The 57671-nt window shown below is 63.3% G+C and carries 43 protein-coding genes and 3 pseudogenes (1 of these 46 running past the window's edge); 31 read left to right on the plus strand and 15 right to left on the minus strand.

What is annotated here, in order from left to right:
- Positions 1-162 precede the first annotated feature (162 nt).
- From GNZ13_RS22130 to GNZ13_RS22145, 4 genes are all read left to right on the plus strand, one after another.
- The gene (locus GNZ13_RS22130) at positions 163-717 is read left to right on the plus strand and encodes a carboxymuconolactone decarboxylase family protein (RefSeq protein ID WP_172168054.1); all 555 of its coding nucleotides are present in this window, start codon (positions 163-165) and stop codon (positions 715-717) included.
- A gap of 232 nt (positions 718-949) precedes the next feature.
- The gene (locus GNZ13_RS22135; protein WP_172168056.1) at positions 950-1375 is read left to right on the plus strand and encodes an OsmC family protein; all 426 of its coding nucleotides are present in this window, start codon (positions 950-952) and stop codon (positions 1373-1375) included.
- A 183-nt stretch (positions 1376-1558) separates the two neighbouring features.
- Positions 1559-2401 (plus strand): isocitrate lyase/PEP mutase family protein, encoded by an 843-nt coding sequence (locus tag GNZ13_RS22140; RefSeq protein ID WP_172168058.1) that lies wholly within the window; start codon positions 1559-1561, stop codon positions 2399-2401.
- Positions 2402-2606: 205 nt separating this feature from the next.
- On the plus strand, positions 2607-3092 hold the full coding sequence (locus GNZ13_RS22145; protein ID WP_172168165.1) for a hypothetical protein: 486 nt from the start codon (positions 2607-2609) through the stop codon (positions 3090-3092).
- A gap of 106 nt (positions 3093-3198) precedes the next feature.
- Here GNZ13_RS22145 and GNZ13_RS22150 read toward each other — a convergent pair whose 3' ends face one another.
- The 3 genes from GNZ13_RS22150 to GNZ13_RS22160 all read right to left on the minus strand — a co-directional run bounded on the left by GNZ13_RS22150 (position 3199) and on the right by GNZ13_RS22160 (position 6545).
- Entirely contained in the window at positions 3199-4113 is a 915-nt protein-coding gene (locus GNZ13_RS22150; RefSeq protein WP_172168060.1) for an aldose epimerase family protein, read from the minus strand.
- Positions 4114-4227: 114 nt separating this feature from the next.
- A complete protein-coding gene (locus GNZ13_RS22155) occupies positions 4228-5490 on the minus strand; it encodes a glucarate dehydratase family protein (RefSeq protein ID WP_172168062.1) in 1263 nt (420 codons plus the stop codon).
- Complete coding sequence (locus GNZ13_RS22160) at positions 5487-6545, minus strand: LacI family DNA-binding transcriptional regulator (protein ID WP_172168064.1); 1059 nt, start codon at positions 6543-6545, stop codon at positions 5487-5489. The genes GNZ13_RS22155 and GNZ13_RS22160 overlap by 4 nt, the downstream gene beginning before the upstream one ends.
- 371 nt (positions 6546-6916) lie before the next feature.
- Between GNZ13_RS22160 and GNZ13_RS22165 the strand changes: the two genes are divergently transcribed.
- The 7 genes from GNZ13_RS22165 to GNZ13_RS22195 all read left to right on the plus strand — a co-directional run bounded on the left by GNZ13_RS22165 (position 6917) and on the right by GNZ13_RS22195 (position 14747).
- Positions 6917-7672, plus strand: a complete 756-nt coding sequence (locus tag GNZ13_RS22165; protein ID WP_172168066.1) for an SDR family NAD(P)-dependent oxidoreductase — start codon at positions 6917-6919, stop codon at positions 7670-7672.
- Positions 7673-7894: 222 nt separating this feature from the next.
- Positions 7895-9133: a porin gene (locus GNZ13_RS22170; RefSeq protein ID WP_172168068.1), complete on the plus strand. Its 1239-nt coding sequence runs from the start codon at positions 7895-7897 to the stop codon at positions 9131-9133.
- A 24-nt stretch (positions 9134-9157) separates the two neighbouring features.
- Positions 9158-10288 carry an alginate lyase family protein gene (locus GNZ13_RS22175; protein WP_172168070.1) on the plus strand — a complete coding sequence of 377 codons (1131 nt, stop codon included), beginning with the start codon at positions 9158-9160 and terminating at the stop codon, positions 10286-10288.
- A 96-nt stretch (positions 10289-10384) separates the two neighbouring features.
- On the plus strand, positions 10385-11677 hold the full coding sequence (locus GNZ13_RS22180; protein ID WP_172168072.1) for an MFS transporter: 1293 nt from the start codon (positions 10385-10387) through the stop codon (positions 11675-11677).
- A gap of 69 nt (positions 11678-11746) precedes the next feature.
- Positions 11747-12385 (plus strand): TetR/AcrR family transcriptional regulator, encoded by a 639-nt coding sequence (locus GNZ13_RS22185; RefSeq protein WP_172168074.1) that lies wholly within the window; start codon positions 11747-11749, stop codon positions 12383-12385.
- A gap of 30 nt (positions 12386-12415) precedes the next feature.
- Entirely contained in the window at positions 12416-13984 is a 1569-nt protein-coding gene (locus GNZ13_RS22190) for an MFS transporter (RefSeq protein ID WP_172168076.1), read from the plus strand.
- A 490-nt stretch (positions 13985-14474) separates the two neighbouring features.
- The gene (locus tag GNZ13_RS22195; protein ID WP_172168078.1) at positions 14475-14747 is read left to right on the plus strand and encodes a YodC family protein; all 273 of its coding nucleotides are present in this window, start codon (positions 14475-14477) and stop codon (positions 14745-14747) included.
- A 13-nt stretch (positions 14748-14760) separates the two neighbouring features.
- On the opposite strand, the gene GNZ13_RS22200 is transcribed toward GNZ13_RS22195, so the two are convergent.
- Positions 14761-15072, minus strand: a complete 312-nt coding sequence (locus GNZ13_RS22200) for a superinfection immunity protein (protein WP_172168080.1) — start codon at positions 15070-15072, stop codon at positions 14761-14763.
- Between the two features lie 175 nt (positions 15073-15247).
- Here GNZ13_RS22200 and GNZ13_RS22205 point away from each other — a divergent pair, with 175 nt between their 5' ends.
- On the plus strand, positions 15248-16711 hold the full coding sequence (locus GNZ13_RS22205) for a M20 family metallopeptidase (RefSeq protein WP_172168082.1): 1464 nt from the start codon (positions 15248-15250) through the stop codon (positions 16709-16711).
- Positions 16712-17175: 464 nt separating this feature from the next.
- Entirely contained in the window at positions 17176-18063 is an 888-nt protein-coding gene (locus tag GNZ13_RS22210) for a crotonase/enoyl-CoA hydratase family protein (RefSeq protein WP_172168083.1), read from the plus strand.
- A 183-nt stretch (positions 18064-18246) separates the two neighbouring features.
- Here the strand turns inward: GNZ13_RS22210 and pdeR are convergent, their stop codons facing one another.
- Complete coding sequence (pdeR, locus tag GNZ13_RS22215; protein WP_172168085.1) at positions 18247-20250, minus strand: cyclic di-GMP phosphodiesterase; 2004 nt, start codon at positions 20248-20250, stop codon at positions 18247-18249.
- A gap of 279 nt (positions 20251-20529) precedes the next feature.
- Between pdeR and GNZ13_RS22220 the strand changes: the two genes are divergently transcribed.
- Positions 20530-21852 carry an IS4 family transposase gene (locus GNZ13_RS22220; protein ID WP_172159923.1) on the plus strand — a complete coding sequence of 441 codons (1323 nt, stop codon included), beginning with the start codon at positions 20530-20532 and terminating at the stop codon, positions 21850-21852.
- A gap of 97 nt (positions 21853-21949) precedes the next feature.
- Here the strand turns inward: GNZ13_RS22220 and GNZ13_RS22225 are convergent, their stop codons facing one another.
- Positions 21950-26503 carry a DEAD/DEAH box helicase gene (locus GNZ13_RS22225; protein ID WP_172168087.1) on the minus strand — a complete coding sequence of 1518 codons (4554 nt, stop codon included), beginning with the start codon at positions 26501-26503 and terminating at the stop codon, positions 21950-21952.
- 95 nt (positions 26504-26598) lie between these two features.
- Positions 26599-29955 (minus strand): autotransporter outer membrane beta-barrel domain-containing protein, encoded by a 3357-nt coding sequence (locus tag GNZ13_RS22230; protein WP_172168089.1) that lies wholly within the window; start codon positions 29953-29955, stop codon positions 26599-26601.
- Positions 29956-30296: 341 nt separating this feature from the next.
- Here GNZ13_RS22230 and GNZ13_RS22235 point away from each other — a divergent pair, with 341 nt between their 5' ends.
- A complete protein-coding gene (locus tag GNZ13_RS22235; protein WP_172168091.1) occupies positions 30297-31346 on the plus strand; it encodes an aldo/keto reductase in 1050 nt (349 codons plus the stop codon).
- Positions 31347-31371: 25 nt separating this feature from the next.
- Here GNZ13_RS22235 and GNZ13_RS22240 read toward each other — a convergent pair whose 3' ends face one another.
- Positions 31372-31728 (minus strand): carboxymuconolactone decarboxylase family protein, encoded by a 357-nt coding sequence (locus GNZ13_RS22240; RefSeq protein ID WP_172168093.1) that lies wholly within the window; start codon positions 31726-31728, stop codon positions 31372-31374.
- Positions 31729-31844: 116 nt separating this feature from the next.
- Here GNZ13_RS22240 and GNZ13_RS22245 point away from each other — a divergent pair, with 116 nt between their 5' ends.
- Positions 31845-32882: an AraC family transcriptional regulator gene (locus GNZ13_RS22245; protein WP_172168095.1), complete on the plus strand. Its 1038-nt coding sequence runs from the start codon at positions 31845-31847 to the stop codon at positions 32880-32882.
- Here GNZ13_RS22245 and GNZ13_RS22250 read toward each other — a convergent pair.
- Positions 32879-33448 carry an FUSC family protein gene (locus GNZ13_RS22250; RefSeq protein ID WP_172168167.1) on the minus strand — a complete coding sequence of 190 codons (570 nt, stop codon included), beginning with the start codon at positions 33446-33448 and terminating at the stop codon, positions 32879-32881. The genes GNZ13_RS22245 and GNZ13_RS22250 overlap by 4 nt on opposite strands.
- Before the next feature lie 57 nt (positions 33449-33505).
- On the opposite strand from GNZ13_RS22250, the pseudogene GNZ13_RS53880 reads away from it, so the two are divergent.
- A pseudogene (locus GNZ13_RS53880) lies at positions 33506-33598 on the plus strand (DUF1488 domain-containing protein); the annotation flags it as partial.
- A 183-nt stretch (positions 33599-33781) separates the two neighbouring features.
- Here the strand turns inward: GNZ13_RS53880 and tssE are convergent.
- A complete protein-coding gene (gene tssE, locus GNZ13_RS22255; RefSeq protein ID WP_172168097.1) occupies positions 33782-34204 on the minus strand; it encodes a type VI secretion system baseplate subunit TssE in 423 nt (140 codons plus the stop codon).
- A gap of 11 nt (positions 34205-34215) precedes the next feature.
- Positions 34216-34992 (minus strand): annotated as a pseudogene (locus tag GNZ13_RS22260) (AAA family ATPase); the annotation flags it as partial.
- Here GNZ13_RS22260 and GNZ13_RS22265 point away from each other — a divergent pair.
- The 10 genes and pseudogenes from GNZ13_RS22265 to GNZ13_RS22310 form a co-directional block, all read left to right on the plus strand.
- Positions 34985-35791, plus strand: a pseudogene (locus GNZ13_RS22265) (type VI secretion system baseplate subunit TssF); the annotation flags it as partial. The pseudogenes GNZ13_RS22260 and GNZ13_RS22265 sit on opposite strands and share 8 nt — an antisense overlap.
- Positions 35788-36894 carry a type VI secretion system baseplate subunit TssG gene (gene tssG / locus GNZ13_RS22270; protein ID WP_172168099.1) on the plus strand — a complete coding sequence of 369 codons (1107 nt, stop codon included), beginning with the start codon at positions 35788-35790 and terminating at the stop codon, positions 36892-36894. The pseudogene GNZ13_RS22265 and the gene tssG, both read left to right, overlap by 4 nt.
- Positions 36895-36909: 15 nt before the next feature.
- Positions 36910-37443 carry a type VI secretion system lipoprotein TssJ gene (tssJ, locus tag GNZ13_RS22275; RefSeq protein WP_172168101.1) on the plus strand — a complete coding sequence of 178 codons (534 nt, stop codon included), beginning with the start codon at positions 36910-36912 and terminating at the stop codon, positions 37441-37443.
- 319 nt (positions 37444-37762) lie between these two features.
- A complete protein-coding gene (locus GNZ13_RS22280) occupies positions 37763-39244 on the plus strand; it encodes an RNA polymerase factor sigma-54 (protein ID WP_172168103.1) in 1482 nt (493 codons plus the stop codon).
- A gap of 149 nt (positions 39245-39393) precedes the next feature.
- The gene (locus GNZ13_RS22285; RefSeq protein WP_172168105.1) at positions 39394-40581 is read left to right on the plus strand and encodes a pyridoxal phosphate-dependent aminotransferase; all 1188 of its coding nucleotides are present in this window, start codon (positions 39394-39396) and stop codon (positions 40579-40581) included.
- 121 nt (positions 40582-40702) lie between these two features.
- Complete coding sequence (locus tag GNZ13_RS22290; protein WP_172168107.1) at positions 40703-42499, plus strand: S10 family peptidase; 1797 nt, start codon at positions 40703-40705, stop codon at positions 42497-42499.
- Between the two features lie 146 nt (positions 42500-42645).
- Complete coding sequence (locus GNZ13_RS22295) at positions 42646-43392, plus strand: FadR/GntR family transcriptional regulator (protein WP_172168109.1); 747 nt, start codon at positions 42646-42648, stop codon at positions 43390-43392.
- A 336-nt stretch (positions 43393-43728) separates the two neighbouring features.
- Positions 43729-44472, plus strand: coding sequence for a (Fe-S)-binding protein (locus GNZ13_RS22300; RefSeq protein ID WP_172168111.1), 744 nt, complete (start codon positions 43729-43731; stop codon positions 44470-44472).
- Positions 44469-45860: a lactate utilization protein B gene (locus GNZ13_RS22305; RefSeq protein WP_172168113.1), complete on the plus strand. Its 1392-nt coding sequence runs from the start codon at positions 44469-44471 to the stop codon at positions 45858-45860. Before GNZ13_RS22300 ends, GNZ13_RS22305 begins: the two co-directional genes overlap by 4 nt.
- The gene (locus GNZ13_RS22310; RefSeq protein WP_172168115.1) at positions 45847-46443 is read left to right on the plus strand and encodes a LutC/YkgG family protein; all 597 of its coding nucleotides are present in this window, start codon (positions 45847-45849) and stop codon (positions 46441-46443) included. The genes GNZ13_RS22305 and GNZ13_RS22310 overlap by 14 nt, the downstream gene beginning before the upstream one ends.
- A gap of 71 nt (positions 46444-46514) precedes the next feature.
- Here the strand turns inward: GNZ13_RS22310 and GNZ13_RS22315 are convergent, their stop codons facing one another.
- Positions 46515-47411 (minus strand): LysR family transcriptional regulator, encoded by an 897-nt coding sequence (locus tag GNZ13_RS22315; RefSeq protein ID WP_172168117.1) that lies wholly within the window; start codon positions 47409-47411, stop codon positions 46515-46517.
- A 257-nt stretch (positions 47412-47668) separates the two neighbouring features.
- Here GNZ13_RS22315 and GNZ13_RS22320 point away from each other — a divergent pair, with 257 nt between their 5' ends.
- From GNZ13_RS22320 to GNZ13_RS22335, 4 genes are all read left to right on the plus strand, one after another.
- On the plus strand, positions 47669-48316 hold the full coding sequence (locus GNZ13_RS22320) for a glutathione S-transferase family protein (RefSeq protein ID WP_172168119.1): 648 nt from the start codon (positions 47669-47671) through the stop codon (positions 48314-48316).
- Positions 48317-48343: 27 nt separating this feature from the next.
- Complete coding sequence (locus tag GNZ13_RS22325) at positions 48344-49093, plus strand: SDR family NAD(P)-dependent oxidoreductase (RefSeq protein ID WP_172168121.1); 750 nt, start codon at positions 48344-48346, stop codon at positions 49091-49093.
- A gap of 120 nt (positions 49094-49213) precedes the next feature.
- Positions 49214-50980, plus strand: coding sequence for a VRR-NUC domain-containing protein (locus GNZ13_RS22330; protein ID WP_172168123.1), 1767 nt, complete (start codon positions 49214-49216; stop codon positions 50978-50980).
- The gene (locus tag GNZ13_RS22335) at positions 50977-53253 is read left to right on the plus strand and encodes an ATP-dependent DNA helicase (protein ID WP_172168125.1); all 2277 of its coding nucleotides are present in this window, start codon (positions 50977-50979) and stop codon (positions 53251-53253) included. The genes GNZ13_RS22330 and GNZ13_RS22335 overlap by 4 nt, the downstream gene beginning before the upstream one ends.
- Positions 53254-53275: 22 nt before the next feature.
- On the opposite strand, the gene GNZ13_RS22340 is transcribed toward GNZ13_RS22335, so the two are convergent.
- The 3 genes from GNZ13_RS22340 to GNZ13_RS22350 form a co-directional block, all read right to left on the minus strand.
- Complete coding sequence (locus GNZ13_RS22340; RefSeq protein WP_172168127.1) at positions 53276-55849, minus strand: mechanosensitive ion channel family protein; 2574 nt, start codon at positions 55847-55849, stop codon at positions 53276-53278.
- A 193-nt stretch (positions 55850-56042) separates the two neighbouring features.
- Positions 56043-56393 carry an NIPSNAP family protein gene (locus GNZ13_RS22345; protein WP_172168130.1) on the minus strand — a complete coding sequence of 117 codons (351 nt, stop codon included), beginning with the start codon at positions 56391-56393 and terminating at the stop codon, positions 56043-56045.
- Between the two features lie 115 nt (positions 56394-56508).
- Positions 56509-57671 carry the 3' portion of an MFS transporter gene (locus GNZ13_RS22350; RefSeq protein ID WP_172168132.1) on the minus strand. Its footprint extends 499 nt past the window's final position, so 1163 of the gene's 1662 nt are visible here — the last part of the coding sequence; its start codon lies off the right edge, out of view — the gene reads right to left on this strand; it ends in the stop codon at positions 56509-56511.

Here is a 57671-nt window from a genome sequence, read left to right on the forward strand (position 1 = left end):
CATCACGCATACCGGTGCCTGCTGCTCGAAACGCTTCATCACCTCGTCAAACATCCCTTCGTACCCGTCGTCCTTGAACAGGTCGCCAGGTTACCAGGTTTGTCGCGCAAAGACCTTGAAAGGGCTGCATCTGAGACCTTTTCCATTCCTGCGAGATTTGCGATGACCGAGCGTTTGCCTCACTTCGAACTGTCCGATGCAACGCCCGAACAGAAGGCCGTGCTCGACGAGATCCTGTCAGGACCGCGCGGCAATCTGAACGGGCCGTTTCTTGGCTGGATTCATAGTCCGGAACTGGCGCAACAGGCGCAGCGGCTCGGCGCGTTCTGCCGCTATCGCACCGGCTTGCCGCTGCGTTTGTCGGAGCTGGCGATTCTGGTGACCGCGGCGCGCTGGCAGGCGCAGGCCGAGTGGTACATCCACTATCCGATCGCCCTGGAAGCCGGTGTGGCCGAAGCGGATGCTGAGGCGATCCGCCAAGGGCATCGCCCGTCTTTCGCGGACGCCGATGACGCGTTGATCCATGACTTCGCGAGCGAACTGTACGACGTCAAGCGCGTCTCGGATGCCACTTATGCGAAGGCGGTTGGGCGCTTCGGACATCAGGTGGTGATCAATCTGGTGGGCCTGCTCGGCTACTACGCCCTGGTGGCGATGACGCTGAACGTGTTCGACATGCGCGCGGTGGGGCAGCAGAGCTTGCCGTTTGCCGAGTAGGGCTGCATCGCTGGGTCTCGCGACGCACGCATCAGCGAACCGGTTGTCGGCGTCGTCACGACACTGGCACACGGAAGCGCCTATCATGAAGTTCGGTCCATGCCCGCGCCTCTTGCGCCGTGCGGCACTCGCGACCGATGCCGACACCACGAAAATTCGGGCTGGACCGTTGCGGGCGGCATCACGTAGGGTTGAGGAGCGGCGCGAAGCAGGGCACAAACAGGAGAGAGCGATGAAGCGCAAGGCATCAGCAGTCTGGCAAGGCGGCCTGCAAGACGGCAAGGGCTCGATTTCCACCGACAGCGGCGTCCTCAAGGACACCCAATACTCGTTTGCCACGCGCTTCGCGGACGGCATCGGCACGAATCCGGAAGAGCTGATTGCGGCCGCGCATGCGGGTTGTTTCTCGATGGCGCTGTCGGCGGAACTGGGCAAGGCCGGCATTACGCCTGAACGTATCGGCACCACGGCAACCGTCACGCTCGACAAGGACGGCGGCGGCTTTACGATTACCGCGGTGCATCTCGATGTGGCCGTGAAAATCCCCGGCGGCGACAAAGCCGCATTCGAGAAGGCCACCGCGGACGCCAAGGCGGGCTGCCCGGTTTCCAAGGTACTGAACGCCACCATCACCATGGACGCGAAGCTCGAAACCTGAGTCGAAACCTGAGCGCGCGGTTTGTGCACTGCAGACCCATGCAGGGCCGGCGGGCAGGGGTAGCCAGGCCGCCGGCCGCCGCTTTCCGTTCATTTGCCACGCATTTTCCAATTAACGAACATGACGACGAACCGGGCGCGCGCGGGCGCGCAACGCCGGTCGCCGTCTTCGATGGGACCGTCGATGACAACGCAAACCGAAAAAGCACGGCAATTCCAGTCATATCACGCAGCGGGCGAGGCCTTCATCATCCCGAATCCGTGGGACATCGGGACTGCACGGCTGCTCGCGCTGGCCGGTTTCAAGGCGCTCGCCACCAGCAGCGCAGGCTATGCGTTTTCGCGTGGCCTGCCGGATAACTCCATCGGGCGCTCGCAGATGATGATGCACCTCGCCGAAATCGCGGGGGCGACCGATTTGCCGGTCAGCGCCGATCTGGAAAATGGTTTCGGCGATGCGCCGGAAGACTGCGCCGAAACGATCGTGCAGGCCGCGGCTGCGGGCGTGGTCGGCGGTTCGATCGAGGATGCGACCGGCCGCGCGGACGAACCGATTTACCCGTTCGAAGCCGCCGTGGAGCGCGTTCGCGCGGCGGTCGTTGCGGCGCGCACGCTGCCGTTTCCATTCACGCTGACGGCGCGTGCCGAGAACTATCTGGTGGGCCGGCCCGATCTCGACGATACGATCCGGCGTCTGCAGGCTTATCAGGAGGCCGGGGCGGATGTGCTGTACGCGCCCGGCCTGAAGACGCGCGAAGAGATCGCCGCCGTGGTCGGCGCGCTTGACCGGCCGGTCAATGTGCTGATGGGGCTGCAGGGCGTCTTGCTCAGTTTCGACGACCTGCGCTCGCTGGGCGTGCGACGTGTCAGCGTGGGCGGTTCGCTGGCGCGCGCGGCGTTGGGCGCGTTTCTTCGCGCGGCGCACGAAATGCGCGATCACGGCACTTTCAACTACACGAAAGAAGCCGCCAGCGGTAATGAGATCAATCAGCTCTTCACGGCCGCTGAGCAGAAGTGGGGCAAGTAGGCGGGCGAGTGACGAAAGATGGCGGCTGGCTGACGGCGCGATGACGTTTGTGCCATAGGCGCGCCGAGCGCGCCGAATCGGTGTCAAATAAGGGCCTCACTCCGAGAAAACGAGGTCAGTCATGGACACCTGTCATTCGATTGCTGCGTTGCGATTTCGGCGAGTCAAGCCGACGTCCGGCCGTGCGCCCGCGACGGTGCTGCGCATGGCCGGCGCAGGCGCGGTAGCGGCGCTGTTGCTGTCCGGCTGCGTGCAGAACCCGATGGCGTTCCAGCCGGGCGACGATGCGGCGACGCTGTCCGCGCGGCTGGGGCATCCGTCTGAGGTCTATCCGCTGCCCGATGGAGGCAAACGCCTGATGTGGCCGACGCAGCCGTTCGGCGAGACGACTGTCGCCGCCGACGTGTCGGCGAGTGGCGCGATCCAGAGCGTGCGCCAGGTGCTGCAGCCGAACGAGTTTTCGAAGGCGCAGGTCGGCGCGTGGACCAGGAACGACGTGCTGACGAACTTTGGCCGTCCGGAAGAATCGGTTTATTTCCCATCGGCCAGGCGGGAAGTGTGGAGCTACCGGTATCAGGAGGGCGGTACATGGAAGCTGCTTTATAACTTCTACTTCGACGAAGCCGGGGTGCTGCGCATGACCCAGAAGTCGCCGGATACGCTGAACCAGAACGGCGACGGGGTTTTCTGAGCGCTCTTGCGCTCTTGCGTTCGTGGGCCCCAGAGCCCTAGGGCTTCGGGGCTCACGCGTTCTCGCGTTTTCGCGGGAGCGTCATGACCGGCTGGGGACGGCGCGGCTACGCCGTATCGATGCGCATCGACAGCGTGACCGGCTGATCCGGTTGCGCGATGTCGATGGCGGGGTCCATCTGCCCCGCCAGGTGGCTGCTCGGCTCCAGGCAAATGTAGCGGCCTGCGGGCGGCGAGTGGACGACGACATATCGCGCATCGTGACTCGATACCCGGGTGCTGCGTCCCGCAGCCGGGTAGCTGAGTTGCGCTTCGCAACGCGATGTCTCGCAGAACCATGTCGGCGTCGCGCCGGGCAGGCCGCCGCTGCACAGATCCAGTCGGATCGGCTCGAGGGGTAGGTCGCGAACGGCTGGCAGACCGCTGCTGCTGCCGCTGGCTTGCCAGCGCGCGGTGGCGTCGACGCACGCCCTGACGCCGCCGTGCAGTGGAAAATGAGGATGAAAACCGAGGCCAGCCGGCATCGATTCCCGTGAGCGATTGATCAAACTGAGCGTGAAATCGGCGCCGTCCGAGTCGAGGTGGACGTCGAGCCGCGCCTCGTAGTCCCAGGGCCACGCCTCGCTCGCCTCGACTACCAGCGACAACACGCAATGCGCGGCAGCTGATTCCTCAACCCGCCACGCACGCCGCAATCCCCAACCGTGCAGAAAGCCGGCGTCGAGGTGATGCGCCACGCGAACCTGGCGTCCGCGCCACGCGAAGGCATTCCCGGAGAAGCGGTTGGTGAACGGCAGCATCGGAAAGCATCCGGCGCGCGGCCATAACGCGGAATCGAAGCGCGTCGTGTCGAGCGGCACGAGGTAGTCGAATGTCCTGCCGTCAGGCTGCCGCCTCATCAGACGGCCGACGCGCGCGCCGAGCTCGGGATGAAGCAGCAACTGGATGTCGCCCGAAACGAGTTTGAGAGGTGCGCGAGCCGCTTCTTCGGAGCGGCTCGCGTCCGGCAATACGAGTGTCATGCGAGCGTGCGATTCGGCATAGTGAGTTGTCCGTGGACCTTGTCCGCCTGCGCGTCAAATAGATAGGGGTCTGAGACGCGTGGGCCAGCAGCATACGAATCAGAAGCGCACGAATCAGAAGCGTGGCTTCACGCGCGTCCAGTCGGGGCGGAATTTGCGCATCTGCGAGACGTCGTCGCGATTCGTGATGCCGCAACGCAGATATTGCTCGTGCAGCGCACCGAGCGCATCGCGATCAAGCTCGACGCCGAGACCCGGCGCGTCGGTCACGCTCACGCAGCCGTTCTCGATGGCAATCTTGCCGCCCTTGATGACCTCGTCGTCCTGCCACGGATAGTGCGTGTCACACGCGTAGGTCAGATTCGGCACGGCGGCGGCGAGATGAGACATCGCCATCAGGCTGATACCGAGGTGCGAGTTCGAGTGCATCGACAGACCGAGCCCGAACGTGTCGCACATCGTTGCGAGCACCTGGGTGGCACGCAGCCCGCCCCAGTAATGATGGTCCGACAGAACGATCTGCACGCCGTTCAACGCCACATTGCGGCGGAATTCGTCCATGTCGGTGACGACCATGTTGGTGGCGAGTGGCAGGCCCGTGGCTTTGTGCAGCGCGGCCATGCCTTCGAGCCCGGGTGTGGGATCTTCGTAGTATTCGAGGTCGCCTTGCAGGCGTTGCGCCATCCGGATCGCCGTATCGAGCGACCAGTTCGCGTTCGGATCGATACGCAGCGGATGATCGGGGAAGGCGAGCTTGAGCGCCTTCAGGCATTCCACTTCGTGATCCGGATCGAGAGCGCCAGCTTTCAGCTTGATACTGCCGAAACCGTAGCGCTCGATCATCGTGCGTGCCTGCCCGACGAGTTGCTCGGCGTCGAGCACTTCGCCCCACGGATCACGCCGGTACGAAGGATCGATGTCGCTGGAATATTTGAAGAACAGGTAGGCGGAAAAAGGCACCTGTCTGCGCACGGCGCCGCCGAGCAGTTCGTGCACCGGCACGCCGAGCGAGCGCGCCTGCACGTCGAGCAGCGCGACTTCGAACCCGCTGAAAACCTTGTGATGCGCACTGCTGGCTTGCGAACCGGGCGCGACGTCCAGTTCGATGCCTTGCGTGCTGGATTGGCCGGCGGCCAGCACGCGCTGCCACAGACCGTTCAGATCGAACGGGCTTAGTCCGACCAGCGCGTCCTTCACGCGGATGAGTCCGTCGAGCACCGGCTTGTCGCCGTACGTTTCTCCCAGCCCAATGTACCCGTTGTCTGTCTCCACCTCGATGATGGAGCGCAGCGCATAGGGCTCGTGGACGCCGCTTGCATTGAGCAACGGCGGATCGCTGATGGCGATAGGGGTGACACGGACGGCGGCGATCTTCATCGAGTGGTTCCTTCTCTGGGTGGGGCGGCGCGCTCTTGGGGCGTGCCGTCGAAGTGGGGCGCGCCGGGGCGGCGCATGGTGGACTCCCGCACCACAAGGCGCGGTTCGAGTAGCGAGTATTCGGTGTCGTTCTTGCCCGCGAGCGCATCGATCAGCTTGAGCATGGCCAGTTCGCCCATCTTTTCGCTTTGAAGATCGACGGTGGTGAGGGCCGGCCAGGCGTACTCGCCATACGGCACGTTGTCGAAGCCGCCCACCGACACATCCTGCGGCAGCGTAAAGCCCAGCGCGCGCGCCTCCTTGATGAAGCCGAGCGCGATCAGGTCGTTGTAGCAGATCACCGCTTCGGGGCGGTTCGGTCCGAGCATGATGGCCGAGCACGCGCGCTCGCCGGCTTGCGGCGACGGCGCCGCCGCGTCGTACACGGTGGCGGTTAACCCCTGTTCCTCGAGACACGCCTGCACCCCGCGAATCCGCTCGCTATTCCAGCGCGACTGCTCGAAGCCGAGATAGGCGAAGCGCCGGTGACCCTGATTCAGCAGATGGCGCGTCAGCATGTAGGCAGCGAGATAGCTGTCGGTGCCCACGCTCGGGATCGGGAAATGCTGGTTGCGCCCGAACAGCACGACAGGTTTGTGCAATTCGAGCATCCATTGCACCGATTCCTCCGGCATCCGCGAGCTCACGATCATGCCGTCGACCCGTTGCGCCAGCGCTTCCAGCAGCGGCCGCTCGCGTTCCTGACTTTCCTCCGTATCGACGAGCAGCAGCGTGTAGTCGTGCTGCAGGGCGATGCGGTTCGCGCCCTTCACGATGTTGGTGAAGTGCGGATTGCGGATGTCGAGGATCGCGAGGCCGATGGTGCGCGTCTCGCCGGTAATCATCGAACGCGCCAGCGGATTGGAGCGGTAGCCCAATTGTTCGATGGCGGCTTTCAGCTTGGCCTCGACCGGCGCGGAAAACCGTTGGGTACCGTTCATGTACTTCGAGACGGTAGCGACGGAAACACCGGCAGCGGCTGCGACATCGCGGATCGTGGGGGAGGTTTTCTTCATCTGATTTAGGATAACGTTTTCCAATGCTAGTTGAAAATCGATCGACAGTAAATAGTTGATGCTTGTCAGCGCCCAGAACTGTGTTGGTCGATGCTCGCCGGTCACTGGCCGGCACCCATTAAGACGCGATTTTCATAACAAATACAACATCTTGGTGGCGAGACTAGGTTGCAATCGCTCGCCTTGGCTCGACGCCGGGCACGCCGCCCGCTATCGCGGCGAGAATCTGCCGCGCATGGCAATCGCTTCCGGGTTTTCACCGACGCGCTCGGATTGGGAAAACGATTGACTTGAGGAATTCCCATCATTATATTTGGAAAACGTTTTCCAAACCGATGCCTCCCCAGAGGCCGGGACCCATTCTTCAGGCTATGCAAACTCAATTCAATTTCAGCGACAAGGTAGTGGCGGTAACCGGGGCAACCGGCGCCATCGGCATGGCGATTGCCCGGCGTTTTCACGCGGCAGGCGCACACGTGGTGGCTGCGGGCCGCAATTCCGACGTGCTGGCCCGCTTGCGTGACGAGTTGAATGAGCGCTGCGACGTGCTCGCGGGCGATATTGCCGACGATACCCATCGGCGCGACATCGTCGCCAAAGCTGCTGAGCTCGGCGGCGTTGACGTGCTCGTCAACAACGCCGGCCTCACGAAGACGAAAAAGCCGACCGAGGAAACCGCTCTCGATGACTTCGACGAAATCATCGGCGTGAATCTGCGCGCAATGTATGCGCTGAGTCTCGACGTGATTCGCGGCTGGACCGCGCGCGAGCATCGGGGCGCGATCGTCAACGTGTCGTCGCCGGGTGCGCAGCGCGCGCATCGTAACAACGCCATTTACGACGTAAGCAAGGGCGGCGTCGATGCCCTGACGCGCTGCCTTGCGGTCGATTTCGGTTGCTACGGGATTCGCGTGAACGCGATCGCGCCGGCTCAGATTCCCCATTCGCACACGGTCTCGGTCGATCCGGCCGCAGCACGCGGGCTGCCGCTGCCGCGGCATGGCCGGGCGGACGAGGCGGCGCTGCCGGTGCTGTTTCTCGCCTCGGAAGCCGCGTCGTTCATTACCGGGCATGTGCTGCCGGTTGACGGCGGCTTGCTTGCACAGCTTCGCACGGCGGCTTCATGAGCCGACGGCGCGAGGTTAAAGCGTAGTTCACGAGCGCGGACGGCCTGCCTGCCGGTCGTACCGGGCTCGACATCAAAAGAAGATCAAGGAGACACGATGCACCGTATCGCATCGAATTTCGCCCCGCGTGATGCGCCGGGCGACGGGGAGCAAACACGCCCGCTGCCGGTTGAGGCTTCTTGAGAATTTTAAAAAAAATCGATACATGGTTTGGAGTTCTGAATGTTAAGTAAACTACAGATTAGCTGCCTTGCAGCAATGACCTACGCATGCACGAACGCGTACGCACAGAGTTCGGTGACGTTATACGGCGTTGTCGATTCGACCGTGGAAATGGTGCGCACCACCGGCGCCAACAAGGGTTCGGACGTGGGCACGACGGGGCGTGAGGTCAGCAACAGTTCGGCTTGGGGCATCAAAGGTCAGGAAGACCTCGGCGGCGGCTTGTCGGCAATCTTCCAGATCGAATACGGCTACAACGTCAATAGCGGCAGTGGTCCGAGCGCTCGTGACCAGTTCGTCGGGCTGCAAAGCGCTCAATACGGCACGCTGCAATTCGGTTATCTGACCTCGCCGATGCGGGGCCTTGGCGGCAAGCTCAACTTCATTCCCGGCAGCACGTCGATTGCGAACGACATCGGCGTGATGACGACGCTCAACGGTACGCAGACGAACCTCAACGCGCGTCTGGCGAATTCGATCATGTACACGACGCCGTCATTGGTTCAAGGCCTGACTGCGCAGGTCGTGTATTCGCCGGGCGGCGGCAATACGTCGCCTACCAATAGCAGCGTGTCGGGCACCGCGGGTACGCCGACGAATGGCATGTATGCGTTGGGCGCCGGCGCGCAATACGCCAAAGGTCCGTTTTACGCTGCCTACGCCTACGAAACGCGCCGTGACCAGGATCTGCTCGGCGCGGGCGCGGGCCTGTCCGGCGCGAGCAGTGCGGGCATGGGTGTCGCCGCGACGGGCTATTCGAACGACTGGGAACATCGCGTGGCAATCCGCTACGAGGCGAACATCTTTTCGATCGGCTCGACGACTTTCGGTGTGGGCTGGGACCGGCTCGGATCGAACGGCACCTTCGGTTCCGGCAAGGTGGCGGGCGACGGCCAGACCTATCGCGATGCGTTTAGCGTTGCGGTGATGCAAAAGGTCGGCTTGCAGGAGTTCATCTTCAACTACGCGGTTTCCCGTCCGCTCAGCTGTTCGGGCGCCGCGACGAGCGGCCAGTGTTCGGCTGCGGAACGCTCTCACACCGGCGCGCAGCAGATGGTGTTCGCCTATCACTACTGGCTGTCGAAACGCACGATGCTGCAGGGCTACATCAGCCGTATCCACAACAGCTCGTTCGCGACTTACGACTTCGACACCAACCCGGTGGTGAGCTCGGTGGCGGCCCGCGCGCCCGGTGCGTCGCCGGTGGGTGTGGGGCTCGGCATTCGCCACTATTTCTGATGCACGTCGCGACTGAGGTTTTTCATGCAACGCAAGATTGACGCAGCAGAGCACGTGTCGGCACGACGTCGCCGGCTGATGGGCGGCGTCGCTACGATTCCGGCGCTGTTGCTGATGGCGGCGCTGCCGCGTGCGGCGCGCGCACAGGCGCAGAGCGGCGAGGCGATAAGTATGGCAGGTACGTTTGCGCTTTCTTCGCCGGCGCGTGCCGCGCAAATCCGGCAAAGCGTGGCGCCGGCGCTTGCGAACCAGCTGAAATCGCTGGCGGACGAGGGTCTCGCACGCGAGCCGCATGTGCAGGCGGTGGTCCATATACAAGGGTTGCTGCCGCACGAGCAGAACCGCGATGCGAGCGTGCTCGCGCAGGAAGACTGGCGGCAGACCCTGACTCAGGCATTGGCGGGGTGCATCACCGGTGATTCGGCCTACGAAGCAAAGGCCGCCGCGTATATCGACGCCTGGATGGCTGGCTATTCGCCGTCATTCAATCCCATCGACGAGGCCGATCTCACCGATCTGTTGTTCGGCTTCGACTTTTTGCAGACGCGGCTGTCGCCTTCGACCGTCGAGAAGGCGCGACTGCTCGGACGCCAGTTGGCGACGGGCTACCTGGGTGAGCGACGTGTCGGCGATCCGAGTACGGGGCTGAACAACTGGCAAAGCCATCGCATCAAGCTGGCGACGGCGGGGGCTTATCTCTCCGGCGATGCCGAAGTGATTGCCGCGGCGCGCGCGGGATTTGTCGCGCATGCCACCCGCAACGTGGGCATGGACGGCCGCACCTACGACTTCGACCAGCGCGATGCAATGCACTACGTGGTCTACGATCTCGAGCCGCTGTTGATGGCCGCATCGATGGCGGCGGCTCACGGGGAGGACTGGTACGGTTTGCCGTCGTTGCAGGGAAGACTCGCCGCCGCGCTGCACTGGCTCGAGCCGTATGCCGCAGGCGATGAGCAGCATGAGGAGTTCGTGCACAGCACAGTGCACTTCGATGCGCGGCGCGCGGCCGCCCACGTCGAGGGCTACTCGGGCTTGTGGAAACGCAAGGAGGCGTCGGACCTCTGCTGGATCGCTTCACGCCTCGACAGCCGCTTCACCCGCATCGCAACCGCACTTGATGCGCAGCCGGCGGTGCGTGCCCTGTTTGCGTGATTGAGCCCGGAGCGCGCAAACGAACGAACGCAAACGAAATCGGGCGGCGCCTTGCGCGGCTCGAACAAAACACTATTCTGGAGACGAGGCGGGACCATGACGATAAAAGTGAAAGGACTCCGGTGGTGGATGATCGGCCTGCTCACGCTAGGCACGATCACGAACTACCTCGCGCGCAGCTCATTGAGTATTGCGGCGCCCACGGTCATGCAGCATCTGCATATCAGCACCCATGAATATGGGTGGATAACGGGGGCCTTTCTGGTCATGTACCCGATCGGAGCGCCGCTCACCGGCTATCTGATGGACCGCATCGGCTTGCGGGCGGGCTTCCTGATCTGCGGCGTCGCGTGGTCGCTGGTTTGCATGGCCCATGGTTTCGTGGCGGGCTGGGTCGGGCTGTTCGTGCTGCGCGGCGTGCTCGGTCTGGTCGAGGCGGCGTTCATTCCCGGCGGCATGCGTGCGGCGGCTTACTGGTTCCCCGCGCAGGAGCGCGGTATCGCGGCGGGCGTGTTCAACCTGGGGACGTCGACTGGCGCGATACTCGCGCCGCCGTTGATCGCGTGGTCGATCCTCCATTACAACTGGCAAGTGGCGTTCATGATCGCCGGCGCGCTCGGCCTGTGCTGGGCCGTGCTGTGGCTCATTCTCTACCGTCATCCGGACCGGCACCCGGCGCTGTCGAACGAGGAGGCTGCATACATTGCCGCCGGGCAGGAGACCACACTGCGTTTGAACGAGGGCAAAAAACCATCGCTGCGCGAGATTCTCAAAGAGCGCAATTTCTGGGGCATCGCGCTTCCGCGCTTTTTCGCGGACCCGGTGTGGGGCACGCTGGTCTACTGGATGCCGTTGTATCTCTACCAGGCGCGCGGCTTCGACCTGAAGACGATCGCGATGACGGCCTGGCTGCCGTTCGTGACCGCCGACGTGGGCTGCCTGATGGGCGGTTCGCTGTCGGCCTGGCTCAAGCGCCGCTTCGGCACGCCGATCGTCGACGGCAAGCGCATGGTGTTCACGCTGGCCGCGTTCCTGATGATCGGGATGGCCGGGGTGGGACTGGTGCAGAGTCCGGCGATGGCGATTTTCCTGCTTTGCCTCGGCGGATTTGCCCACCAGACGCTGTCAATTACCGTGATCTCGATGTCCGCCGACCTGTTTCCGCGTCGCGAAGTGGGGACGGTCACAGGGCTGGCCGGTTGCGTCGCGGGAATCGGCAACCTTGCCTTCACCCTGGTGATCGGCGGTCTTGTCAGCAAGATCGGCTACACGCCGTTCTTTATCGCCCTCGGCTTCGGAGATCTGATGGGCGCGACGGTGCTGTGGACCGTGGTCCGGCCCGTGAAGGCAGTGCCGGCCGAGCCGCTGGTGCGGGAAGTGGGCGTGTGAATTCGCCGGACACGGTCAATGTCCAATCTCGCCTTGCTTTGTTGAACGGTTAGTCATAATATCCGTCCCATGAAGCAATCTGGCAACTGGAAGCAATCCGTGAAAAAAGGCGGCGAGGCCTGCCCTCGGGGGCGGCCGCGCGAGTTCGATACGGACACTGTTTTAACGAGCGCGAGTCAGGTTTTCTGGAGTCACGGCTATCACGCCACCTCGATCGACGACCTCTGTAAGGCCACCGGCCTGTTGCGCGGCAGTCTGTACGGCGTATTCGGCGACAAGCACGGCATCATGCTTGCCGCGCTCGATCATTACGCGGAAGGTTCGGTCGCGCGGCTGGCCGAGCGGCTGAACGCGCCGGTGCCGGCGGAAGAGGCGCTGCGCAACGCTTTGCTGCATTATGCCCGGGTCGCTTGCGCGTTGACCGGCGAGCGCAGCTGCTTCATCACCAACACCACGCTGGAGATGCAACCCGGCGACGAGGAACTGCGCACCCGCGTCGCGGCAATTCAACGGCGCATGGCGACCTTGCTGGCGGCGTCGGTGATTCGCGGCCAGGCGAGCGGCGCCTTCAATTCCACGCTCGACGAAAAAGCCGTCGGCGATTTCCTGCTGTGCGTGATGCAAGGACTGCGCGTATTGGGGCGAGTCGCTCACAAGGAAGATGCGCTGATCGGAATCGTGGACGTCGCCATGCGCGCGCTCGTCTAATTTTTTTACCTATTTCTTGAACGAACAGTCATGAATAGAGATGCCATCAAGCCCGCTCCGGCAGCATTTGTTGGACCGGCAGGCGGACCTGCGGCAGGCGGAGCCGCCGTTTGTCCAGGCGTGGGCGCGGTGGCCGTCAGTGCGGTGGCCGCCAGCGCGGCGTCCGCCGAGAAGGCTGCGTCCGGCTTCGAGCGCCAGGGGCTCGCGCTCGCCGTGCTGTTCGTCGGCGCCTTCCTCGCGCCGCTCGACTATTTCATCGTCAACCTCGCGCTGCCGTCGATTCACACCGGCCTGAATGCCACCGACGCGCAACTGCAACTCGTGGTGTCCGCCTACGCATCCGCTTACGCCGTGCTGCTGATCACAGGCGGACGCCTCGACGACCTGTTCGGCCGGCGTCGCATGTTCATGACCGGGATGGCGGCATTCGTGGTTGCCTCCGCGCTGTGCGGCTTCGCCACCAGCGGTCACATGCTGGTGATCTCGCGGATCGTGCAGGGCATCGCGGCCGCGGTCATGGCGCCGCAAGTGCTCGCGACTATCCGCGCGGTCGTGCCGCTGCATCGGCAGACCAAGGTAATGAGCCTCTACGGTTTCGTATTCGGACTTTCGTCGATCGTCGGCCAGTTGGGCGGCGGCGCGCTGATTACCTATCACCCGTTCGGGCTCGACTGGCGCATCATTTTTCTCATCAATATTCCGATCGGCATCGTGGCCTTCATCGGCACCTGGAAGTTCGTGCCGGAAAATCAGCCGGCCACGCGCACCGGCATCGATCTGAAGGGCGTCGCGCTGCTCTCGGTGGTGCTGCTGCTGGTCATCTACCCGATTACACATGGCCGTGAAGCCGGCTGGCCTGCATGGACCTTCGTGATGTTCGCGCTTGCCGTGCCCGCGTTCGCGCTATTCGTGGCGACGGAGCGGCGCGTCGAACGCGGCGGCGGCCATCCCCTGGTGGATCTGCAATTGTTCCGCAACCCGGCCTTCGCGCTGGGCCTCGTGCTCGCGTTCCTGTTCTACTGCAACAGCGCGTTTTTCCTGACCTACGGGATCTTCCTGCAAACCGGTCTGCACTGGACGCCGCTCGCCTCGGGCATGGCCATCATGCCGTTCGCGATCGGCTTCGTGGTCGGGCCGCTGACGTCGCCTGCAGTGGTCAAGCGCATCGGCGGCCATGTGCTGGCGCTCGGCTTCTCGATGATGACAGTCGGCTTCACGGTTACCGGCTGGTCCGCGACCCACGCCGCCACCCCGGATCTGCTGTTCTATTGCGGACTGGTGTGCGCAGGTGTCGGTCACGGTTTGTTGCTACCGTCGATCATGCGCATCGTGCTGCTGGAAGTCGTCCCGGAGAAGGCGGGGCTTGCCTCGGGCGTGGTGTCGTCGACTTTGCAGATCGGCTCGGCGTTCGGCACGGCGGCCATCAGCGGCGCGTTTTTCGGTGTGATCGGCGGCCGCGAGACGCCGGGTGCCTATGCGCACGCGTTCCAGTTCAGCCTCGCGATCAACGCATGTCTGATGTTCGCGTGTATCGGTTTGAGCGTGCTGCTGGTGCGGCATCAACAACTGGCCTTGCGCCGGGTTGCGCAGCCGGTTTGAAAATAGCGGGTCGGAAATCGTTTTCAACGGCGTCCGCTAAAAACTATTATGCACTTTAGACAAAGCCGGTTTTGGAGAGGGTGCATTTGCCGATGAGTTTCCCGTTCACAGGTAATTCCGCTTGCGGGTGACCCGGAATAAACCCGAATGGGGTTTCTCGGGGGGGGGGGCGTTTAGATATGACAAATCCAGACCGCATTTTCTACTTGCGGATTGGGTTTGCTACCGTAAGTTTTGCTGTCGTGCGGTGCCGCACAGAAGGCGGCCTGGCGCTGTTGTACAGGGTTTTCCCGATTTTTGCGTCACCCGTCGGGATGGCAAACGTATTCCAGTGCCAATGAAAACGGTATCAATAAAAAGCACTTGCCGCGGTTAATTTCGATTGTTAATCTTGGCCAACTTTTTAGAGTTTTCCTTCGGCAGGGTTTTATGCTGCAAAGCACGGTGCGATGACTTTATTCCGCTCAACGGGTTCCGTAGGGGATTGAATATGCTGACCGCTACCATTGACTTATTCGAAACACCGGCAGCCGCACGCTTCAATGTCGGCGATGTTGTCACGCTGAAGGAAGGTGGCCCGCGCATGACCGTGACGTACGCAGGACGGGTGGCGCTCAATCCTGGCGACTGGCTGATTTGCGAGTGGTTCGACGAATATGGCGAACTGCGCCGCGAGATGTTCGCGCACGAGAGCGTGCGGGCCGAGCCGCGCTCGATTCCTGCGGGCTCGGTGGTGTGGGGCAGAATGGGCCGGGCGGCCTGATTATTTCTTCCCGTTATTTCTCCCTGCGGTCACGCGTCGTAGCGCGCCTTTGCACGCGCATCAGAAGCGCCGAAGAAAACTCCCGCATCCGCACGATCTTTCGCGTCTCTACGATTTCACCTGCCACGTTCTTCGGCGGGTTCGGCTGCAACGACCAGTAGAGCGCGAGCAGCCAGCCAAAGCCGGTCCAGCCGAGACATGCATTGAAGAGCGCCAGCGTCAGCAGGTCGTGACGCTTGCGCCGGTCCGCGAGAATGCTCGGCAGAAAATACAGCGCCAGCGCAAGCACCGCGGCGATGGCCTGAACCACGACGTTGCTACCCATAGTCTGGCTCCCCAGGACGCGACCTATGCCGCGATTGTCGCGCGATTGTTAGCTTTGCGCAGCGTTGCTGTAAACGTTCGCTGTGAGCCTGCATGCACGGCGAGGGGTTCAGCGCATCGCACATCAGGTCTATCATGGACGTTTCGACTGAACAGAACCGCCACGGACCGCCACCATGATCTCCGACGATACGACACAGCAGAATCAGCGCATCAACCAGGACACACTACGCGAATTCGTAGACCGCAAATGGAACGACGAGATCGTGCCTGCGCTCACGGACTACATCGCGGTGCCGGCCAAGAGTCCGGCGTTCGATCCCGAGTGGGTCAAGCATGGCTATCTCGAGCGCGTGATTACCGACGCGGCGCAATGGGCCGAGCAGCAACCCGTGCGCGGCCTGAAACTTGAAGTGATTCGCTTGCCGGGCCGCACGCCGGTGATTTTCTTCGAAACAGCCGCGACCCGATCGGGCAGCGAAGAAACTATCGTGCTGTACGGCCACCTCGATAAGCAGCCTGAATTCGACGGCTGGCGCAAGGACCTCGGCCCCTGGACGCCGAAGCTCGAAAACGACAAGCTGTACGGCCGCGGCGGCGCCGACGACGGCTACGCGATCTACGCGAGCCTCACGGCACTGGCCGCGCTGGACGCGCAAGGCATCGAGCGTCCGCGCTGCGTCGGTCTGATCGAAACCTGCGAGGAATCGGGCAGCTACGATCTGCTGCCGTACGTCGACGCGTTGCGCGAACGGCTCGGCAAAGTCGGTCTCGTCGTGTGTCTCGACTCGGGTGCCGGCAACTACGATCAACTGTGGCTCACTACGTCGTTGCGCGGGCTGGTCGCCGGCGACCTCGAAGTCCAGGTGCTCGACGAAGGTATTCACTCGGGCGGTTACGGCGGCATCGCGCCTTCGAGCTTCCGCATCATGCGGCAACTGTTCGACCGTCTCGAAGACTCCGCCAACGGCACGTTGTTGCCGAAGGGTTTTCACGTCTCGATCCCGGCGGACCGTCTGCGCGAAGCGGAGGCGACTGCCCAGATTCTCGGCGACGATGTCTGGAAGAAGCTGCCTTGGGCCTGCGGGCAGGACGGCCGTCAGGTGCTGCCCACCACCACTGATCCGCAAGAAGCCTTGCTCAACTCGACGTGGCGTCCTTCGCTGTCGGTGACCGGCGCGGCCGGCTTGCCCGCGCTCGCCGACGCCGGCAACGTGCTGCGTCCGCGCACGGCGTTCAAGCTGTCGCTGCGCCTGCCGCCGCTGATCGAGGCGGACAAGGCCGTCGCCGAACTGAAGGCGCTGCTCGAATTCGATCCGCCGTACAATGCCAAGGTTACCTTCAAGCCGGACGCCGGCGCGGCGAGCGGCTGGAGCGCGCCCGATCTCGCGCCGTGGCTCGCCACCGCGCTTAACGACGCGTCGCGCGCGCACTATGGCGCGGACGTTGCCTACATGGGGCAGGGCGGCACGATTCCGTTGATGAACATATTGAAGTCGGGCTTCCCGAAATCGCAGTTCATGGTGTGCGGCGTGCTCGGTCCGAAGTCGAACGCACATGGACCGAACGAGTTCCTGCACGTGCCGTACGGCAAGAAGCTGACGGCGGCCGTTGCTCAAGTGATCGCGGCGGCGCCTTGATGAACGTTTCGTCTTGGTGTTTCCTGCAATAGCGTTGCAGATGAGTTGCAGGTGGATCAGCGGGCGCTCTGGGGCGCCCGCGTTCGAATATGCAAATTGAATGTTCCGTCTGTTAGCCCACAAATAAAAAAACAAACATCCACAAGCTATATTTTCGATTGCATTACCTAGTCGAAGACTATTTCTTTTTCTTTCAAATCCGGCAAGAAATTCAAGCTTCGCTCGCTCGCTAATTTATTGCAGCTGCTGCTCATTTGCGGGCTAATTTCGCCCATCTCCGGTGCGCAAGCGTTTGCGTCCGCGACATCTTTTACCCCATGGTTGACCTCCCCGCAGAGCGCCGTCTGGCGGGGCTTCACACGGGTGTTGCATTCATCTGTTGGTTACCCCGCTCCCATCCGATTCCGGTCTGCTTTAGGCTCGCATTGCAATGCCAGTGTTTAACCTTAAAAGGACCGTTCAAAATGAATCTGCATAACCACCACGCCTGCCGCCCGTTCCTCGAGGCCGGCAATTTGTCGCAAGTCTCCGCCTACTACGAAGAAGGTCGCAACATCATGTGGATGATGCTGCGGTCGCAGCCGCGTCCCTGTTTCAATCTCGATCTGGTGCACGACATTCTGGGTCTCGCGCAGGCAGCACGGGAGTCCGGTTTGCCGGTCGACTTCTGGGTGACAGGCTCGTTGATTCCGTCCATGTTCAACGTCGGGGGTGACCTCGATTTCTTTGCCGACTCGATCCGCTCGGGCAAGCGCCAGGCGCTGATGGCGTATGCGCGAGCCTGCGTCGATTGCGTTCACGCGGCGGCGCGCGGCTTCGACACGGGGGCGATTTCGATCGCGATGGTGGAGGGTACGGCGCTTGGAGGGGGCTTCGAGGCCGCACTGGCGCACCATTTCCTGTTGGCGCAGAACGATGCGCGCATGGGCTTTCCAGAGATCGCGTTCAACCTGTTCCCGGGCATGGGTGGTTATTCGCTGGTCGCGCGCAAGGCGGGCATGCGTCTGGCCGAGGAGTTGATCGGCGTGGGCGAATCGCATACGGCTGAATGGCACTTCGGCAAGGGGCTGGTCGACCAGCTGTTCGAGCCAGGCGACGCCTATATGGCGACGCGTACTTTTATCGACACGCTCAGGCCGAAGATGACCGGCATCCGCGGGATGCTGCGGGCGCGCCAGCGCGTGCTGCAACTCTCGCGCGCCGAGTTGATGGAAATTACCGAAGACTGGGTGGACGCAGCCTTCACGATCGAGGAGAAGGACCTCGCCTTCATGGAGCGGCTGGTGATGCTGCAAAACCGCCGTACTTCAAACCTGCGCCAGACAGCCTCCAGCGCGGCCAATTTCGCCTGAATTGATCTGGGTCGCGACAACATCGAGCCGCAGCGGCGCGCCCCAATCCCCCAAGGGGACTTCCTTCGGGGCGGGGGACTTCCTTCGGGGCGTTCCCCAATCCCCCAAGGGGACTTCCTTCGGCGCGGGGGACTTCGCTCGGGGCGCCCCCCAAGGGGACTTCCTTCGAGGCGCGCGTGCCGCTCAGGCGATCAGTCTGAGCTTCTGTCTATCCTGCAACCAGCGTTCGAATTCCGCAGCCGGCATGGCCTGACCGTACATGAAACCCTGCACGTAGTCGACACCCAGCCCCCTCATGAACATCTCTTCCGATTCGGTTTCGATGCCTTCGGCGACCACCTTGAAATTCAGCTCCTGCGCGACCACCACCATCGAGCGCACCAGTGCCTGCGCTTTGGTGTCGGCATTGATCGAGCGGACGAAACTGCGGTCGAGCTTGATGACGTCGAGCGGAATGCGGCCCAACTGCGAGAGCGACGAATAGCCGGTGCCGAAGTCGTCGAGATGAACCTGCGCGCCGAGCTGGCGGAACTGCTTGATCAGATCGATCGCCGCCGCTTCGTCCTCGATCAGGCAGCTCTCGGTGAGTTCCAGATCGAGCAGACAGGGATCGAGATTCGCGCGCTCCAGCGCTTCGCTGAAATGCCGCACCACGGCGGTATCGACCAGTTGCCGTGCCGACACGTTGATCGCGATGCGCAGGTTGTAGCCGTCCGCCTTCCATTTGGCGGCTTGCCTAGCGGCCGTTTCCATGACCCAGCGGCCGAGCACGCCGATTAGCCCGGATTCTTCCGCATAGCGGATGAACTCGGCCGGCATGATCTGCCCGCGCTCCGGCGAGTTCCAGCGTACCAGCGCCTCCGCGCCCTGCACCGCGCCGGTGGCGAGCACGAGCTTGGGCTGATAGTGCAGCGTCAACTGGCCCTCTTCGAGACCGCGCCGCAGGTTGGTGTCGAGCCACATGTACTCGGCGACCTTGCGGTTCATGTCGGGCGAGAACACGCGATAGGTGCGCTTGCCTTCATCTTTGGCAACGTACATTGCCGTGTCCGCGGAACGGATCAGCGATTCGAGGTTGTCGCCGTGTTCCGGATGCAGTGCGATGCCGATCGAGCAGCCGGTGTAGACCTGGACGAGCCCCAGGCTGAACGGCGTGCGCAGGCGTTCGAGAATGCGCCGCGCGGTGGCTTCGAGATCGTGGGCGGTGCCTTTAGCGGCGAGCACAATGAACTCGTCGCCGCCGAGGCGTGCGAGCGTATCGCCTTCGTTCAGGCAGGTGCTGATGGCCGCTGACACGTCGCGGATCAGCCGATCGCCGAAGACATGGCCGTAGTGGTCGTTGACCTTCTTGAAGTTGTCGAGATCGAGGAACAGCACGCCGACCGATTCGCCTGGGGCCGCTTCTTCGATCACGGTACGGATCTTGTCGTGGATCGCGTTGCGATTGGCGAGGCCGGTGAGCGAATCGGTGTTCGCCAGTTCGGTGAGCCGTTCCTGCGCGAGCCGTTCTTCGGTGATGTCGGTGCCCGAGCAGATCAGAAACTGTTCGTCGACGCCGCTGCCGCTGTGAACGAACTTGTTGCGAAACAGAAAGAGCCGTTCGCCGTGGATGGTTTTCACGCGCCGCTCGACCTCGTACGAGACGCCGCGATTGAAGAAACCCGCAATGTTCTGGCTCGACGCCGCGCCGGATTCGGTGGACATGAACAGCGCCCAAACATTGCGGCCGACAATGTCTTCTTCCTTGACGCCGGTGAGTTCCTCGGCGAGACGGTTGAAGCGCTGTATACGACCGTGCCTGTCGACGATGACCACGACGGAGTTGACTTCGGAGACGACCTGTTCGGCGAAAGAGAGACCGTGGACCAGGTCGCGCGCGACGGATTCCGTGTCGTCATAGGCCGAGGCGGTGCCGGCCCACGTATTGCTGGCGAGTTTTTTGCCGACGAGGTGCAGGCGTAACGGTTCGCCGAACAGCCGTACGTCGAGGATGAGGTGCGAGGTGATGCCGGTGAGGCAACGGATTTGCGAGGCCTGCTGGGGATTCAGCGGAATGGCGACATTGGCCGGCACGTCGCCGGTGACAGGCGTGAGTTCCAATGCGTTGCTGTCGCTCGACAGACGCCAGCAAGGGCTGCTTGTGCCGAACTGGGCATAAAGCACCTGATCGTGTTGGTCGTCGTTCATGAGATCCCCGGGGCCGTGTGTGCCGATGGGCCCCACCGTGAAGGCGGGTTGGCGGCAAACAGTCTTCATCATACTTAAAGACTGGCCTCATTGTAGCGAAGCGGCTGGCGTTCGGGCCCATAAACATTAACGGTCAGGATGGTCTTTGGCTTTAGGCCCAGCCCTTTCAAGGTCTTGGGGACAGAAACCTGGTAACCTGGCGACCTGTTCAACGGCAGGGGCCAGGTAGTGTTTGACGAGGTGATGAAGCATTTCGAGCAGCAGGCACCGGTGTGCGTGATGGCGCGCGCTGTGTTGCAAAGAGCGATTACGCCGCAATGGGTTGACGAGGTATTCGCCGAGCACCGGCAGAGGCAGTATCCACGGGAGTTGCTGTTCTCGACGGTGGTGGAACTGATGACGCTGGTATCGCTCGGGCTGAGCCCGTCGCTGTATGCGGCTGCGACGCGGGCCAGACAGTTGCCGGTGTCGCTGGCAGCGCTGTACGAGAAGGTCAATCGCACTGAGCCGGCGATTCTGCGTGCGCTGGTACAAGGTAGCGCACAACGTCTTGAGCCGGTGCTTGCCGCATGGCCGGGCACGCCCAGCCTGCCCGGCTGGCGTATGCGCGTGCTCGATGGCAATCATCTTGCGGCCAGCGAGAAGCGGCTGGCGGCATTGCGCGGGCAGCGAGGCGCCGCCTTGCCGGGACACGCCCTGGTGGTCTATGAACCGGATCTGGGACTGGTGACGGATCTGGTGGCCATCGAGGACGCGCATGCGCAGGAGCGTTCGGCCATGGCCCCGCTGATCGACTGCGCCGGGCCGGGGGAACTGTGGCTGGCGGACCGGAACTTCTGCACCAGCACTATCCTGCTGGGCTGGCATCAGGCGCAGGCCTGCTTCATCGTGCGCGAACACGGTAAAAACAGCCCGCCGCTTGAGGGCAGCGGCGCCTGGGTGGATGGCGCACGTGTCGAAACCGGTCGGGTGCGCGAGCAACGGCTTGATCTGAAGGCCGGCTTCGCCTGGCGGCGAATTGAACTGACGCTGGACAAGCCCACCGAGGCGGGCGACACCGTAATCCGGTTGTGGAGCAATCTGCCTGCCACCGTCGGCGCACATGAGATCGCCCGTCTGTACCGCAAGCGCTGGCGCATAGAAGGCATGTTCCAGCGGCTCGAGTCGGTCCTGCATAGCGAAATCCGCTCGCTCGGGCATCCGCGTGCCGCGTTACTGGGCTTTGCCGTGGCGATTCTGGCGTACAACGTGCTGTCCGTGCTCAAGCGCAGCGTCGAGATCGCACATACCCGAACTGATGAAGCGAACAGCGCGGCACCCGACGTATCGACGTATTACCTGGCACTGCAAATTCGCGGCCAGTATGAGGGCATGCTCATTGCGGTGCCACCTCAGCATTGGTCGCACTGGAGCGACGCGGCGCCCGAAGTGATGGCCGGCAAGCTACTCGAACTTGCCAGCCACGTCGATCCGTTTCAGGTACGCACCCGCAAGCGCGGGCCCAAGACGCGCCAATCCACTCCTTACGTTGAAGCCGCCACAGCGCGATCCCATCACAGCACCGCACGTTTGCTAAAGCGTGCCCGCGAAAAAGCATCCTGATCCGCGTCCCTATGTGCAAAGACCTTGAAAGGGCTGGGCTTTAGGCCCTTGTTTCGGGCGCGCTCGTGCAAAGCGTCGAAAGCGCATCAAAATTGCCTCAGAACCGCCGAGCCAGCATGCTTCGTGCGCGCTCCCGTTCCGCGGGAATCGCTTCCACCGAGGGGGCGAACCAGAAAGCCCCCGCAACAAGTGTCGCGACAACAACACCATCCCGATACAAAACCCGATTCCCCGCAACAGCAGGCACCCGTTCGCCGACCAGCAACGTGCCTGCAAGATTCAAAGCATCGGTTCCGGCGACACACACAAAAGCACCATCGTTCGCATGCCGTCGAACTTCACGCAATAACGGAATCGCTTCCGGTAGAGCAAATTGTTCGCCGGCGAGGCCATTCACAAATCGCCCACCGCGAACGACGCCGCGTGCTTCGAGCCGCTGAAACACGCGCAACAGATCCCGCCACGGCGGCAACCATTCGGCCTCGCGCTCGAGCGCGCGCCAGAACACCACCCCATAACGGCGCAGCAAAGTCATCGCGACATGTTCGAGTATCTCGGGGGCGAACTGCTGACGGCGCGCTGGCGAGGTTTCCGCTGCAGCGGCAACGGGCTGCCGGTTGACCAGGGCCCAGCGTCCCGCGTCGTCCATTCCTCCGATCAATGCGCTCGACCTGACACGCCGGCTGCTCGCATGGGCACTATAAGGACTGCGTTTGGCGACGGGCTTCAACAACGCCCGCAAGCCGGCGAAACTGTCGGAATTCACGAGGCCCGCTGCAACCAGCTCGCCCAGCGCGTTCTCCAGTTCCATGCGCAAGCCGCTTACTTCGGTCAGCAATTCGTCGAAGAACATCGCGCCATGTTGCGATAACGTGTCATGGACGCGCTGCGCGCGGGCCGATAGCTCCGGTTGTTTCGACGGGTCGATCAGCGCGCTCCATACGCGCACCTGGGCGCGCGGCAAAAGGACGATCGGCGTGCTGCGCACGGGTCCCGCCGCGCCGCGGGCCCGCTCGGTGAGGCGGGTCCAGACGATCTTGCCGGCACGGCATAGTTCGTCTAGCGAAATGTTCGCGTACGCCTTGACGCGCGCCGGCAGAATGTCTTCTTCCCATGCGCCCGCCGCGGCCTGAAATCCCTCCAGCTGGTCGAGCACGGCGGCCAAAGCGTCGCGTCCCTCGCTGCGGGTGTCCGGCGTCAAATGCTGCCATTCGAATAGAAAGCGCATGAAGTCGTGCCGTTCCACCGGCTCGATCTCACGCCGCAAGCGTTTCACCGTGTAACGGTGGATCCGCGCAAGCAAATGGCGTTCGCACCATTCTTCTTCGGTTGCGCCCGGCGAGAAGCGGCCGCGCATCACGTAGCCTTCCGCTTCGAGGCGCGTCAACGTTTGTTCAACGGATGCCGCGGGCAAGCTCAGCGCCTCGGCAATCGCGCGCACCGGCAGCGGGCCGAAGCCGGTCAGCCGGGCGCGCAGCACGTCGAGCAGGGCGTCGTCGGCGCTCCAGGCGTCGGTGTAGCCCTTCGGTGCGGTGAGCGGCGGTTCAAACGGGGCGTCAGGGTAGAGCGCCTGGAAACAGGTCAGGCGCTCGGCGGGCAGCCACAGCGCGTCGTCCGCGGTGATCTGCAGGCGGCTCGCGCGGCCGGATACGGCAAGCGAAGCGAGCCATGCCGGCCAGCCTTCATTGTTGCGCGCTTCGGTCCCGGTGATGCAGGCGAGGCCCGTTAGCGCTTCGTGCATCTCGTCGGCGGTGCGCGCCTGCGGCCATGCTTCGTCGCGCACGCTGTCGATCGCGTCGGCGTCGAGTGCGCCGAGGTCGTCAGCGCTAGACGGATCGGTCCAGCGGCGGTTCAGCACGGCTTGCGTGCGACGCTCTTCGATCGGTGCGTCGTCGAGATAGGCGTACGGCTTGGCGTTGAGGATTTCGGCGGCAAGCGGCGAGGGCGCCGGCAAATCGCGAGCGATCAGTTGCACGTTGCCCTGTTCGATACGACGCAGCAATGCAAGCCAGCTTTCGCTGTCCATCGCTTCGTGCAGGCAGTCGTCGACGGTTTGGTCCACTAACGGATGATGCGGCAGTTCGCGCTCGCCGACGATGTTCTCCAGACACGCGGCCTGCTCGGGAAACACGCTCGCGAGCAGATCTTCGCTACGCATGCGCTGCAATTGCGGCGGAGTCTTGCGCCCGCCGGTATAACGCGGCAGGCCGAGCGCGGTGGTCGCGTTCCAGCGCCAGCGCACGCCGAAGAGCGGCGCGTCGAGCAGCGCCTGGATCAGCAGATGTTCGGCGCTGTTCGAATGCAGGTAGCGCCACACTTCGTCGAGTACGAACGAATGGCTGCCGGTCAGCGAGAGGACGATCGCGTCTTCGGTGGCGGCGGCCTGCAGTTCGAAGTTGAAGGTCCGGCAAAAACGCTTGCGCAACGCGAGACCCCACGCGCGGTTTACGCGGCTGCCGAACGGCGCATGGATCACGAGTTGCGTGCCGCCGGATTCGTCGAAGAAGCGCTCCATCGCGAGCGTGTTTTGCGTCGGCAGCACGCTTAGCGCGGCGCGTGCACGCGCGAGATAGTCGACGATCTGGCGGGCGGCGGCTTCGTCGAGATTGAGGGTGTCGACGAGCCAGTCGATTGCGCGTTCAATGCGTGCGGGTATGACTTGGGCATCGGCCTCCTTCCCATCGAGCAAGCGTCCAATCTGCTCTCGCAAGCGCGCGACGCCGAACGACAGTTCATCGCTGCGCCCCGGCGCCTCGCCGAGCCAGAACGGAATATTCGGCGGCTGCCCCTGCGCGTCCTCGACTCGCACGCGGCCGCTCTCGATCCGCAGAATCCGGTACGACGCATTGCCGAGTTGAAACACATCGCCTGCCAGACTCTCGACGGCGAAATCCTCGTTGACGGTGCCGATATTGATCGCCTGCGGTTCGAGCACCACCGCGTAGTCGGCGTTCTCGGGAATCGTGCCGCCCGAAGTCACGGCGACCAGTTTTCCGCCACGCCGGCCACGCAAGGTGCCGCTCACCACGTCGCGGTGAATATAGGCGCCGCGCGGGCCGTTGCGGTTCGTATAGCCTTCGGCCAGCATGCGCAGCACGGCGTCGTATTGTTCGCGTTCCAGGTCGGCGTAGGGGGCTGCGCGCCGCATCATCTCGAACAGTGCGTCTTCGTTCCATTCGGCGCTGGATACCTCGGCGACGATCTGTTGTGCGAGCACATCGAGCGGCGCGCGCGGAATCCGTAACGCGTCGAGTTCGCCACGCCGCACGCAGTCGAGCAGCGCCGCGCATTCGATCAGATCGTCGCGCGAGGCCGGAAAAAGCCGGCCCTTCGGCATGCCGCCGACATGGTGGCCCGAGCGCCCCACACGTTGCAGGAACGGCGCGATCGCGCGCGGCGAACCCATCTGGCAGACCAGATCGACGTCGCCGATATCGATGCCCAACTCCAGCGAAGCGGTGGCGATCAGCACGCGCAACTCGCCGCGTTTCAGGCGCTGTTCGGCGTCGAAACGATGTTCTTTGGCGAGACTGCCGTGATGCGCGGCGACCACGTCCTTGCCCAGGCGCTCGGTCAGATGGCGCGCGGCCCGTTCGGCCATGCGGCGCGTGTTGACGAAAATCAGCGTGGTGCGATGCATCGCCACCAGTTCGGCGAGCCGGTCGTAGACGCGCTCCCACACTTCGTTGGGCATCACCGCTTCGAGCGGTACGGGCGGAATCTCCAGCGCGAGATCGCGCTCGCGGATGTGCCCCACGTCGATGATCGCGCAGTCGGCGGGAACGCCGCTTTCGATCCTCGCGCCGCCCACCAGAAAGCGCGCTACGGCGCTGACCGGTTTTTGCGTCGCCGACAGACCGATCCGCGGCAAGCGCCGCTGACACAGCGCGTCGAGCCGTTCGAGGCTGAGCGCCAGATGACTGCCGCGCTTGCTGCCGGCGAGTGCGTGAATTTCGTCGACGATCACCGTGCGCACCGTCGACAGCATGCGGCGGCCGGAATCTGAGCCGAGCAGGACGTACAGCGATTCGGGCGTGGTCACGAGAATATGCGGCGCGCGCTTTTTCAGCGCGTTGCGCTCCTGCTGCGTGGTGTCGCCGGTGCGCACGGCGGTGCGGATGTCGAGCGGCGGCAGGCCGCGCGCGTCGAGTTCCGCGGCGATGCCCTGCAACGGCACTTGCAGATTGATGCGGATGTCGTTGGAGAGCGCTTTTAGCGGCGAGACGTAGACCACCAGCGTTTCGTCGGGCAAGGCGCCGCCGTTGGCGAGGCCTTGCTGGACGAGGTCGTCGAGCGCAGACAGGAAGGCCGTGAGGGTTTTGCCCGAACCGGTGGGCGCGGCGACGAGGGTTGAGCGCCCACTGCGAATCTGCGGCCAGGCGGAAGCCTGGGCGTCGGTGGGGGCGGGGAAGGTCTTCAGGAACCAGCCGGCGACTGCGGGATGGAAGTTATCCAGCGCGCTGGCCGGTAAAGGGTTCGAAGCGGGGTTAGAAGCGGCGCACAAAGCGGGGTCCGATGCGTGGCCCGAAGCGGCATCTGGAGCCGCCCGCAATGGCGGATCGAAGTCCGAAGAATCAGAGGTCACGCCTAACGCGGTGGCGGATGTCGAGGCCGAAGTCATGCTGGCATAGATGGGGACGCGGCGTGCCATATCCAGAGGCCGGCAAGCGCCGGACTGTTACGAAGATCAGCGAACAGTCTGGCAGGTTTTTACCGGCTTTGCCGACGGTTGGGTGGCAAAGGTTGCTACCAGACCCAGCGCACGCCCGCATCGCCTGTCACCGTTCTCTGGTGCGCGCCACCCAGGTTCGTCACCCAGCCGAGCGTCGCAAACACGCTGCCCGACGCGCTGAATTTGCCGACCACGCCCGCGCCGAGTTGCGCCGCCGTTTGCCCGACGGTGCCCGGCATCACGGTCCCGCCGCCGAAGGTGACTTTGTCGTCGGAGCCGAACTCGCGTAAGAAGCTGACGCGCAAATAAGGCCGCCAGGCGATCGTAAAGGCATCGAACTGACCTTGCAGGCGCGCGCCGATTCGTCCGACGAAAGTATTGCCGCTGTTGAAGCTGACACTCGACACGCCATCGTTGAAATCGGACAGCGTGAGGTGCTGCCACACGAGTTGCGCTTGCGGTTCGAGCGTGAGCCCCGCGCCGAGCGGAATCGGCAGGCCGCCTTCGAGCGAACCGGTCACCGCGTTGCCGTGCGTCGTCGTGGCGATGCCGTCGCGCGAGACCGGATCGACGGTCAACGAACTCCCCATCAACACGGCGTCCGTATACCAGCCGCCCGGACCGATATGCGTCCAGTAGCCGCCGAGGCTGTATGCATTGATCGCCAGGTGGCCCACGGCGAGATTGGGCATGCCGAGCGCGAAGCCGTTGACGTCGCCCGTGGCCCGCGCGAAACCGACCAACAAGCCGTAGTGATTGCGCTGGCCGCTCGCGCTGCGATCCGCGTAAAGATCCTGCCCGGCCTGGATGCCATACACGGAACCGTCGAATTGCGGACTTGCCGTGCCGTCCTGGCTCAGCACGCTATGGCCGCCCCACACGCGGCCCCATGCGGCAGGCAGTTTGCCGCTTTCGTTCAACAAGGCCTGATCGCCTTGCCGGTCATGAAACGTATCGATCTGCATGAGGCCGAGTTCACGCGCGACGCCAGGCGCCGCGGCGTAGACCGGCACTTCGACGCGATACAGCGGCGTGGCGGCTGAGCCTGCGGGCGGCGCGGGAGGCAAAGGCGGCGTGCCCGCGGCCGCAATCGGTACGCCGGGCGCTACAACGGGCGGCGCGCCAGGTGTGCCAGGCGTGCTAGGCGCGCCCGGCGTCGTGACCGGCGGCACGCCTGATGTAGTCGCGGGCGGCAGCGGCGCAACCGTATTGCGCAGATACCAGCTGTCCGTCGTGCCGCTGCTCACACCGCCTTTGGCGAGGTAGTAGGAATATGCGCCGGCCTTTACCGGTGCGGCCAGCGTGAAAGCGCTCGAATCCGTGGTGGCGCCGTTGGTCGCTTGAACCACTTGAATGCCGTCCGCTACCGTTTGTGCGCCTTGGCCACCGACGTTCGTGACTTGCAGGTGGGTTGAGCCGGTGGCCGTTCCGCCGCTCAGCACGAGGCGATCGGACGCTGCGCCGTCACCGGCGACGACGGTGTTGAGTCCAATGGCACCGTTCTGTCCGGTGTAGTTGCCCGTTACATTCAGCCGGTTTCCGACACCCGCAGCGGCCGGGCCGCCGATCTGCACGAGTCCGGCATTCACCAGCGAGCCGTTGATCGAGAACGCGCCGATCCCCCCGCTTGCAAACGACGGCAATGCATTCGCCACGGCGAGCGTGCCGTTGTTCGTGACTGCGCCCGTCACGCTGCCATAGCCGCCGAGCGTTGCGCCCCCGGCCACCGTGGTGGCGCCGCCGCCGGTAAGCGCGGCGTTGGCATGGACTGCGTCGCCGACCGCGAGGGTGCCCGCTGCGACCGTGGTTGGGCCGCTATAGGTGCTCACGCCTGTCATAAGCAAGCTGCCGCTGCCGGTTTTCGTGAGGGCGCCGGTCCCGCTTACTGCCTGCGTGAGCGTGGTATTGAACGATTGCGTATCGATCGTGCCGCCGCCGGCTGCCAGCGTGATCGCACGCGTGCCGGCGAGGTCGAAGCTCGTCGTCAATTGCATTGCGCCGCCGTTGAACGTGAGGCCACCCGTGTTCGCCCCGAGCGCATTGTCCGCGCCGACGGCGATCGTGCCTTGATCGATTGTCGTGCCACCTGAGTAGGTGTTGCCGCTCGCCGCAGCCGGCGCGAGTGTCAACACGCCGGCACCGGTTTTATCGACTGCGCCTGCGCCGCTGATCGATCCTGCATAAGTGCCCGCGTTGTCCTGGGCAAACCGCACGAGCCCGTTATCGGTGACGTTGGAGGGCAGGTTTTGCGCGTTAGCCTGCAAGGTCGCGCCGCTATCGACCAGCGCTGTCGCGCTCGCGCCGAGCGTGCCGGTGAGGTTGAGCGTGCCGGTCTGCACATGCGCGAGCGAGAAGGTGCCGCTACCGGTCCAGTTCCACAATGCGCCTTGCATCTGCAAGGTCTGAAAGTTGGTAAACGCATTTGACGCCGTGCCTGAGCCTTGCAAGGTCACCGTGTTCGTTCCCGCTCCGCCGTCGGCCGTGCCGTTGATCACGGAGCCGGTTTGCAGAATCAGCGAATCGTTGCCGCTGCCCATCGTGATGGCCGTGCCGATGCCGCTTTGCACGAGGCCCGCATTGATGACGGTGGTGTTGCCGTTGAGCGTGCGGATGCCGGAGCCGTTCTGGCTGATGATGCTGCCACCCGCGAGGTTCTGGATCGTTGCCACGAAGCTCGATCCCGCGGTGTTCGAAAACACCGCATCCGAGCCGCTGCCGCTCGCGCTGATCGTGCCGCTGTTGATCAACTGGTCGTTATTGCCTTGCAGATAAGCGCTTGGACTGGCCGCGCCCGTGGTGGACAGCGTGCCGCTGTTGTTGATGGTGCCGCTGCCGCCCAGAATCGATGCCGCGCGCGCGTTGCTGCCTGAGGTCGTCACCGTGCCGCTGTTGATCAGCGTGTTGCTCGACTGGCCGACGTTCGTTTGTCCCCACGCCGCTGTCATGCCGTAAGCGTTGGGGCCGCTGGTGGTGATCGAGCCGCGATTGATCAGGGTGTTGCCGCTGCCGTTGGCGGCCATGCCGTCGTTGTAGGCAGCGGTCGTGGTGATGCCCCCGCCGCTCGCGTTGGTGATCTGATTGCCGTTGCCCACGCCGAGCAGCACGGCGCCGCGCGCGGTGCCCGAACCGCCACCACCTGTCAGTGAGAAGTTGCCGCTGCTGTTGATCGTGCTAGTAGTGTCGACGCTGAAGACGACCGGGGTGGCGCTGTGTACGAAGCTGCCCGAGGCGGTGCTATCGGCATTGATCGTCACACCCGTGCTGCCGGTTTGCGCAACGACGGCGGCGAGGCCGCTGCCCGTGCAGGTGACTGTGGTATTGCTCGGCGGTGCGGTATTGCTGCACGCGGCCATCGCGGAAGGGGTGAGTGCTTTGGAGAGCAGCACGACGCTGCCCAAGCCGATTCCAAGCGTTTTCTTCTTCTTCTTCATACGCGCGGTCCTTTTGGGAAGGGCACTACACCATACGAGCGGAATGGTCAGACTTATACACGCCTTACTGAAAGTTTCCAAATGCCCCCGGCATAACTTACGAATATGTTGTGAATCGCCGACGCTTGCCGGAGACCCGCATGGCGCCTCGCTCGTAGAGGACCAAGGCGATTTTCCGAGCGGGAAAATTTCTGCCAAAGCTGCTGCGTTAACCGTAAGGAGTTTGAAATATTCGTTCGCCTGGTGGCTGCCCAGGACCCATGCATGGTCCTGCCGAAATTTGCCAGGTGCAGTACTCTGTTCGCCTCACCGATCCACGAATCCATGATGGAGTCTCGACGATGCGATACAACCAGTTAGGCCGTACCGGTGTGTTTGTTTCAGAGCTGTGCCTGGGCACGATGACCTTCGGCGGTGGCGAAGGCATTTGGAAGCAGATCGGCGATCTGCAGCAGGGGGACGCGGAGCGGCTGGTCGGCCGGGCGCTCGACGCGGGTATCAATTTCATCGACACGGCCGACGTCTACGCAGAGGGCCTGTCCGAACAGATCACGGGTCAGGCGCTGAAAAACCTTAAAGTGCCGCGCGACAAAGTTGTGGTCGCAACCAAAGTATTCGGCCCGACGGCAGAATTCCCGAACGCACGCGGTGCCTCGCGCTATCACATCATCGACGGCGTCAAGGCGAGCCTGAAGCGCCTGCAACTCGATCACGTCGACCTGTATCAGATCCACGGTTTCGATCCGGCCACGCCGATCGACGAAACCGTGCGCGCGCTCGATACGCTGGTTCAGCATGGACATGTGCGCTATGTCGGCGTGTCGAACTGGGCCGCGTGGCAGATCGTGAAGGCGCTGGGCATTTCGGAACGCCTCGGCCTCGCGCGCTTTGAAACGCTACAGGCGTATTACACGCTGGCGGGCCGCGACCTCGAACGCGAACTCGTGCCGATGCTGCGCAGCGAAGGTCTTGGACTGATGGTGTGGAGTCCGCTGGCGGGCGGCTTGCTGAGCGGCAAATATGGGCGCGAACAGCAGGGCGAAGCAGGCAGCCGTCGCACGACGTTCGATTTTCCGCCGGTCAATCGCGAGCGCGCTTATGACTGCATCGACGTGATGCGCGATATCGCGGAGGCGAAGAAGGTGTCGGTGGCGCAGATCGCGCTCGCATGGCTGTTGCATCAGCGCGTGGTGACCTCGGTGATCGTCGGGGCGAAGAAAATCGAGCAACTCGACGACAATATCGCCGCCACTGGCGTCACGTTGACCGCCGACGAGCTTGCGAAGCTCGATCAGGTCAGCACGCTGCCGGCTGAGTACCCGGGCTGGATGCTGGAACGCCAGGGCGAGGGGCGCCGCAAGCAGCTTGAAGAGGCGCGTCACCCGGTATAACTCGTGCAGGAAGTTGCCGCGTCCTTCAAGCCGCGGGCTTGCTGTCCGCTTGATACGCGGCAACGGCGTCCATTGTGCGTGCCGAGTACACCATCGCGGCGCCGGCGTTCACGGCGACCGCTACACCGAGCGCTTCGGCGATCTCTTCACGTGTTGCGCCGTGTTTCAGCGCTTCCGCGGTGTGCACGGTGATACAGCCGTCGCATCGCACGGTCACGGCGACGGCAAGCGAAATCAGCTCGCGCGTCTTCGCGCCGAGAAGGTCGGCCTTCTGGCCTGCGCTCGACATCGCTTGATAGGCTTTCACGGTATCCGGTGACAGTTTGGCGATCTCACCGATGCGGCCGAACAGTTCCTTGCGGTAATCGATCCAGTTCAACATGACAGTGCTCCTTTGTTTGCAGCGCGCCGGCGGGTGCCGGTGCGTGCGACAAAGTATTGCGCTGTGCCGCGACATCCTGAATACTCGATTCGCTCAACTTTTAGCGCGATCGTCTCATGGATACACTCAGCCGACTGATCGACCTGGCCCGGCCGCAAGCCAGCCTCGATTTGCGTTGCCTGCTCACGGGTGGCTTCGACATCGACCATGCGCCGATGGAGCCGGGAATTGCGCCTTTTCATCTGGTGCTAGACGGGGCGTGCGTCGTCGAGACTGCGGGTGGCGCGCAGGTTGCGCTGCACGCGGGGGATTTCGTGCTGCTCCCCCGTGGCGCCGCGCATCGGGTGCGCGATGTCGGGCGAGCGGCTGCCAGCGCGCCGCTGACGTTGAGTCATGACGGCATGCTGCCGGTGCGCCGCAATGACGGTCGCGACGCTCTGCACAATCACGCCGTCAGCGAAGCGGCCAGCGACGTGCGCAAAAACGTCGGCGATGGCGCCCATGCGCACAATCCCAACGGCGAGCGCAACGTCGGCGCCGATCTCGATCTTCTATGCGGCCGGTTCATCTACGCGCCCGGGTCCTCTGCGTTGCTGCTCAACGCACTGCCCGATCCATTTCATGTGTCGCTCGGCGGCGTGCAAACGCTCGGCACGTTGCAGACGGTGATTGCGCTGATGCGCGCCGAAGCCGAGCAACGTCAGCCCGGCGCGCTCGCGATCGTCACCGCATTGAGCCACGCACTCTTCGCGATGGCCTTGCGCGTGCATGGCGAACAGAATGCATCCAGCTCAGGCGTGCTGGCGCTGCTGGCCGATGCGCGTCTCGGCGCTTCTGTACAAGGCATGCTGAGCGCTCCCGAGCGGGCGTGGACGATCGCGGAACTAGGTGAACTGGCGGCGATGTCCCGCGCGACATATGCGCGCCACTTCAATGAGCGCGCGGGCATGACGGTGATGGACTTTCTCACGCAGATCCGCATGACAATTGCGTGCGATCTGCTGCTGCGCACGCAGCGTGGCGCAGCGGAGATCGGTGAGGCAGTGGGGTATCAATCGGAAGCTGCTTTCGGCAAGGCGTTTCAGCAGAGCGTCGGTGTGACGCCGGGACGTTACCGGCGTCAAGCGCATGAGAACGATCAGAAAGCCGGCTAGGCCTTCTCGGGTCTGCCGAACCAGCGCTTCTCGATCCACGACATGATCAGGGTCACCAGCAATGCGCAGACCGTGCCGAGCGTGACTTCGCCGAGGCGCAGCAGGGCCCTGTCCCAAGGCGAACCCATGCCCGGCACCAACAGCATGATGGTCGCGGTAATGCCGCCCAGACGTGCCGCGCTGCCGACGTTCACAATCCAGCAAGTCACGATGGCCACGGCAACCGTGGCGGCGTAAGCCGCGAGATTGCCGCCGCCGAGCGTTGCGCCGACGAGGCCGCAAATGGCCCCGACCATCGCGCCGATGAACTGATCGCGCGAGAGATTGCGGGTGTCGATATAGCTATGCTGGCTCACTGCGATCGCCGTAATCGCGGCCCAGAAGGCTTGTTCGGTATGCAGCCAACGGCCGATTACGAACGCGAGGCTTGCGCCGGCCACCGCCTGCGCGGCCATCACGCCGCCTTCGGCCAGCCGGTCGCCCAGCGGCAGCGACTTGAGAAAAGCAAACAGCGAGTTGGCAGCGCTCGCTCGTGCTGCACGTCTTGAATTGTCGGGAGCGGTCATCGAATGGGGAAGAGCCTGTCGCGGCGTGAAGGACTCGTATTCTAGCGACTCCAATTTGCACTCGACCAGAACGACGGCGATGGCGTGATGTTGCATAGTGGACTGTTTAGAGCGGAAGGCATGGAACCCGATCGCGGCACGACCGCGTAGTTCGGGCGCGTGCCTACCGCCTGAGGTGAAGGCTTTCGTGTGGATCTGGACGTGGTAGGCGGCAAAACGGCCCGACGAATGTCGGGCTCGATCATTGCCGATGCGGCCCCGTCACGCGGTCCAATCGATTTCCGGATTTTCGAGAAACCGATAGGTCCGATCGTTTCGCGTGACCTGCCCAGTTCAGCGTTCCGCCTGAATCCGCTGCACGCGCATACGGCCCGGCGGCTCGAAGTATGTTCCGAACCGCACCAGTCCGGCTTTCTTCAGATGACACGTCATTTCGTAGCTCACCAGGACGCCGGGGTCAGGATTGTCGATGTACTCCACGTCGATTGACCGGATGCGCGGTTCGTATACAAGCAGTGTCGCCTCCGTCTGCTGCTTGAGCGAATGTGCCGAAGCGGGTAGCGCCTTGTAGATATTCGTGAGATCCGGTAGTCCGTAATCGGGCAGGTGCTTGAGCGCGCCCGCCCGTGCGTTGAGAATGCGACGGATGTTCTGCTGGATGCTCAGTATCTCGAGTGTCCTGTCGTCGTAGGCATCTAGGGGCTCACCACCGATCTGGCCAAGCAGCTTGTCGTACAGGGAAGGGCCGACTGGCATCGCGTTCTCCGTCAGGTACCGGCTGCTACCGGATCGTCAGCGGCCGTGTTGGCGAGAGACGATTTGTCGTGGCGATCGATGAAGTCAATCACGAGACGCTCATCCCGCGACGCCCCGGAGGAAGTCCCCGTGGGGGACATCGACAGGTGAATTTCTGCCGGCAGCAAGCCTCCTGCCATCCGCGTCAGGAGTTCACGCGACACGGCGGGGAGCTGGTTGAGGAACGCATCGACGCTGCGTGCGCCGGATTCGCGTGCGAGGCACAGCTGTGCGAGCGATCCGGTCAACGCGTCACCACTTACAAGCGTGACGTCGTAAAGACGGTGCAGACGTTCGGCGACCTTCGCGACCTTCAATCGCACGATCGATGCGAGTGCCGTGGCGTCGAGCGGCCGGTAGACCAGCGTCTGGAAGCGGGCAAGCAGCGCGGGCTGGAAGTGCGCGACAAGCTGGGGGTGGATCGCGTCGAGCAGTGCCGCCTGCGAGATGTCGGGGTTCTCCGTCGTGGCCTCGTCGATCTGCGCGCTGCCGAGATTGGACGTCATCAGGATCACGCAGTTGCGGAAGTCGATCTCGCGGCCCTCGCCGTCGCGCATCGTGCCGCGATCGAACACCTGATAGAACATGTCGAGCACGTCACGGTGTGCTTTCTCTACTTCATCGAGCAGCACGACGCTATAGGGCCGCTGCCGGACGGCTTCGGTGAGAATCCCACCCCGGCCGTACCCGACATAGCCGGGAGGCGAACCCTTCAGTTGCGAAACGGTATGGGCTTCCTGGTACCGCGTCGTGGCCGCCGGCCACCAGGGTGCCAACGTCGAAACCTACTCTGTCGACGCCATCGAATCGTTCGATCATGCCAGCGCGGAGCGCTACGAGTACGTACCTTTCGCGACGTTCCGGCACCGCGGCGGGATGTTGCGGCATGAGGCGCCGGAGCGGTACTTCCATACCCGTGTAAGGCAGGGCGTGACAGGCCTGCGTGACACGTGGGTCATCCTCGGCGGTCACGCGTGGGAGTCGATGGAAGATCTGCCGGCAGAAAACCTGTCGCTACGCGTGACGGGCACGAACGGCATGCTGCCGAGAAAGGGCCTGCGCGAAGCGAACATCAACGAACTGGGCGAGAGCACGCCCAACGTTTCGGCCGTGCGCAATCTGGCAGCGCCGACACTGCCGCTCTATCCGCCCACCGGCGACCGCTTCCAGTGGCGGGTGCTGTCGCACCTTGCGCCGAACTTCCTGTCGATGATGAACGCGGAAGTGTTACGCGGTGCGCTTGCGCTTTACGACTGGACCAATGACGAGCTCAATCGCCGCCGCCTTGCGGGCATCTTGCACGTGTCGGAAGAACTGCTCGAAGAGGTGTCGGGTGGTTCGGTCGAACGGGGTGTGCTGATCGAGGTCACGCTCGACAGCCACGCATTTGCGGGAGAAGGCGACGTGATGCTGTTCGGTGAACTGCTGCACCGGTTCTTCGCGCTGTATGCGGAAATCAACCTGTTCACAAAGCTCGCGATCGTAAGCCTGCCGTCGCAGCAACGCACTGAATGGCCGCGCAGCAAGGCGCTGCGCTCCCCGCTATGAAGCCGAGAGAGCTACCCAACCTGGAGCCGCTGGTCGCATCGCTGCTCGCCCGCGCGCCGATGATGAACTTCATGCAGTTGTGCCAACTGCTCGAAGTGCGCGTACCGGAGCGCCCCGGCTTCGGTACGCGTGACACGCCCGAACACGAACCCGTGAGATTTCGCCCGCGAGCGCGCGTCGGCTTTCCGGCCGGCGAAATCGCCACAGTCGAGTTTGACGAGGAGGGTTTCACATACGGACCCAACGTCCCGCCGACCGTGCGCACGACGTTCATGGGCCTGTACGGCGTGGACGCGGCAATGCCCTCGCACATGATCGACGACATCGTGCTGCGAACCGAAGGACACGAAGCGCTCGAAGCGTATCTCGACCAGTTCAATCACCGGCTTGTCACGCTGTTGTATCGCGCGTGGAAGAAGTACCGCTACCCGATCGGCTTCCGCCCGGGCGGCACCGACGGCCATTCGCGCAAGCTGCTGTCGCTGGCAGGTTTTGGTTGGGGCGAGAAGCCCGCGCGCGCCGGGCTGCCCGACTCGCGGGTGCTCGCGCTGCTGGGACTGCTGATCCAGCGCACGCGCACGCCTGAAGGTCTCGCCGGTGTCGTCGCACTCGCCGTGCCCGGTGTCGATGTTCGTGTCGACGAGTTCTTCCCGACCCTCAAGGGCGCGGGCAAGCCTCAACCGCTCACATCTGCGGGCAGTGTTGACGGCGCACAGGGCGAGGGCAAGCGCCGTGGCCTCGGTGGCGGCTACGTGTTGGGCACGCGACTCGCATACCGGAGCCGGGCCGCTCGCGTGACATTGCGGCCAGCGAGTGCGGAACAGGCCCATGACCTGTTACCAGGCGCATGGCTGCATCGCGAGCTGATGGCCTTTATCCGTCTGTACGCCGGTACGAAGGCCGACGTGTTCCTGCGCATGGAGGTTTCGTCGCGAATCGCGCCTCCTCCGAAAATCGGCGCGGCGCACGAAGGTCCGGCACCGCGTCTTGCCTGGACCACTGTCCTGCCTTCAGACGACGAACGTCTGATCACCATTCCGCTCGGTTCTTATGAAGCGTTTCCGGCGCCGGGGCCGAACCCGTTCCTCGCGTCGCTTGCCTGATTCTGGAGTACCTCTATGCCCATCCGTTTAACCACGACCCTCCTTGCCGCCAGTCTGATGCTCAGCGCATGTGGTGCATGGCAAGCAGTATCGGATTCGACCTCAAGTGCGTATCACGCCGTCTTCTACAAACAGGTCAAAGTGCTGAACGTCGACCTGACCGCGCGCGCCTCGGTCAACCCCGACGAAGCAAAGCGATCGACGTCAGTCGCCGTGCGCGTGTACCAGCTCAAGGATCGAAAGCTCTTCGACAAGGCGTCGTATGACGATCTGCTGAAGAACGACAAGACCGTCCTCGCGCAGGATCTGCAGGCCAGCATCGCGACGGTAGTCAATCCAGGCGCTTCCGCAAGCATGTCGCAGCCGATGCAGCCCGGCACGGAATACGTGGGTGTGGTCGCGTTCTACCGGGACCCGGATTCGAATGGGACCTGGCGTCGTGTTATTCCAAGGAAAACGCTCTCTGCCGATGCGCCACTCAAACTGGAACTCCTTGCCAGCGAACTGGCCGCGCCCGGTGACGAACCGGGTGTGAGGGCGAATCAATGAAGCCCATCAACACCGTTCGTCAAACTCGAAACAGCTGAGACACTTGTCTGACGCTGGATTTCGGGAAAAGCCGTTACGGCACATGCATTCAGACTGAGGAATAGCAGGGCGGGCACGTCCGGCGCACCGTCCGCCGGCCCGCAAGGCCCACGACCGGAAATTGCCGTGTCCTTGTAAAAATGGCGCTCGCCGGCTGCGCAACCGGCGGGCCTGAAAAGGCAAAACTTAGAAAAAACAGTGTGTTGGGCGAGCTGGTATGACAGTTGCTCTATAGAGAGCCCACGTACCATTTCTCAGCTCTTAACGGGACCTCTCGACAATGCCGTCAATTGAACTACGCACAAGGCAGTCTCTCGCACTCACGCCGCGTCTGCAGCAATCAGTGCGTCTGTTGCAGTTGTCGTCTGTAGAGTTCCAACAGGAGTTGCGCACCGCGCTCGACACCAATCCGTTCCTCGAGTACGACTCGACCGACACGGAAGACGTCGCGCTCGCCACCGCAACGCCTGGCGATGACGCCGGCGCGATGCCCACCACGGAAACGGTCGCCGCAGCCGAACCTGAATCGTCGCCTGCTGAAACCAGCGGCAGCGACACGATGGAGGTCGCGGGGCAGGATGACATGCCCGCCGACTTTTCGGGCGACTACGGTAGCCGCAGTTCGATGCGCCAGAATGGCGACGCCGACAGTAGCGATCCCGCCGAATGGGCGCGTTGCCAACCGACCTTGCGCGAGCAATTGCACGACTCGCTGCGTCTGTATCGACTCGACGACCGTGATCGCGCGGTGGCCCGCTTCGTCATCGAGGCGCTCGATGACGATGGTTATCTGCGTCAGGAGCTTTCCGACCTCGCGGATAGCGTCGACCTCAAACCTGAATTGACCGAAGAAGAATTGCTGGTGGCGTTGCGCCTCGTGCAATCGCTCGATCGCCCCGGTCTCGGCGCGCGCTCGCTGTCCGAGTGTCTGTCGCTGCAGGTCAACGCCTTGCCCACTGACACACCGGGACGCGGTGTGGCGCGGCAAATCGTCGAACATCATCTTGAACGCCTCGCGCGCCGCGAACAGGTTGAACTGCAGAAACAGATTGGCTGCAGCGCCGAGGACGTGCGGGTGGCCTGCGCGCTGGTGCGCAAGCTCGACCCGAAGCCGGGCAACAGCTACGGCCGCGCCGACGACAACTACGTGGTGCCGGACGTGATCGTGCGTCAGGTGCTCAACAAATGGGTGGTGGCGATCAATCCGGCAGTGCAGCCGCGCGCTCGCATTCATCGCATGTATGCCGAGCTATTCGCGCAGTCGGCCGGTGCAAGCCGCTCGCCGCTCGCGCAGCAGTTGCAGGAAGCGCGCTGGCTGATCCGCAATGCGCAGCAGCGCTTCGATACGATTCAACGCGTGGCCGAATGCATCGTCGCGCATCAGAAGGCATTCTTTCAGTACGGTGAAATCGCGCTCAAACCGATGGTGCTGCGCGATGTGGCCGACGAACTCGGTCTGCACGAGTCCACCATCTCGCGCGCGACCGGCAACAAATATATGGCCACGCCGCGCGGCATTTTCGAGTTCAAACACTTCTTCCCGCGTGAGCTCGGTACGGAAAGCGGCGGCACCTGTTCGGCCGCGGCCGTGCGCGCGCTGCTCAAGGAAATGATCGCCGCGGAGAACACGCGCGATCCGCTGTCGGATGTGACGCTCGCCAGGATGCTCGCGGATCAGGGTGTGCTGGTGGCACGGCGCACGGTGGCGAAATACCGCCATCTGATGAAGGTGCCGCCGGCCGAACTGCGCCGGCAGGTTTAAGCGTCGGGTTTAAGCTTACCTCGCTCCCGTTAAAGCAGACTCATCGAAGGGTCACGCGAGACTGACTGCTCGCGTGACTCTTTTTCGTATCTGGACGTTTCGCGCGTGCCCCATTACATTGGCGGCTCAAGTCGAAACGGGGTGAGTCAATGAAGTACTCGAATCTGGTCGAGCGTTTGCAAGGCAGGCGCACGTCGGCGTGGGAAATCCATCGCGTTGCCCAACAGGCGCTCGCCAATGGCGAAGACGTGATCGTGCTGAGCGTGGGCGACCCCGACTTCGCGACGCCCGCGCCGATCGTCGAGCGCGCAATCGAGGCGTTGCGCGGCGGCGATACGCATTACAGCGCCGTGTCGGGGCGTGAGCCGCTGCGTGCGGCGATTGCCGAAGAACACGCGCGCACCACTCGTTGCGCCGTGAGCGCGGCCAACGTGATTCTGACGGCGGGTGCGCAGAACGGCGTGTTCGCCGCATCGCTGTGCCTGCTGGAAGCGGGCGACGAAGTGATCGTCCCCGAGCCGACGTATCTCACGTACGAGGCCTGCGTGCGCGCCGCGGGCGCCACGCTCGTGCCGGTGCCGGTCGATCCCGCACGAGCGTTTCACCTCGACTGCAACGCGCTCGAAGCGGCCATCACGCCGCGCACTCAGGCCATTTTCTTTGCCACGCCCTGCAATCCGACCGGCGTGGTGATGCCGCGTGCCGACCTCGAGCGCATCGCCCGGCTTGCCAGCAAGCACGACCTTTGGGTGCTGTCCGACGAGGTCTATGCGGATCTCACGTTCGAGCGCGAGCACGTCAGCATCGCCGCGTTGCCGGGCATGGCGGAGCGCACGGTGACGCTCGGCAGTCTGTCGAAATCGCATGCAATGGCGGGTTGGCGCGTGGGCTGGGCGATCGGGCCTGCCACGCTGATCGAGCATATGGGGCGGCTCGCGTTGGCCATGCTCTACGGCTTGCCGGGCTTCATCCAGGAGGCCGCCTTGACGGCCCTGCGGAATAAGGCGCCGATCGTCGCTGAGATGCGCGAGATTTACCGGCGCCGTCGCGACGTCGTGTTCGAGCGCTTGCACCGCGTGCCGGGATTGCGTTGCCTGCTGCCCGAAGCCGGCATGTTCATGATGGTCGACGTCAGCGGCACGGGTCTCGATACGGTCGATTTCACCTGGCAACTGTTTCGCGCACAAGGCGTATCGCTGCTCGACGCCAGCGCCTTCGGCGAGACGGCGAACGGCTTCGTGCGGCTGGGTTTCGTGGTCGACGAAGCGAGCCTGATCGAAGCGTGCGAGCGAATTGCCGAGTTCGTCGGCGGATTGCCGGTGCGTAGTCGGGCGTAGGCAGTTAGAGCCAGTTTTCGATTGACGTCTTCGATGCTTGGCGTCAAGAATCGTTCGCCGAGTTCGTCTTAATCTGGACAGCCGGAACATCGACGCCTATCGACGCGTAGCCGGAAACCCCATGGCCCTTCGCTTCTATCTCTGGTTGCACCGATCACTGGTGGCAGGATCCATGGCGGCTGCTCTGGTGGCGATGGCGCTCGTCTTCGCCATCATCGCCGCGTTCAGTCAGATGTGCGCGGCGGCCGAACTGGACGACTCATCCGCTGCAACGGCCCGCACGGAAAGAGCTACGTCGCCGGCCAGCACGGTGAGCGTGCCCAGCGTGCCGGGCGTTCAGGCAGAGACTACCGAGCAGACCGTCGATGCGAACGGCCAGCCAGTCAAGGAGCCGAGCGCCAATCCAGCGCGCACTGGCTCGCCGCCACCGGCTGCCGCTGCCAGCTCGAACAATACGCAAGATCACCCGCAGCACAGCGGCAAACCCGAGACCACGGCGATCCCCGTGCCGCCGGAAAGCGCCGTGGTGACCCCGCATTCGATCCGGCTCGACGGCCGCAAGCTCGACTACACGGCGACCGCCGGCAACCTGTTGCTGCGTGACAGGACCGGCCAAGCCAATGCGAGCGTTTTCTATGTCGCCTACACCGCCGCCACGAAAAATCCTTCGACGCGCCCCGTCACATTCCTCTTCAACGGCGGACCGGGTGCGGGCAGCGTGTTCCTGATGATCGGCTCGTTCGGGCCGAAGCGGGTGCGCACGGCGAGTCCCGCGATCACGCCGCCGGCGCCGTATGTGCTGGACGACAACCCCGATAGCCTGCTCGATACCACCGATCTGGTCTTTATCGATGCCGTGGGCGCGGGCTTGTCGAGAGTCGTTGGGCATGGCACGGGGAAGGACTTCTGGGGCGTCGATAAAGACCTCGACGCGTTTTCGCAATTCATCGATCGCTATCTGACGGTAAACCAGCGCTGGAATTCGCCGAAGTATCTGCTTGGCGAATCGTACGGCACCGCGCGCGCCGCGATGCTCGCGTATCAGCTGGGGCAAAACAATATCGCGATCAACGGCGTGATCCTGATGTCGTCGGTGCTCGATTCCTCGGCGTTTTCACCCGGGTCGGACTTCCAGAGCGAAAGCTACTTGCCGAGCTTTGCGGCCATCGCGTGGTATCACGACAAGATCGTTCCGAAGCCGGCCAATCTGCCGGCCTTTCTCGATGAGGCTCGCGCGTTCGCACGTGGGCCCTATGCGCAAGCGCTCGCGCAGGGTGACGCGTTGCCTGACGCGCAGCGCGACGAGATTGCCGCACGCGTCGCACAGTTCACCGGGCTCGACGTCGATTATGTGAAGCGAAGCCGCCTGCGTCTCTACCCATCGCGCTTTCGCAGTCAATTGCTGCGCGATCAGTCGCGCAGCGTCGGTCGTTACGATGCCCGTTTCGAAGGACTCGAGTTTGACGGCGTGTCCGAGCGTCCCGATTTCGATGCATCGGTGAGCAGCGTGCAGAGCGCTTTCGACGCCGCGCTTCATCAGCATCTTGCGCAGGACCTGCACTTCACGCCTGCCGACGACTACCGCGTCTTCAACGACGATGCGTTGACGCAGTGGGACTGGAAACATCGTGAGTGGTGGGGTGAACACTTGTCCGTGCCATATGCGGCGGGCGATCTCGCCGAAGCGATGCGGCAGAATCCGCAGCTGCGCGTGATGTCGCTGAACGGCTATTTCGACCTTGCCACGCCGTTCTATGCGACCGAGTACGCGCTCGCGCATCTGGGTATCGATGCGCCGCTGCGCGCCAACGTGCGCATTAGCTACTACCCGACCGGCCACATGATTTATCTCGACGATGCCGCGTTGCATGCGGTCAAGCGGGATCTGGCGAGTTTCTATGCGGCGGGCGCGGGCTAGCTTTCATAAACAGCGGCAAGTCGTTGAACGGTATAATTTGTCCACTTTGCGTCCACTTTGGCGCACTCGTTCGAAGGTGCGTCCATGCCGTTGTCTACGGCTTCGCCAACCCGGTTTCACCAACCCAGGCTTCACCCGCGCTTCCCATGCCATTTCTCCCGATCCAGTCCTTCACGCGCAAACGACTTTCCGACGTGGTGTCCGACCAGATCAAACAACTGATCTCGGACGGCGCGCTGATGCCGGGCGACCGGTTGCCGGCCGAACGCGATCTGGCCACGCAGCTCGGTGTCTCTCGGCCGTCGTTGCGGGAAGCGCTGATCCGGCTGGAAGCGGACGGTTATATCGAAACGTCGGGGCGGGGCGGCTTCACGGTCGTCGACGTCACCGCGCCGATCATCTCCAAGCCGCTCGCCGAACTGCTGCTGCAAAATCCGCGCACCAGTGCCGATATTCTCGAACTGCGCCAAGGTCTCGAATCGATTTCGACGGTGTACGCGGCGGAGCGCGCTACGGCGGCCGATCTGCAGAAAATTACCGAAGCGTTTGAAGCATTGAAGGCCGGCTCCCAGTCGCAAGACCGCGTGAACCTGGCGGAACTGGATGCCGCGTTTCACCTCGCAATTGCCGACTCCACGCATAACATCGCGCTCGCACATGTGATGCACGGCATCCATACGCTGATTCGTGAAGGCATGCGCCAGTACCATCGCCTGATCGACTACGACGACGCGATGGAAAAACAGTTGATGAGCCAGCATCAGGCCATCTACGACGCGGTCATCGCGCGCGACGCGCAAAAGGCGCGCAAGGCCGCCGAGCGTCATCTGACCTACGTGCGCGAGATGTACAAGGAAGACGCGACGAAACCTTCGCCGAGCGTGATTTCCTGAGTCTGCCGGGCTTCTGATTCTCCGGGTTATCTGACCTTTTGAGCTCCGCTCGCGCTGCCTCGCGAGCGGCGGATCGCACACCTGCGCTGCAGCGTAGCGATCCACGCAGCCCGTTCCACCAGCGATTTCCAGTTGACACCGTCCGGCGGCTTCCCTATATAATTCTTGGTCAGACCAGCATGACCAGTCTTACTGGGTGGCCACAATGAGCGAGCGCAATGAGCGGCCACGCTGACCGGCCAGACGCATGGCGTCGGCGGGAAACGCCTGCGCCGCCGTGATTCCCGCAGTGGAGTGGGTGAATCACCGGCTGTCGTTTTTCTTTTCAATGAGCTTATGAAAGTCGCCCTGTTTATCCCTTGCTTCATCGACGCGTTCTATCCCGAGGTGGGGATCGCCACGCTCGAATTGCTCGAACGCTTCGGCATCGAAGTCGACTATCCGCAGGAGCAAACCTGCTGCGGCCAGCCCATGGCCAACAGCGGTGCGCACGCCGAGGCAGCCGGCGCCGAGCGCGTGTTTGCGCGTAACTTCGCCGGTTACGACTACATCGTCGGGCCGTCGGCGAGTTGCATTCATCACGTGCGCGAGCATTTGACCGCGCTCGAGCAGACCGATGAAGTCAGGAAGATTCGCGCCAACGCATACGAACTCGTCGAGTTTCTGCATGACGTGGTCGGTGCCCGTGAGTTTCCGTGGGCCGAGTTTCCGCATCGCGTGGGCCTGCATAACAGTTGCAGCGCGTTGCGGCATCTGAAAGAGGCGTCGGTTTCGGAGATTGCCGGGGCGCCGTTTTCGAAACCGCGCACCTTGCTCGAAGGCGTCAAAGGCATCGAATTCGTCAAGCCGTCGCGGCCGGATGAATGTTGCGGGTTTGGCGGCACCTTCTCGGTGACCGAAGAGCCGGTGTCGGTGCGCATGGGGCAGGACAAGGTCCGCGATCATCTGAACGCGGGCGCCGAGTACATCGTATCGGGCGATATGTCGTGCCTGATGCACCAGCAAGGCTGCGCGGAACGGATGAAAGCCGACGCACGCTTCATCCATATCGCGCAGGTCCTGAATGGAGCGCGCGCATGAGCCGGATCGATCACGCGAAAGCCGCGGGCGCTTTCATCAGGAAAACGGAGCACGTCGCGTTTCACGACAAGCGTCTGTGGGATTTGCGTGAGAAGCGCGATGCGCAGGCGCACGGCATTCCAGAATGGGAGACGCTGCGCGAACTGGCATCGGGCATCAAGGAACACACGCTGTCGCATCTGTCCGACTACCTCGAACAGTTCGCCGCTGCGGCTGAAGCCAATGGCGTCGTGGTGCACTGGGCCGCGACGGCTGAAGAACACAATGCGCTGGTCCACAAGATCATGGCCGAGCACGGCATGACCACGCTTGTCAAAAGCAAGTCGATGCTCACCGACGAATGCAAGATGCGCGAGTATCTCGAGCCGCGCGGCATTACGGTGATGGAAACCGATCTCGGCGAGCGCATCCAGCAGCTCGATCATCAGGACCCGAGCCATATGGTGGTGCCTGCGGTCCATAAACTGCGTGCCGATGTGGCCGAACTGTTCGGCCGCACTATCGGCACCGATCCGAAGAACAGCGATATTCACTATCTCGCCGAAAGCCAGCGGATGAACACGCGGCCGTACTTCGTGCGCGAGAAAACGGCCGGCATGACGGGCTGTAATTTCGCGGTGGCGGAGACGGGCACGGTCGTGGCGTGTACTAACGAAGGCAATGCTGATCTGTCTGCGAATGTGCCGCCGCTGCATATCGCGTCGATCGGTATCGAGAAGCTGATTCCGAAGGTGTCGGACCTCGGCGTATTTATCCGCATGCTGTCGCGCAGCGCGCTCGGTTCGCCGATTACGCAGTACACCTCGCATTTTCGCGCGCCGCGTCCGGGCACTGAAATGCATTTCATCCTCGTCGATCATGGCCGCTCGGAGCGGCTCGCGATGGAGGACTTCTGGTATTCGCTCAAATGCATTCGCTGTGGCGCGTGTATGAATACGTGCCCCGTGTACCGGCGTAGTGGCGGCTTGTCGTATGGCGGCACCTATTCGGGGCCGATCGGTGCGATTATCAATCCGACCTTCGATCTGAAACGTTACAGCGCGTTGCCGTTCGCGTCGACGCTCAACGGAAGTTGTACGAATGTATGTCCAGTGAAGATCAATATTCACGAGCAGATCTACAAATGGCGCACGGTGATCGCCGAGCGTCATGAGGTGCCGTTCGTGAAGCAGGAAGTGTTGAAGATGGCGGGGCGCTTGCTCGCGAGTCCGACGCTGTATCGGGCGACGGTATCGTCGATGGGCGGCGCGCTGCGGCGGCTGCCGAATTTCGTGCTGTATAACCCGCTCAACATCTGGGGCCGGCAGCGTGAGTTGCCGGAGGCGCCGAAGCTGACCTTCCACGCCTGGTACAAGAAGAATCGTGGAGGTGGCGATGGCAACGCGTGAAGCTTTTCTGGCGAGGGTGCGTGAGGCGCAACCGCCGGCGCGTCCACGGCCCGATGTGCCGTTGTTTACTTCGGTGGGCGGGGATTTGCGGGCGCGCTTCACGACGGCATTGCAGGCGATGGGTGGGAACTGTGTCGAAGCGCCGGCTGCGGGCGACGTGCTTGCGCTGATCCGTGAGCGGTTCGGTGATGCGGCGTCGGTGGCGTCGGCGACGCCCGAAGTGCCTGGCACACGTGTGATCACGGCTGAAACCGAACCGGCTTCGTTGCAGGATATCGAAGTGGGCGTGGTGCGGGCGCGCTTCGGCGTCGCCGAAACCGGCTCGGTGTGGTTCAGCGAGCGCGAGTATGTGGTCAACGCGCTGGGGTACATCGTGCAGCATCTGGTGGTGCTGCTCGATCCGGCGCAGTTGCTCGACGGTTTGCAGGATGCGTACCGTCGCGACGACTTTCGCGATGCACGCTATGCGGCGCTGGTTACCGGGCCTTCGGCCACGGCGGATATCGAAGGCGTGCTGATTCGGGGCGCGCAGGGGGTGCGGTCGTTGACGGTGGTGTGGGTGGCCGAACCGCAGGGAATCTAGTGGGTGCCTTGGCTCTAAGGAGCAACGCCTGTTCTCTTCCGGACGCGAACAGAAAGAGCTTATTGATTCGATCACGGCCCAGGGGCTGGCCGGGTGATCAGGTCGTCCACTCTTGAAAGGAACAGCTTCAAGACGGGCGACATATTCGCCTTGCTGAAGCCGATAGCCAGATCGATTTGCGGCACATCGCCAGCCAGGGGCCGGCTAACCACCGACCACGGCATCAAGTTCTCGAGGTACGCCGGAATGAGCGTCAGACTTCGGGTCGATGCCACCAAGGACATGACCATCGCAGGGTTATCGACGGTTTGGGTCGGCACGATTTCGATGCCGGAACGCTCCAGGTAGGCGTCGATCACCGCACGCACTACCTTCGCCTTGCTCGCCATGGCGATAAAAGGGTAATCGGCAAGGTCATGGGGAGAGACTACGTCGCGTGATGCCAACACGTGGTCGCTGGGCATCAGCACCACCAGCGGCTCCTGACTCACGACTTGATAGGCAAGATCGAAGTCTGGCTCGGCGCGCATGAATGCCAGATCCAGTTTGCCTCGTGCAACTCCTTCGGCAAGGTCCGGCGAATACCCACTGGACACCGTGACATCCACATTGGGCAATTCATCTCGAAGGATGTGCATGGCTCTGGGCAGCCAGGTCATCTCTTGCCCAGTGAGAAATCCGAGCGCAAATCGCTGCTTGTACGGCTGTGCTGCCTGTCTGGCCGCTTCAATGGCGGCATCCACCTGATTCAGCGCCAGCCGCGCGTGATCGATGAAGGCCTTTCCAGCGGCAGTCAGTTCCACGCCGCGCGCACTGCGGCTTAGCAATTCAACCCCAACCTGGTCTTCCAGATCCCGAATTTGCCGGCTCAGCGATGGCTGCGAGGTGTGCAAACGGCGTTCGGCTGCGACCGTCAGGCTTCCTGTCTCGGCGACGGCGATGAAGTATCGAAGGTGCCGCAATTCCATGATCCCTCCACGATGTCGCTTTTGCCTGGCCATGCCTTCCAAGCATGCCACCCAGCTTATTAAGTCTTTTTCTATTCTGCCATCACCCCCTAAATTCCTTCTCAAAGCATCGTATTTCAAGGTTTTCCACCTCGAAGCTTGGGATCCTCGGTCAGTCCCCTCGTGCACAGAAAGCCATACCTACAGAAGGGGACTCGCTTGTAATCAAACGGGACGCCTCGTTTCCACTTCAATAACGTAATGACACGGATCAGACCATGTCCTCAGAACTGAAACTCTATCAATCGAACGCCTCCCCGAACTCTCGTCGCGTGCGAATCTATCTCGCGGAGAGAGGAATATCAGTGGAGACCGTGCCTGTTGACCTTGGCGCGAAGGAGCAATTCTCCGAAGGCTACGGCGCGATCAACCCGCGTCGTGAAGTGCCTACGCTGGTTTTGAGCGATGGCACGTCCATCGGCGAAGTGCCGGCAATCTGGCGCTACCTCGAGGAAGCGTATCCGAAGAATCTGCCCTTGCTGGGCACGACACCCAAAACGAAGGCGCTGGTCAGTATGTGGGAGCGGCGCGCTGAACTGAACGGATTTGCTGCGGTCATGGAGGGGGTGCGAAACGCCGTTGCCGGTCTGAAAGGCCGTGCCTTGTCGGGTCCGCATGCCTACGAACAGATCCCCGAGATCGTCGAGCGCAGCAAGCTGCGTGTGGCCAACTTCTTTGCCGACTTCAATGAGCGCCTTCAGGCCGTTCCGTTCGTGGCGGGTGACGAATTTTCGGCAGCCGATATTACGACGCTGGTAACGATCGACTTTGCGGCGACTGGAATGAAAGTGACGGTGCCCTCCGAACACACGGCATTGCGGGCATGGTACGAGAAGGTATCAAACCGTCCTGCCTCGAAGGCCTAACACTCTGTCGATTCACTGGATTACATCATGAGCAAACCTGTTGTACTTATCACTGGTTCGCTGACGGGTATTGGTCGTGCGACTGCTGTAGCGTTTGCGCGCGAAGGTGCGCAGATTGTGGTTTCGGGTCGCCGTGCGGACGCGGGTGAGGATCTCGCCCGCGAACTGCGCTTGCACGGGGGTACTGAGGTCGAGTTCGTGAAGACCGATGTACGGTACGAGAACGAAGTCAGTGCCCTGATCGACTACACAGTTCAGCGCTTTGGCCGAATCGATGTTGCCGTGAACAACGCCGGGACCGAGGGCGTGCCTGGTCCTGTGGTCGAGCAGACTCCTGAGACGTACGCAACGGCATTCGACACCAATGTCCTAGGCACGCTCCTGTGCCTTAAGCATGAGATGCGTGTGATGCTGGCGCAGAAGAGCGGCAGCATCATCAACATCTCGTCGACCATGGGCAGCCGTGGTGCGGCGGGTGCTTCGATGTATGTCGCGAGCAAGCATGCCGTCGAAGGGCTGACAAAAGCGGCTGCGCTGGAAGGCGCACCTGCCGGCGTGCGTGTGAACGCTGTTGCGCCGGGTCCGGTGGAAACGGGCATGCTCGATCGTTTTACCGGAAGCGCCGAGCGCAGGCAGGCAGTGCAAGCCGGTGTCCCGGCAAAGCGTTTCGGCACACCGGATGAAATCGCCGATGCTATTTTGTTCCTTGCGTCGCCCAAGTCGACGTTCGTGGTGGGGCAGATTATTGGGGTGAACGGCGGTAAGACTGCGCTTTGATTCTGATTTCGACGTTGTCGGCGTTTTCGTTTTGAGCCGATTTTGCCAAGCAGCGATTTATCGATGAAGACGGACTTTGATATCATCACTGTATAAACATACAGGTTTCGTGAAGACCCCGTGGCGACAGATGCTCCGTCAGACATCCGCTCTGATGCTCCTTATTACCTGCTGAACTTCGAGCGTGCGCTGGCGTGGCTCGCCGAGCGTTACGACGATCTGCTGGACGCGCACGAGCATGGCTTCCTGCGCGATTTCGCCGCTTTGCCGCAGCCCTCGCGCGCATTGCTGGTTCGCATGTTGATGCGCAAGGGCACGCTGTTCCGTGCCAGCCGTCTTTCTTATGACGAGATCGGTTGCCCCTTGCAGGCAGTTGCGCCCCTGGCAGCGCTCGGCTGGGTCGATGCCGAACCGGGCCTGACGCTTGACGATCTGTTCGCGCTCACCACGCGTCCCGAGTTGCTGCTGGTCTTTGCGGACGCTATCGCGTTGATCCCCGGCGCGAAGGGCTTGCGCAAACCCGATCTGCTGGAAACGCTGCGGCCGTTTTACGAAGGTGACGGTGAGGGTGAGGGTGAAGAACGAGGCGCCATTGCACATCCGTTGTCCACGTGGCACAGCCAGACCACCGACCGCGTCTTCCACGTCGTTATCGCGCCGCTCTGCGAGCGTCTGCGCCTGATGTTCTTTGGCAACCTGCAACAGGACTGGTCGGAGTTCGTGCTTGCCGATCTCGGGGTGTTCCAGTACGAGAAGGTTGCATTCGCTCCGTCGTCGCGCGCATTTCAGCAACGCGTGGACGTGGACGTGTACCTTGCGCTGCATGCATGCCGCGAAGCACTCGAATGGCTGCCCACGGGTGACGCTGAAGCCAGGGCGATCGACGAGCTCGTCGCCGAGATCGCCGCGATCGAAACCTCGAATCCCTGGCTCGAAACGCGTCGCGCGAAACTGCTGTTTCGTATCGGGCAGTACTGCGAGCGTCAACAGAACTGGCCCGCTGCACTTGCCGTATATGAGCGTTGCGCGTGGCCCGGCGCGCGCCATCGGCGCTTGCGCGTGCTGGAGCGCAGCGAACGATTCGACGAAGCCTTCGCCCTCGCTTCGCAAGCCGCTGCCGGGCCCGAAAACGAAGAGGAAGCGCAGCGCGTCGCGCGCATGCTGCCGCGTTTGCAGCGCAAGCGCGGCGAGCGGGTGGCGCGTGTGCCTGCCGCACGGCCGGTCGAGCGCAGCACACTGGTGCTGCCGAGGCCTGAGGCGCCGCAACCGGTCGAATACGTCGCACGCGATCATTTGACGTGCGAGTCGGCGCCGGTTCATTACGTCGAAAACGCGCTGATCAACTCGCTGTTCGGCTTGCTGTGCTGGGAGCCGGTGTTCGCGGCGCTGCCCGGCGCGTTTTTCCATCCGTTCCAACGCGGGCCGGCCGATTTGCATGCGCCGGATTTTCACGCACGCCGCGCCGAACAATTCGCCGCGTGTCTCATGCAACTCGACAGCAATGCCTATCGCGAGACGATTCTGCGGCATCTGCAAAACAAGGCAGGTCTGCAATCGCCGTTCGTATTCTGGGGCTTGCTGACACCGGACCTGGTCGCATTGGCGCTCGATTGCCTGCCTGCCGCGCATCTGAAACTGTGGTTCGAGCGGCTGCTGCGCGACATCCGCAGCAACCGCTCGGGCCTGCCGGACCTGATTCGTTTCTGGCCGGCCGAGCGCCGTTATGAATTGATCGAAGTAAAAGGCCCCGGCGACCGCTTGCAGGACAACCAGATCCGCTGGCTCGCATACTGCGCGCAGCACGGCATGCCGGTGCGCGTGCTCGACGTGCGATGGGCCGATGAAGACGTCGCTGCGTCCGACGTCGCGGCGGAGATCGCCACATGACCTACGTGGTCGCCGTCCGAGCGATGTGCGAATTCACCGCGAGGCGCGGCGATCTGGATCTGCGCTTCACGCCCGCGCCTACCTCGCTGGAAGGCATGGCCGGCCACGTGACGGTCGCCGGGCGGCGCGCGAGCGGCTACGAAACCGAGATCACGCTGACCGGCACGCATCGCGGCTTGACCGTGCGTGGCCGCGCCGACGGTTACGAACCAGCGTCGAACCGGCTGGAAGAGGTCAAGACTCATCGTGGCGCGCTGGAACGGATGCCCGCTAATCACCGCACGCTGCATTGGGCGCAGGCGCTGGTGTACGGCCATCTGCTATGCCGCGCCCGCGGGCTCGCCGAATTGACGGTTGCGCTGGTCTACTTCGATATCGGCAGTCAGAAGGAAACGTCGCTGACTGAAACGCACACTGCGCGTGAGCTGGAGATTTTCTTCGTCGAGCAATGCGAGCGCTTTCTCGATTGGGCCGTGCAGGAAGAGGCACATCGCGCCGCGCGCAATGCCGCGCTCAGCGCCTTGCAGTTTCCGCATGGCGAGTTCCGCAGCGGGCAGCGCGAGCTTGCGGCGTCGGTGTATCGCGCGGCGCGTGACGGCAAGCCGTTGATGGCGCAGGCGCCTACCGGCATCGGCAAGACGCTTGCGACGATTTTTCCGCTGCTCAAGGCGTGTGCGTTGGACCAGATCGACCGCGTGTTCTTCCTTACCGCGAAGACGCCGGGCCGCGCGCTTGCCCTCGATGCGATCGAAACGCTCCATCACAGCGCCGCGCCGTCCCCGGCGCGCTTGCCGCTTAGAACGTTGGAACTGGTCGCGCGCGACAAGGCCTGCGAGCATCCCGACAAGGCCTGCAACGGCGAGTCCTGTCCGCTCGCGCGCGGCTTCTACGACCGGCTCGATGCGGCTCGCAGCACGGCGTTGGCAGGGCCCAAGCTCGACCGCGCGTCGGTGCGCGAAGCGGCGCTCGAGCACGACGTCTGCCCGTACTATCTCGCGCAGGAACTGGCGCGCTGGTCCGACGTGGTGGTCGGCGATTACAACTACTACTACGACAGCAGCGCGATGCTGTATGCGCTCACGCAGATCAATCAGTGGCGCGTCGGCGTGCTGGTCGACGAGGCGCACAACCTGCTCGACCGGGCACGGCGCATGTACAGCGCGTCGCTCGATCAGGCGGCGTTCCGGCTCGCCCGCAAAACCGCGCCTGCGACGTTGAAGAAGCCGCTGGAACGGCTTCAGCGCGAGTGGAACGCCGTCAAGCGCGCGCAGACGGACACCTATCAGGTCTACGCCGACGCGCCCGGCAAACTGCTTTCGGCCGCACAGAATCTGATCGGCGCGGTGACGGATCAACTCGCCGAAGCACCGCTTTCAATCGACGAAGCGTCGCTGCGGTTTTTCTTCGACGCCATGCATTTCGTCGCGCTGGCGGAGCAGTTCGGCGAGCATTCGATTTTCGATATCACGCTCACCACCGATCGCTACGCGCCGCGCGACCAAACGAACGCCACGCTATGTGTGCGCAATGTGATCCCGGCACCGTTCCTCGCGGGGCGCTACGCTGCCGCGCGCACCACGGTGATGTTTTCCGGCACGCTCAATCCGCATCATTTCTATCGCGACACGCTCGGTCTGCCCGAGCAGACGAACTGGCTCGACGTCGAAGGGCCGTTCCGCGCCGAGCAGTTGCAGGTGCGTGTGGCGGGCAATGTATCGACGCGCTGGCGTGACCGCGAACGTTCGCTCGTGCCCATCGTCGATCTGATCGCGAAGCAGTACGCCGGGCAGCCGGGCAACTATCTCGGGTTCCTGAGCAGCTTCGAGTATCTGCAGCGGGTGGTGGCGTTGATGCGCGAGCGTCATCCGGAACTGCCGGTATGGGCGCAAGAACCGGGCATGGACGAGGCAGCGCGCGACGCGTTCCTCGCGCGCTTTCGCACCATGAACCAGGGCGTGGGCTTCGCGGTGTTAGGCGGCGCGTTCTCCGAGGGCGTCGATCTGGTCGGTCAGCAACTGATCGGCGCCTTCATCGCCACGCTCGGCCTGCCGCAGATGAACGACGTCAACGAACAGATGCGCCGCACGATGGACGCGAAGTTCGGCAACGGCTACGACTACATGTATCTGTATCCCGGCTTGCAGAAGGTCGTGCAGGCCGCGGGCCGGGTCATTCGCACGGAGCAGGATCAGGGTGTGGTGCATCTGATCGACGACCGCTACCGGCGGCCGGAAGTGCGTCGTTTATTGCCGCGCTGGTGGCAGGTGGAGTAGGGCAACCAGCACGGCCTGTACTTCACTCATGCGGAGAAGTTGAACCAGGATTTGCTGGCGTTCCTGGGCCACCGGCCGGTTTAGGGTCGACGGCCAGTTGATCTTCCACCGGTGCATCGGCCTTCCCGGCGGCCGCCTTCAGCGAGCCGTCGGCAGGCGGCGTTGAAGGCGGTTCTTCCTTCGCTGAGTCCTTCGTTGCAGCCTTGGGGGCGTCATTCGCTGCACCGTTCGATTCGAATTTGGCCGGTACGCTCTCCGGGTCCCACGTCAGCAAATGCCGCTGCGGGTTGGCGATTTCGATGCCGCGCGCGCTGAACTGGTCGACAATGCGCCGGTTGAATTCGCGCTGCACTCCCCAGCGCGCGCTGTCGCGGCATTGGATCTGGCCGGCCAGCGTCACCGCCGAGCCATCCACCCCATCCACGCCCCAGAAGCTGAAGTCGGACAGAATGCCGTCCTTGAATTTCTCATCCTCGCGCAGCGCGGCGCCGATCTCCTTCAGCGTGTCGATCGCCAGATCGACGTCCTCGCCAAACACGATATTCACCTTCACCGCCGCATTGCCGAGTCCGCGATTGGTGTTGTTCACCGTCGAGACCGAACTGAACGGCACGGTGTAGAGCGACCCGTCGCCGCCGCGCAAGCGCACGGTGCGGATCGACAGATATTCGACCGTACCGGACACGCTCGCGAGCGTGACCCAGTCGCCGACCTGCATGGCGTTTTCCATCAACAGGAACATGCCGGTGATGAAATCCTGCACCAGCTTTTGCGACCCGAAGCCGAGCGCCACGCCGAAGATACTCGCGCCCGCCAGCAGCGGCCCGATGTTCACGCCGAGTTCGCTCAGGCCGGTGAGCACCACCACCAGCGCGATCACGCAGAAGAGCACGCTGCGCAGCATCGGCAGCAGTGTACGCAGACGCGCGGCGCGCACCAGGTCACCGCTGGCGGTCCAGCGGTCCAGCCGCTTTTCGATCGCCACGTTGGCACTTTCCCACACCACTAGCGCGATCACGGCAGCGACACCGATCGTGACCAGCGCCGAAGCCAGCCGATGGCCGATCGTGCCGGCCTGGAACAGCTCGCCCACGTCGACGCCCCATACCTGCAGCAGCGCGAGCGCAGTGACGATGCCGATGATCCACGCGACGACTCGCCGCAGCAGCGGGTAATAGCGGTAGGCGTGCTGTTGCACGAGCGACTTCTCCGCGTCGCCCTGTACATGGAATAGCCGAGCCATGGCGCCGAAAATCACGATCGCGATGACCCTCGCGCCCACCAGGATTGCCAGCGTAATGCCGCCGAGATGCAGCAGGGTGTGATAGCCGTTCTGCACGTCGAGCGCCCAGATGAACCATAGTGCCATCACCATGAACACCGCGAACCACGCCCATGCGTCGGCGAGCGCATTGCCGAACATTTCCAGCGATTTGCGCGCGGCGAAGCGCTTGCGGATCAATTCGCCGACCGGCTTCGCGCATTGCAGGATCAGGATCGAAATCATGATGTGGCCGGCGAGCGCGACCACCTTCAACAGCGCGAGATGCGCCGCGTCGTTCAGGCCGAGTGCCTGCGCGATCTCCGCGATCGCCGAACCTGCGCCGACCACGGCGACGATCCGCACGATCCAGTGCTGCACGAAGACGGCCCACGCATCGCCCATGCGCAACAGACGCAGGCGCGGCGCGGTGGGCTGCAGGAAGAAGCCGCTGCCTATCACGATCAGGCGGCACAGCACGTAGATGTCGATCAGCGAATCGAGCGCGCGGTCTTGCGGCGTGCCGTCGCCGGTGACGATCGACATCAGCGCGCTGGCCGCGGCGACGAACACTGCCAGCGGCAACAGGCGCAGCACCACCGTCAGCAGCGAGCGCGGCAGACGCTGCAGGAGCGTCAAGTGATGCACGGCCTTCTGCTTGCCTTTGGCTTCGGTGATTTTGCCGGTGGCGGGCGTGGGCGTCGTTGCGGACGCGCCGGGCAGGTCGGCTTGCGGCGCAGCGTTGTCTTCGCCACGTTCGCGACGCGCGGCGAGGGCCGCATACGCGCGGCGCAACACGCGGCGCGCGAGCCATTCGAGCCCGAGCGCGGGCAGCAGCGCCGCCAGCAGCGACCAGACGACATGACCCAGCACGCTACGCGCTTGCGGGTTGGTCGATTGCAAATGCCACCAGGCACGCACCGACGCTACGTCGAGCAGCGCGGCGACCGAACGGCGTAATGACGTGCCGAGATGCACGGCCCAATGCGCGCCCTGACGCGCCAGTTGCGAGGCGAGGCCATTGGACTGGAATGCGCCTGGAACGACCGCGGCGGCGCTGCTGGCGGCCGGGGGGGCCGAAGCCGCCGCCGCCGCTGAGGCGGGCGGAGCGCTGAGTGCGCCCGCTGCGGCGATCGCCTGGAGCGTGTCGCTGACTTGCGCGCGGCGTGTGGGGTCATTGAGGACGCTGAGGGCCTGGCGGGCCTGTTCGGGCGTCAGGGCGATCGCCGCGCCGGATGCCGCGGATACGGCGGCGGGTTGCGCTACGGCGGCAAAGACCGGCGCGGCGCTCAGGATGAGAAAAACGAGAAACCAGGCGTGAAGTATTTTGCGCATAAGGTGTAAAACAGGGTACCGGGTGCGGACGGTGGTGCCGGGACAGATAGGTCGATTCGGCGGCGAGATCTCCGAACCGACACGGGTTTGGCCTTACAAGTTCCACCCGTGGCGGCTTTCGGTGGTCACCCAAGGGTTCGGCCAGCCGGTTCGAATTGTCATGTCAGGTAGCAAAAAACTTGCCCGACGATGCCTATTCCGTTGCGTCCACCGCGCCCATCGCCGGCACCCCAAGCGTGCCTTCAACTACCTCGGTGAAGGTGCGCTCCTCGCGCAGAATGAAGCGCTTGGTCTGTGCGAACTGGAAATTTTCGCGCGCTTCGGCGTCGCCTCGCAGCCTCGCCCGATAGGCTTCGTATGCGGCGAGGCTATCGAACGCAATCAAGCCCCAGGCGATGTCGTTGGTCCCTTCGTGGGGCAGAAAGTAGCCGATCAGATGACCGCCGCAGCGGGGGATGATGCGGCCCCAGTTGCGAGCGTAGTCGTTGAAGGCATCGCGCTGGAATGGGTCGATCTGATAACGGATAAAGCAGGTAATCGTCATGTGCAGGCTCCCGATCGGGTAGTGGTGGTCTGAGGTACCTGAGTACCAGTATGGTGACCTGTTGACCGCGACGTTTCACTGTTTTCTGAACTGTTGATGAGATAGTCCTGCCTCTCTAGGGCTCGCGTCGCGAGCGGATCGTCACAGCCGCCAGCGCCGCGCCGGCTAGCGCACAAAGCGCCGACACCAGCGCCACCGCCCGCAGCGCCGCACCCAAAGCCTCGGCTTGGGCCTGAGTCACTTCGGCATGCGAAGCGCTTTGCGCGGCGCCGGATGGCGCGGAGGCCGCATCCATACCGGCTTGTGCCAGACGCGCCACCTGACGTGCCTCTTGAGGGATATTCAACGCATCGAGCCGCGCGTCGAGCGCCGCGTCGTGCGACCACACGAACACGATGCCGAGCACCGCAATCGCCAGCAGACTCGCCACCCTGGCGACGGCATTATTGATGCCCGAGGCGACGCCCGTACGCGCGGCGGATACCGACGTCATTACGGTCGTCGTCAACGGTGCGACGGTAATCGTCATGCCGAGTCCGAGCACGACAAGCGCTGGAAAGAAGCCGCGCCAATATTCACCGTGTACCCAGGGCAGCGCGAGCATCGCAAAGCCAAGCGCCGCGATCACCGGCCCGATGCTCAGCAGGGTCCGCGCGCCATAACGGCCCGTCAGGCCGCCGGTGAAACGCGACAACAGGCCGATCGTGACCGGCACCGGCAGCAGCGCGGCGCCTGCCTCGGTCGCGCTATAGCCATACGCGCGGATCAGCGTGAACGGCAGGAAGAACAGTGCGCCGCCCAGCCCAAAGTAGAGCAGCAGCGTAACGAGGTTCGCGCCGACGAAGTCGCGCGAACGGAATACGTCGAGCGGCATCATCGGATTGCGGGCCTTTGCTTCGAGCGCGACGAAGCCGGTCAGCACGAGCAGGCCGCCGAGGATCAAAGCCAGCACCCAGCGGTCGCCGAAGCCGCGCGCCGACGCGATGGTCAGGCCGTAGGTCAACGCGGCAAGCCCCGCGGCCGCTGTGACGGCGCCCGGCCAGTCGAGCCTGGGCAGCGCGTGCCCCTTGAGCGCAGGGTCTGGGCCGGATGGATCGTCTTCCTGCCGGCTATCCGGCACGGCGATGACCGCCAGCGCGATGGTTGCGCACGCAATCGGTACGTTCAGAAAGAAAATCGCCCGCCACGAAAACGCATCGACAAGCCAGCCGCCCGCCACCGGCCCGACCGCCGAGGTGATCGCGCCGACGCCGGCCCAGGTGCCGATCGCCTGGCCAC

The organism is Paraburkholderia elongata (genome assembly GCF_013177735.1).
Lineage (GTDB): Bacteria > Pseudomonadota > Gammaproteobacteria > Burkholderiales > Burkholderiaceae > Paraburkholderia > Paraburkholderia elongata.

Excerpts from the sequence above, each read along its gene's own strand:
- GNZ13_RS22130 (WP_172168054.1), top strand. The coding sequence starts at position 163 with ATGACCGAGCGTTTGCCTCACTTCGAACTGTCCGATGCAACGCCCGAA.
- GNZ13_RS22135 (WP_172168056.1), top strand. The coding sequence starts at position 950 with ATGAAGCGCAAGGCATCAGCAGTCTGGCAAGGCGGCCTGCAAGACGGC.
- GNZ13_RS22140 (WP_172168058.1), top strand. The coding sequence starts at position 1,559 with ATGACAACGCAAACCGAAAAAGCACGGCAATTCCAGTCATATCACGCA.
- GNZ13_RS22145 (WP_172168165.1), top strand. The coding sequence starts at position 2,607 with ATGGCCGGCGCAGGCGCGGTAGCGGCGCTGTTGCTGTCCGGCTGCGTG.
- GNZ13_RS22150 (WP_172168060.1), bottom strand. The coding sequence starts at position 4,113 with ATGACACTCGTATTGCCGGACGCGAGCCGCTCCGAAGAAGCGGCTCGC.
- GNZ13_RS22155 (WP_172168062.1), bottom strand. The coding sequence starts at position 5,490 with ATGAAGATCGCCGCCGTCCGTGTCACCCCTATCGCCATCAGCGATCCG.
- GNZ13_RS22160 (WP_172168064.1), bottom strand. The coding sequence starts at position 6,545 with ATGAAGAAAACCTCCCCCACGATCCGCGATGTCGCAGCCGCTGCCGGT.
- GNZ13_RS22165 (WP_172168066.1), top strand. The coding sequence starts at position 6,917 with ATGCAAACTCAATTCAATTTCAGCGACAAGGTAGTGGCGGTAACCGGG.
- GNZ13_RS22170 (WP_172168068.1), top strand. The coding sequence starts at position 7,895 with ATGTTAAGTAAACTACAGATTAGCTGCCTTGCAGCAATGACCTACGCA.
- GNZ13_RS22175 (WP_172168070.1), top strand. The coding sequence starts at position 9,158 with ATGCAACGCAAGATTGACGCAGCAGAGCACGTGTCGGCACGACGTCGC.
- GNZ13_RS22180 (WP_172168072.1), top strand. The coding sequence starts at position 10,385 with ATGACGATAAAAGTGAAAGGACTCCGGTGGTGGATGATCGGCCTGCTC.
- GNZ13_RS22185 (WP_172168074.1), top strand. The coding sequence starts at position 11,747 with ATGAAGCAATCTGGCAACTGGAAGCAATCCGTGAAAAAAGGCGGCGAG.
- GNZ13_RS22190 (WP_172168076.1), top strand. The coding sequence starts at position 12,416 with ATGAATAGAGATGCCATCAAGCCCGCTCCGGCAGCATTTGTTGGACCG.
- GNZ13_RS22195 (WP_172168078.1), top strand. The coding sequence starts at position 14,475 with ATGCTGACCGCTACCATTGACTTATTCGAAACACCGGCAGCCGCACGC.
- GNZ13_RS22200 (WP_172168080.1), bottom strand. The coding sequence starts at position 15,072 with ATGGGTAGCAACGTCGTGGTTCAGGCCATCGCCGCGGTGCTTGCGCTG.
- GNZ13_RS22205 (WP_172168082.1), top strand. The coding sequence starts at position 15,248 with ATGATCTCCGACGATACGACACAGCAGAATCAGCGCATCAACCAGGAC.
- GNZ13_RS22210 (WP_172168083.1), top strand. The coding sequence starts at position 17,176 with ATGAATCTGCATAACCACCACGCCTGCCGCCCGTTCCTCGAGGCCGGC.
- pdeR (WP_172168085.1), bottom strand. The coding sequence starts at position 20,250 with ATGAACGACGACCAACACGATCAGGTGCTTTATGCCCAGTTCGGCACA.
- GNZ13_RS22220 (WP_172159923.1), top strand. The coding sequence starts at position 20,530 with ATGGCGCGCGCTGTGTTGCAAAGAGCGATTACGCCGCAATGGGTTGAC.
- GNZ13_RS22225 (WP_172168087.1), bottom strand. The coding sequence starts at position 26,503 with ATGGCACGCCGCGTCCCCATCTATGCCAGCATGACTTCGGCCTCGACA.
- GNZ13_RS22230 (WP_172168089.1), bottom strand. The coding sequence starts at position 29,955 with ATGAAGAAGAAGAAGAAAACGCTTGGAATCGGCTTGGGCAGCGTCGTG.
- GNZ13_RS22235 (WP_172168091.1), top strand. The coding sequence starts at position 30,297 with ATGCGATACAACCAGTTAGGCCGTACCGGTGTGTTTGTTTCAGAGCTG.
- GNZ13_RS22240 (WP_172168093.1), bottom strand. The coding sequence starts at position 31,728 with ATGTTGAACTGGATCGATTACCGCAAGGAACTGTTCGGCCGCATCGGT.
- GNZ13_RS22245 (WP_172168095.1), top strand. The coding sequence starts at position 31,845 with ATGGATACACTCAGCCGACTGATCGACCTGGCCCGGCCGCAAGCCAGC.
- GNZ13_RS22250 (WP_172168167.1), bottom strand. The coding sequence starts at position 33,448 with ATGACCGCTCCCGACAATTCAAGACGTGCAGCACGAGCGAGCGCTGCC.
- tssE (WP_172168097.1), bottom strand. The coding sequence starts at position 34,204 with ATGCCAGTCGGCCCTTCCCTGTACGACAAGCTGCTTGGCCAGATCGGT.
- tssG (WP_172168099.1), top strand. The coding sequence starts at position 35,788 with ATGAAGCCGAGAGAGCTACCCAACCTGGAGCCGCTGGTCGCATCGCTG.
- tssJ (WP_172168101.1), top strand. The coding sequence starts at position 36,910 with ATGCCCATCCGTTTAACCACGACCCTCCTTGCCGCCAGTCTGATGCTC.
- GNZ13_RS22280 (WP_172168103.1), top strand. The coding sequence starts at position 37,763 with ATGCCGTCAATTGAACTACGCACAAGGCAGTCTCTCGCACTCACGCCG.
- GNZ13_RS22285 (WP_172168105.1), top strand. The coding sequence starts at position 39,394 with ATGAAGTACTCGAATCTGGTCGAGCGTTTGCAAGGCAGGCGCACGTCG.
- GNZ13_RS22290 (WP_172168107.1), top strand. The coding sequence starts at position 40,703 with ATGGCCCTTCGCTTCTATCTCTGGTTGCACCGATCACTGGTGGCAGGA.
- GNZ13_RS22295 (WP_172168109.1), top strand. The coding sequence starts at position 42,646 with ATGCCATTTCTCCCGATCCAGTCCTTCACGCGCAAACGACTTTCCGAC.
- GNZ13_RS22300 (WP_172168111.1), top strand. The coding sequence starts at position 43,729 with ATGAAAGTCGCCCTGTTTATCCCTTGCTTCATCGACGCGTTCTATCCC.
- GNZ13_RS22305 (WP_172168113.1), top strand. The coding sequence starts at position 44,469 with ATGAGCCGGATCGATCACGCGAAAGCCGCGGGCGCTTTCATCAGGAAA.
- GNZ13_RS22310 (WP_172168115.1), top strand. The coding sequence starts at position 45,847 with ATGGCAACGCGTGAAGCTTTTCTGGCGAGGGTGCGTGAGGCGCAACCG.
- GNZ13_RS22315 (WP_172168117.1), bottom strand. The coding sequence starts at position 47,411 with ATGGAATTGCGGCACCTTCGATACTTCATCGCCGTCGCCGAGACAGGA.
- GNZ13_RS22320 (WP_172168119.1), top strand. The coding sequence starts at position 47,669 with ATGTCCTCAGAACTGAAACTCTATCAATCGAACGCCTCCCCGAACTCT.
- GNZ13_RS22325 (WP_172168121.1), top strand. The coding sequence starts at position 48,344 with ATGAGCAAACCTGTTGTACTTATCACTGGTTCGCTGACGGGTATTGGT.
- GNZ13_RS22335 (WP_172168125.1), top strand. The coding sequence starts at position 50,977 with ATGACCTACGTGGTCGCCGTCCGAGCGATGTGCGAATTCACCGCGAGG.
- GNZ13_RS22340 (WP_172168127.1), bottom strand. The coding sequence starts at position 55,849 with ATGCGCAAAATACTTCACGCCTGGTTTCTCGTTTTTCTCATCCTGAGC.
- GNZ13_RS22345 (WP_172168130.1), bottom strand. The coding sequence starts at position 56,393 with ATGACGATTACCTGCTTTATCCGTTATCAGATCGACCCATTCCAGCGC.